This window comes from Algoriphagus pacificus (genome assembly GCF_017254845.1).
GTDB classification, from domain to species: domain Bacteria; phylum Bacteroidota; class Bacteroidia; order Cytophagales; family Cyclobacteriaceae; genus Algoriphagus; species Algoriphagus pacificus.
In genome coordinates, this window is sequence record NZ_JAFKCU010000004.1 from 1 (window position 1) to 57,671 (window position 57,671).

Annotated in this window: 41 protein-coding genes and 1 pseudogene (1 of these 42 running past the window's edge); 21 read left to right on the forward strand and 21 right to left on the reverse strand. The window is 39.9% G+C overall.

Features of this window, described 5'->3' with window-relative positions; genetic code table 11:
* Positions 1-421, reverse strand: a pseudogene (locus J0A69_RS16425) (class II aldolase/adducin family protein); the annotation flags it as partial.
* 490 nt (positions 422-911) lie between these two features.
* On the opposite strand from J0A69_RS16425, the gene J0A69_RS16430 reads away from it, so the two are divergent.
* From J0A69_RS16430 to J0A69_RS16500, 15 genes are all read left to right on the forward strand, one after another.
* Positions 912-4,004: a SusC/RagA family TonB-linked outer membrane protein gene (locus J0A69_RS16430; RefSeq protein ID WP_206587707.1), complete on the forward strand. Its 3,093-nt coding sequence runs from the start codon at positions 912-914 to the stop codon at positions 4,002-4,004.
* A 40-nt stretch (positions 4,005-4,044) separates the two neighbouring features.
* Positions 4,045-5,556, forward strand: a complete 1,512-nt coding sequence (locus tag J0A69_RS16435) for a RagB/SusD family nutrient uptake outer membrane protein (RefSeq protein WP_206587708.1) — start codon at positions 4,045-4,047, stop codon at positions 5,554-5,556.
* Between the two features lie 164 nt (positions 5,557-5,720).
* The gene (locus tag J0A69_RS16440) at positions 5,721-8,396 is read left to right on the forward strand and encodes a c-type cytochrome (protein WP_206587709.1); all 2,676 of its coding nucleotides are present in this window, start codon (positions 5,721-5,723) and stop codon (positions 8,394-8,396) included.
* Between the two features lies 1 nt (position 8,397).
* On the forward strand, positions 8,398-9,180 hold the full coding sequence (locus tag J0A69_RS16445; protein WP_206587710.1) for a 3-keto-disaccharide hydrolase: 783 nt from the start codon (positions 8,398-8,400) through the stop codon (positions 9,178-9,180).
* Positions 9,181-9,386: 206 nt separating this feature from the next.
* Entirely contained in the window at positions 9,387-10,454 is a 1,068-nt protein-coding gene (locus tag J0A69_RS16450; protein ID WP_206587711.1) for an aldose 1-epimerase family protein, read from the forward strand.
* A gap of 63 nt (positions 10,455-10,517) precedes the next feature.
* Complete coding sequence (locus J0A69_RS16455) at positions 10,518-11,729, forward strand: cupin domain-containing protein (protein ID WP_206587712.1); 1,212 nt, start codon at positions 10,518-10,520, stop codon at positions 11,727-11,729.
* A 67-nt stretch (positions 11,730-11,796) separates the two neighbouring features.
* A complete protein-coding gene (locus tag J0A69_RS16460; RefSeq protein WP_206587713.1) occupies positions 11,797-12,819 on the forward strand; it encodes a sugar phosphate isomerase/epimerase family protein in 1,023 nt (340 codons plus the stop codon).
* A 117-nt stretch (positions 12,820-12,936) separates the two neighbouring features.
* On the forward strand, positions 12,937-14,100 hold the full coding sequence (locus J0A69_RS16465) for a Gfo/Idh/MocA family protein (protein WP_206587714.1): 1,164 nt from the start codon (positions 12,937-12,939) through the stop codon (positions 14,098-14,100).
* Between the two features lie 79 nt (positions 14,101-14,179).
* The gene (locus tag J0A69_RS16470; RefSeq protein WP_206587715.1) at positions 14,180-15,685 is read left to right on the forward strand and encodes an arylsulfatase; all 1,506 of its coding nucleotides are present in this window, start codon (positions 14,180-14,182) and stop codon (positions 15,683-15,685) included.
* A 221-nt stretch (positions 15,686-15,906) separates the two neighbouring features.
* Complete coding sequence (locus tag J0A69_RS16475; protein WP_206587716.1) at positions 15,907-16,809, forward strand: EboA domain-containing protein; 903 nt, start codon at positions 15,907-15,909, stop codon at positions 16,807-16,809.
* A gap of 45 nt (positions 16,810-16,854) precedes the next feature.
* Positions 16,855-17,766, forward strand: a complete 912-nt coding sequence (locus J0A69_RS16480; RefSeq protein WP_206587717.1) for a TatD family hydrolase — start codon at positions 16,855-16,857, stop codon at positions 17,764-17,766.
* A gap of 3 nt (positions 17,767-17,769) precedes the next feature.
* Entirely contained in the window at positions 17,770-18,678 is a 909-nt protein-coding gene (eboC, locus tag J0A69_RS16485; protein WP_206587719.1) for a UbiA-like protein EboC, read from the forward strand.
* A gap of 74 nt (positions 18,679-18,752) precedes the next feature.
* The gene (locus tag J0A69_RS16490) at positions 18,753-19,904 is read left to right on the forward strand and encodes a 3-dehydroquinate synthase (protein ID WP_206587720.1); all 1,152 of its coding nucleotides are present in this window, start codon (positions 18,753-18,755) and stop codon (positions 19,902-19,904) included.
* Between the two features lie 35 nt (positions 19,905-19,939).
* Positions 19,940-21,154: a metabolite traffic protein EboE gene (gene eboE, locus J0A69_RS16495; RefSeq protein WP_206587721.1), complete on the forward strand. Its 1,215-nt coding sequence runs from the start codon at positions 19,940-19,942 to the stop codon at positions 21,152-21,154.
* A complete protein-coding gene (locus J0A69_RS16500) occupies positions 21,151-22,524 on the forward strand; it encodes an alkaline phosphatase family protein (protein ID WP_206587722.1) in 1,374 nt (457 codons plus the stop codon). The genes eboE and J0A69_RS16500 overlap by 4 nt, the downstream gene beginning before the upstream one ends.
* 104 nt (positions 22,525-22,628) lie before the next feature.
* Here J0A69_RS16500 and J0A69_RS16505 read toward each other — a convergent pair whose 3' ends face one another.
* The 14 genes from J0A69_RS16505 to J0A69_RS16570 form a co-directional block, all read right to left on the reverse strand.
* A complete protein-coding gene (locus J0A69_RS16505; RefSeq protein ID WP_206587723.1) occupies positions 22,629-26,075 on the reverse strand; it encodes a ThuA domain-containing protein in 3,447 nt (1,148 codons plus the stop codon).
* A gap of 141 nt (positions 26,076-26,216) precedes the next feature.
* The gene (gene galK, locus J0A69_RS16510) at positions 26,217-27,365 is read right to left on the reverse strand and encodes a galactokinase (protein ID WP_206587724.1); all 1,149 of its coding nucleotides are present in this window, start codon (positions 27,363-27,365) and stop codon (positions 26,217-26,219) included.
* Positions 27,365-28,390, reverse strand: a complete 1,026-nt coding sequence (locus J0A69_RS16515) for a LacI family DNA-binding transcriptional regulator (RefSeq protein WP_206587725.1) — start codon at positions 28,388-28,390, stop codon at positions 27,365-27,367. The genes galK and J0A69_RS16515 overlap by 1 nt, the downstream gene beginning before the upstream one ends.
* 71 nt (positions 28,391-28,461) lie before the next feature.
* Positions 28,462-29,442 (reverse strand): M28 family peptidase, encoded by a 981-nt coding sequence (locus J0A69_RS16520; RefSeq protein ID WP_206587726.1) that lies wholly within the window; start codon positions 29,440-29,442, stop codon positions 28,462-28,464.
* Entirely contained in the window at positions 29,432-30,922 is a 1,491-nt protein-coding gene (gene cysS / locus J0A69_RS16525) for a cysteine--tRNA ligase (RefSeq protein WP_206587727.1), read from the reverse strand. Before cysS ends, J0A69_RS16520 begins: the two co-directional genes overlap by 11 nt.
* A 214-nt stretch (positions 30,923-31,136) precedes the next feature.
* Positions 31,137-32,663 (reverse strand): bifunctional phosphoribosylaminoimidazolecarboxamide formyltransferase/IMP cyclohydrolase, encoded by a 1,527-nt coding sequence (purH, locus tag J0A69_RS16530; protein ID WP_206587728.1) that lies wholly within the window; start codon positions 32,661-32,663, stop codon positions 31,137-31,139.
* Between the two features lie 154 nt (positions 32,664-32,817).
* Positions 32,818-34,488 carry a tetratricopeptide repeat protein gene (locus J0A69_RS16535; RefSeq protein WP_206587729.1) on the reverse strand — a complete coding sequence of 557 codons (1,671 nt, stop codon included), beginning with the start codon at positions 34,486-34,488 and terminating at the stop codon, positions 32,818-32,820.
* Between the two features lie 289 nt (positions 34,489-34,777).
* Entirely contained in the window at positions 34,778-35,989 is a 1,212-nt protein-coding gene (locus J0A69_RS16540; RefSeq protein WP_236032968.1) for a glycoside hydrolase family 18 protein, read from the reverse strand.
* 198 nt (positions 35,990-36,187) lie between these two features.
* Positions 36,188-36,919: a hypothetical protein gene (locus J0A69_RS16545; RefSeq protein WP_206587730.1), complete on the reverse strand. Its 732-nt coding sequence runs from the start codon at positions 36,917-36,919 to the stop codon at positions 36,188-36,190.
* A 335-nt stretch (positions 36,920-37,254) separates the two neighbouring features.
* A complete protein-coding gene (locus J0A69_RS16550; RefSeq protein ID WP_206587731.1) occupies positions 37,255-38,004 on the reverse strand; it encodes a DUF6090 family protein in 750 nt (249 codons plus the stop codon).
* Between the two features lie 281 nt (positions 38,005-38,285).
* Positions 38,286-38,846, reverse strand: coding sequence for a phosphoribosylglycinamide formyltransferase (gene purN, locus J0A69_RS16555; RefSeq protein WP_206587732.1), 561 nt, complete (start codon positions 38,844-38,846; stop codon positions 38,286-38,288).
* A 116-nt stretch (positions 38,847-38,962) separates the two neighbouring features.
* On the reverse strand, positions 38,963-40,204 hold the full coding sequence (locus J0A69_RS16560; RefSeq protein WP_206587733.1) for a glutamate-5-semialdehyde dehydrogenase: 1,242 nt from the start codon (positions 40,202-40,204) through the stop codon (positions 38,963-38,965).
* Complete coding sequence (gene proB, locus J0A69_RS16565; RefSeq protein WP_206587734.1) at positions 40,197-41,279, reverse strand: glutamate 5-kinase; 1,083 nt, start codon at positions 41,277-41,279, stop codon at positions 40,197-40,199. The genes J0A69_RS16560 and proB overlap by 8 nt, the downstream gene beginning before the upstream one ends.
* A 140-nt stretch (positions 41,280-41,419) precedes the next feature.
* On the reverse strand, positions 41,420-42,292 hold the full coding sequence (locus tag J0A69_RS16570; RefSeq protein WP_206587735.1) for a geranylgeranylglycerol-phosphate geranylgeranyltransferase: 873 nt from the start codon (positions 42,290-42,292) through the stop codon (positions 41,420-41,422).
* Between the two features lie 140 nt (positions 42,293-42,432).
* Here J0A69_RS16570 and J0A69_RS16575 point away from each other — a divergent pair, with 140 nt between their 5' ends.
* Positions 42,433-43,803 carry a Gfo/Idh/MocA family protein gene (locus tag J0A69_RS16575; RefSeq protein ID WP_206587736.1) on the forward strand — a complete coding sequence of 457 codons (1,371 nt, stop codon included), beginning with the start codon at positions 42,433-42,435 and terminating at the stop codon, positions 43,801-43,803.
* 49 nt (positions 43,804-43,852) lie between these two features.
* On the opposite strand, the gene J0A69_RS16580 is transcribed toward J0A69_RS16575, so the two are convergent.
* The 5 genes from J0A69_RS16580 to J0A69_RS16600 all read right to left on the reverse strand — a co-directional run bounded on the left by J0A69_RS16580 (position 43,853) and on the right by J0A69_RS16600 (position 51,024).
* A complete protein-coding gene (locus J0A69_RS16580) occupies positions 43,853-44,926 on the reverse strand; it encodes an alpha/beta hydrolase (protein ID WP_206587737.1) in 1,074 nt (357 codons plus the stop codon).
* 29 nt (positions 44,927-44,955) lie between these two features.
* The gene (locus J0A69_RS16585) at positions 44,956-45,915 is read right to left on the reverse strand and encodes a carbon-nitrogen hydrolase family protein (RefSeq protein WP_206587738.1); all 960 of its coding nucleotides are present in this window, start codon (positions 45,913-45,915) and stop codon (positions 44,956-44,958) included.
* Positions 45,916-46,033: 118 nt separating this feature from the next.
* Positions 46,034-46,894 carry an ROK family protein gene (locus J0A69_RS16590; RefSeq protein WP_206587739.1) on the reverse strand — a complete coding sequence of 287 codons (861 nt, stop codon included), beginning with the start codon at positions 46,892-46,894 and terminating at the stop codon, positions 46,034-46,036.
* A 106-nt stretch (positions 46,895-47,000) separates the two neighbouring features.
* Positions 47,001-49,328, reverse strand: a complete 2,328-nt coding sequence (locus J0A69_RS16595) for a PIG-L family deacetylase (RefSeq protein ID WP_206587740.1) — start codon at positions 49,326-49,328, stop codon at positions 47,001-47,003.
* A 241-nt stretch (positions 49,329-49,569) separates the two neighbouring features.
* Positions 49,570-51,024, reverse strand: a complete 1,455-nt coding sequence (locus J0A69_RS16600) for a DUF294 nucleotidyltransferase-like domain-containing protein (protein ID WP_206587741.1) — start codon at positions 51,022-51,024, stop codon at positions 49,570-49,572.
* Between the two features lie 51 nt (positions 51,025-51,075).
* Between J0A69_RS16600 and J0A69_RS16605 the strand changes: the two genes are divergently transcribed.
* The 5 genes from J0A69_RS16605 to J0A69_RS16625 all read left to right on the forward strand — a co-directional run bounded on the left by J0A69_RS16605 (position 51,076) and on the right by J0A69_RS16625 (position 56,164).
* Positions 51,076-51,555: a gluconokinase gene (locus J0A69_RS16605; protein WP_206587742.1), complete on the forward strand. Its 480-nt coding sequence runs from the start codon at positions 51,076-51,078 to the stop codon at positions 51,553-51,555.
* Between the two features lie 113 nt (positions 51,556-51,668).
* Positions 51,669-53,036 carry an amidohydrolase family protein gene (locus J0A69_RS16610; protein ID WP_206587743.1) on the forward strand — a complete coding sequence of 456 codons (1,368 nt, stop codon included), beginning with the start codon at positions 51,669-51,671 and terminating at the stop codon, positions 53,034-53,036.
* Positions 53,037-53,082: 46 nt separating this feature from the next.
* Positions 53,083-54,234 (forward strand): aldose epimerase family protein, encoded by a 1,152-nt coding sequence (locus tag J0A69_RS16615; RefSeq protein ID WP_206587744.1) that lies wholly within the window; start codon positions 53,083-53,085, stop codon positions 54,232-54,234.
* A gap of 63 nt (positions 54,235-54,297) precedes the next feature.
* Positions 54,298-55,434, forward strand: coding sequence for a hypothetical protein (locus J0A69_RS16620; RefSeq protein WP_206587745.1), 1,137 nt, complete (start codon positions 54,298-54,300; stop codon positions 55,432-55,434).
* A gap of 139 nt (positions 55,435-55,573) precedes the next feature.
* Positions 55,574-56,164, forward strand: a complete 591-nt coding sequence (locus J0A69_RS16625; RefSeq protein WP_206587746.1) for a DUF4142 domain-containing protein — start codon at positions 55,574-55,576, stop codon at positions 56,162-56,164.
* 56 nt (positions 56,165-56,220) lie between these two features.
* Here J0A69_RS16625 and J0A69_RS16630 read toward each other — a convergent pair whose 3' ends face one another.
* Positions 56,221-57,671, reverse strand: partial view of a glycoside hydrolase family 3 protein gene (locus tag J0A69_RS16630; RefSeq protein ID WP_206587747.1) — the 3' portion only. The gene runs 112 nt beyond the window's last position; the window shows 1,451 of its 1,563 coding nt (coding positions 113-1,563); the start codon falls outside the window, past its right edge — the gene reads right to left on this strand; the stop codon is at positions 56,221-56,223.

Here is a 57,671-nt window from a genome sequence, read left to right on the forward strand (position 1 = left end):
GTTTGAAAGGTAAAAAAGCATGCAGCGGTGTGTCGATGGAAGGAGCCTTGGAGTCCAGATCGTAGATGCAGTGGTTGAAAAGTCCGACCATCTCGTCTTCAAACTCGATGCCCCGGTAGATACCCTGCAGGGCTCGGAGCTTATCGACATAGAGTCCGGCCAAACCTGCTTTGGTGAGTGTTCCGATATCGCCTCCGGAGCCTTTGACCCACATGACCTCGACGGATTCTTTGGTGAGCGGATCGGCTTCAAAAGTCTTGCAGCTGGTATTGCCGCCACCGTAGTTGGTGATGCGAAGATCGGCCCCCAGGATATTGGATCTATAAATCAATAAATCAACTTCGTTTCCTTCTAAATCGGCAGCTTTTTTATCATCCCATAAATAGCTGACATGGTTAAATTGTTGTTTTGTTTTTTCCATGTATTTTGGGTTTAATTGTATGGATGCATTTTATCAATTTAGATGTGTATAGTTTGTCTTCTGTCCTGTTCTATACTGTCTTATAAAGATATTAGTGATGGTGTAAAGTAAAAGGTTAATTATATAAAAATAAATCAAGGTTTTGATGTTTTTTAATTTGTTAAATAATTACATTAATATTTAAGAAAAAAGACCTATTTGGGATAAGTGTTTGTAAATAATTGAAAAAAAGGGGGTTATGTATGTGCTTTTTCTTCTTTTTATAATGATTTTAAACTGAATAGATTTTTGTTTTCAAAAAATAAGGTAGATCAAAGTTTCATAATAAAACTATTTTAAATTGTTCTCTATCCTGCAGTGTCCTGTTCTTAAACAAAGTTTTATTTATTATAAAATAATTATAAAGTGCAGGATGCGACAGGATAGATTTGGGTGTTAATAGAAGTTAATTGGATGAAAATACCGCTTATTAACATTAAACCCAATATCTATGAAAAACAATTATTTATTATTTAAGAAGCATTTTTTTCTGCTTCTTTTTATAATTCTAACTACCAATCTTTCGGCCTGGGCACAGGCAACGAATGTGACTGGTACCGTAAAAGATGAGACGGGAGAACCTGTCCCTGGTGCCACGGTCATGATTAAAGGTACTCAAGTGGGTACGGTAACTGACATTGATGGAGCTTTCAATATTCAGGCATCTCCAGGAGCAATTCTGGTGATCAGTTTTATTGGATATACTCCTAGCGAGGTGGCGGTTCAATCAGGAAAAACTTCTTATGATGTCACCATCACTACTTCCATGTCGGATCTTTCCGAAGTGGTTGTTGTCGGTTATGGTAGCCAAATCAAAAAGGAAGTTACTGGAGCAATTCAAACTGTCGGGGGAGATGAATTGACAGATATGCCAGTAACTACTACTGCTCAAAAACTGCAAGGTAAACTTGCAGGTGTACAGATCAATCAAACAACAGGTAAGCCAGGACAAGGGATGAATGTAAGGATCCGTGGCCAATTATCTGTTTCTGGAGGTAGTGATCCTCTTTATGTAGTGGATGGTTTTCCTATCACAGGAGATATCAATACCCTAAACCCAGATGAAATTCAAGAAATTACGATTTTGAAAGATGCTGCTTCCACTTCATTGTATGGATCTAGAGCTGCAAACGGGGTGGTTTTGATTACTACTAAAAGAGGTAAAACGGGTCAGACCAACGTAAACTTCAATGTTTATACTGGTTTCCAGAAAGTGCCTGAAAACGGTAGGTTGGAAATGCTAACGGCGGAGGAATTTGCTCAGTTTAAGAAGGAATATTACACAGACGCAGGTCAGCCTGTACCAGCTATTTTTCAAAACCCTTCAGATTTTAGAGGTAAAAACAACGATTGGTATGATGCAATGTTGGAAACCGCTCCTATTACTAACTATAATTTGACCATTACTTCGAACAAGGAAAAAGTAAATACAGCGATAGTTGCAGGTGTTTTTGATCAAAAAGGTGTAGTAAGGAATACCGATTATGAGAGATATTCCATTCGTATGAATACAGATTATGCCATTTCTGATAAAGTGTCAGTAGGTGTCAATGTAGCGCCGTCTTACATTGTAGATAATACTCCACAAACAGATGGTTCCAGAGGTACAGGTATTTTGTTTAATGCATTACATACTTGGCCAGTTATGGATATTTATGATGAAAACGGTGATTTGACTTTTTTCAATAGATTCCCGGCTGAGACAGGAAATATTTTCGCATATCCGAACTGGTTGAGATCAGCAGATGAAATTACCAATCAGACCAAGAGAGTAAATATTTTGGCCAATACCTATGCAGAATGGAAGCCAATAAAAGGACTTTCATTGAAATCTACTTTTAATACTGAAATAAGAAATTCCAATTATTTCTTCTTCAATCCATCTACTGCGACGAATAGAATCAATGTGGCAATTCCAACGGTTGCAGTTTCAATTAGGGATAATTTCAGAGATTTTTCATGGCTGAACGAAAACATAGCTACCTATACAGGAAATGTAGGCGATCACAATTATGAAATTTTGGCCGGTTTTTCTAACCAGCAATTCAGAAGTGACAGAACAAGAATTCAGGCAGATACATATGCCGATGATAGACTTCCAACTATTCAAGGAGCTATTAATATCAATAGAGGGGGCACCTTCTCAGACGTAGATGAATGGTCTTTAACTTCTATATTCTCTAGATTGACCTATAATTACAAAGGAAAGTATTTGTTCACAGCGTCTGTGAGAGGTGACGGATCTTCAAGATTTGGAGCTGACAACCGTTGGGGTGTTTTTCCTTCCACTTCTGTAGGGTGGGTGCTTTCTGATGAAGGTTTCTTGAATACAAGTTCTTCGATTTCATTCATGAAGCTTAGAGCCAGTTACGGGATAACAGGTAATAACAACATCGGTAATTACACACAGTATGCTTTGGTCAATAATACAATCAATGGTGTTTTTGGAAATACGGTAGTACCTGGTGCAGCGGTAACTTCCCTAAGCAATACAAATCTTGGATGGGAGACCACAGCTCAATTTGACATTGGTTTGGATTTAGGTCTATGGGATGACAGAGTAACGTTTGGTTATGATTTCTATACTAAGAACACAACCAATTTGCTTTATGCAGTTCAGGTGCCTCAGGAATCAGGTTTCACTAATTTCAATGACAACATTGGAGAGATTAAATTCTGGGGACATGAATTCACGATCAACACTGTTAACACTACAGGTGCTTTTAGATGGACAACCAATGCAAACTTATCCATCAACAGAAACGAAGTTCTTGAGCTAGCAGATGGTATCGACCGAGTATATGGATTCGCGCACATTACACAAGTAGGACAGCCTTTTGGTCAGTTTTACGGACTTAATAAACTAGGTAATTATGCTAACGCAGAAGACTTAGCGAATTCTCCTAAAATCCCTGGAAGATCTACCGTTGGTAGTATCAAACTTGAAGATGTAAACGGAGATGGAGTAATCACCTTTGGTGGTGACAATGATGATAGAACAATCATCGGAAACCCATTCCCAGATTTTGTTTATGGCTTCACCAATAATTTCTCTTGGAAAAACTGGGATGCAAGTATCGTAGCTTCTGGTTCTCAGGGAAACCAACTATACATGAGACACTTGTATTCCACTGCTAACTTGGATGGTGTATTCAACATGGTAGCAAAAGTGAAGGATAGATTCAGATCGCCAGAGAATCCAGGAGAGGGAATTTTCGGTACAACAGTAGGGGGTGGTAATGTGACAGGAATCGAGAGAGACTGGCCAAACAGTAATTTCGTTTGGGATGCCTCTTATTTTACCATCAGAAATATTACAGTAGGATATACTTTGAAGAAGTTGCCTAAATCAGTGAAATCAGCGCGTTTATATGCCTCTGGCCAAAACATGTGGGTTTTCACGAAGTATTGGGGAGGGTCTAACCCAGAGGTTAGTATGCAGAATAATGGTCAAGGAGACGGTGGTAACCTAAGTCCAGGTGTTGATTTGGCTGGTTATCCAGTTCCTAGAACAATCACATTTGGTGTTAACCTCAATTTTTGATTGATCTCTTCTCATAAGTAAAAATCAAACTGTAGAAAAAATGAAAAAACATATAATAGCCTTTGTAGTAGCATGTATAGCATTGACTGGCTGCGAGGACTTTCTAACGGTAGTGCCCGAAACCCAATTGAGTTCGGCTACCTTCTTTAAAAATCAAAATGACTTTGAACAAGCAGTTAATGCTGCTTATGTACCGCTTCGAACTATCATTAACGACAGAGCTTGGCTTCTTGGTGAGATGCATTCGGATAATACCTATTATGCAAGAAATGTGTTGTTCGGTGCAACAGATAACCAAGAGGATATTGCGGATTTCTCAATTCCCGAGTCAAATGGAACATCAGCCAATGTGCATGTTTTGAACCAATGGAGACAGGATTATTTGATCATTTCAAGAGCAAATCAAATCTTGGTTTTGATTGATGATGTGGATTTTGATGCTGCTGCCAAAGCCAATATAAAAGGACAGGCATTGTTCCTTAGAGCTTATGCCTATTTTGAATTGGCGAGATATTTTGGAAGTGTTCCATTGCATTTGACTCCTGTGGCAACTAGAGAGGAAGCTGCTTTGGATTTGTCTTCTGAAGCTGAGGTTTATGCTCAGATCGAACAGGATTTAGTGGCTGCTGTGCCATTATTGCCTAAGAAATCTGCTCAACAGCCTGGTAGAGTGACAGAGGGAGCTGCAAGAACCTTATTGGCAAATGTGTATATCAATCAGAAAAAATGGTCAGAAGCACAGCAGATTTTAACTCCTGTTGTGACCAGCGGAGAATACATGTTAATGGCTGATTATGCCATGGCTTTCCCAGGAAATGCTTCCAATAAAAATAATGCTGAGTCCGTATTTGAGGTTCAGTTTTTGGAAGGTGCAGCCGGGTTAAACGGTAACTTTATTTATCAGTTTATGCCTCGTCCAATCAGTGCAGCCGAATTGCAGCCTATCATGGGAACCAGCAATCCTCAAAACATAGATGGTGAAGGAAACAATATTCCGACTCCAGATATCATTGCTGCTTACGAGGATGGGGATTTGAGAGAAGATGCTTCTATCGGATATGTGTTCCTTTCTGGAAGTTTCAGAGATGACAAAACCTATCCATATATCAAGAAGCACGCAAAGCAACATTCTCAGCACAACAATACCGGTACAAACTGGGTGGTTTATCGCTATGCAGAAGTACTGTTGTTTATGGCAGAGATTCTGAATGAGCAAAATAAGCCAGGAGAAGCTGCGGCTTATTTGAATCAAGTAAGAGAAAGAGCTGGATTGGATCCAACAACTGCATCTGGACAGGCTGAAATGCGTGAAGCAATCTTCATGGAAAGAAGAGTCGAACTGGCTTTTGAAAACAAAAGATGGTTTGATATTCAAAGAACAGATAGAATTGAGGAGATAATCCGTCCCTATGGACAGCGAATTATTAACAATCCTCTGGATTATTATTATCCACCGATTGAAGGTGCTGTTCCAAGATCAAACGCATTTACAAACTTGAGTAAGTTTTATGCTTACCCAGCTGCTGAGTCTGATTTGAGTCCTTATTTCTAAAATAATTTATATTCCCCGCTTGCAACAAAAGGAAATGTTGTAAGTGGGGATTTATGCGAAATCAAGCCGTTCTTGTATTTCTTCGTGCAAAATTTCCCAAAATTGTGTTCTTTGAGTCTACTCAAATTATAATCAGCAATTCAATTAAAATTCCCATAATTCCTATGAATCACAAAAATCATTTAGCCAGGTTGATGATACTAAGCCTCTGCATTGTAGGGGTATTTGCCTGTGCAAAAAAAGAAGAAAAGAAACCCTTACACCCTAAGGTTGAGAAATTAAAATTACCTCCTGGCTTTGTTGCAGAGCATATCTATAGCCCTGGAGAAAATGAGCAAGGTTCATGGGTAGCAATGACTTTTGACCCAAAAGGCCGAATGATCACTGCCGATCAGTATGGTTCCTTATACAGGTTGGATATTCCAGCAATAGGATCAGATTCTCTGGCTCCAAAAGTTGAAAAATTGGTTGTAGGTAATCAAACTGATCAGAAATTGGGAATGGGTTATGCCCAAGGTTTGCTTTATGCATTCAACAGTGTCTATGTGATGGTTAATCACAGAGGTAATGATGAATTTGAACGCACCACCGGGATGTATAGAATCCAGGATTTAGATGGTGACGATCAATACGAAACAGTGACCCTAATCAAATTATTGGAAGGTGATCCAGGAGAGCATGGTCCCCACAGTATGATTCTTTCTCCAGATGGTCAGTCCATTTATATTTCAGCTGGTAACCATGTAGATGTGCCTGAAATGGATGCTTACAGATTACCAAGAGTTTGGGATAGAGATAATTTATTCCCAGAAATCAAAGATCCTCGTGGACATGCCAATAACAGAATGGCGCCAGGTGGATGGATTGCCAAGACTGATCCGGAAGGAAAATCCTGGGAATTGATAGCTGCTGGATTTAGAAACGAATTCGACATTGCTTTCAATGAGAATGGAGATCTATTTACCTATGATTCCGATATGGAATGGGATTTTGGGATGCCATGGTATAGACCTACTAGAATCTGTTATGTTCCTAGTGGAGCTGAATTTGGATGGAGAACCGGTAACCAAAAATGGTCTCCAAACTATCCTGATAATTTACCTGCAGCACTTAACATTGGCCAAGGATCACCTACAAATGTGATGTTTGGAACGAACTCAAAGTTTCCAGAGAAATACAAAAAAGCACTTTACACATTTGATTGGAGCTTCGGGATTATTTATGCAACTACGCTGACTCCTGAAGGAGCTGCTTATGCTGCTAGCGCTGAGGAATTTATTTCAGGTTCGCCTCTTCCTTTAACAGATGGAGAATTTGGTCCTGATGGTTCTATGTACTTCTTAACTGGTGGTAGACGATTAGAGTCGGATCTTTATCGCGTTTATTATGATGGAGATGAGGAAGCTGGAACAGAGACAAAGCAGACTTTGACTGAGGAGCATTTGCTTCGCAGAAAAATGGAAGAATTCCATGTGGGTGGTCCAAAGGCAGGTGCTGTTGAAGCAGCTTGGCCAAACTTGGCACATTCCGATCGCTTTGTACAATATGCAGCTAGAATTGCTGTGGAGCATCAGCCAGTATCAGAATGGCAAGCTAAAGTACTTTCTGAATCCGATCCAAACATTGCGATTCAAGGTGCAATTGCTTTAGCAAGACATGGCGATGCAAGTGTAGCTACTCCTTTATTAGACAAATTGACAAGTATCGATTATGATGAATTGTCTGAAACAGGCAAGCAAAATCTATTAAGAGCTATCGAGTTGACACTATTTAGATTCGAGAATTCATCCAAGCCTTCCTATTCAAAAGTCGTTACTTTCTTGGATCCGAAATTCCCTTCTGGAAATAATAATCTGGATAGAGAATTGGCAAAATTACTTGCTCATACAGGAGCTCCTGATGCGGTAAGTAAAATTGTTTCTCAGTTGGAAACTGCCAAAGATGATGAGTCTTATCAAAAGACTTTCACCTCTTCTTCGGATTTGATCATGAGAAATCCACAGTATGGAATGGACATTGCAAACATGTTAGCAAATGTTCCTCCTGCGCAACAGACTTATTACGCGGTAGTTTTGGGTGGAGCTGAAAAAGGCTGGACTCCAGAACTTCACGATCAATATTTCACCTGGATCAGAAATGCATTTAACTACAAAGGCGGAAGAAGCTACGTAGGCTTTATTGACAGAGCCAGAAAGATGGCTTTAACACATGTTTCTAATGCAGAAACTTCCAAATACGATGAAATGTCGGGAGCGGCATTGCTTACCGGAAATGGAAATGACATCATCGAATCAGATGTACAACCAGAAGGTCCTGGTAGAAGATGGACCGTGGAAGAAGCAGCGCCTATGATGGATAATTTAGCAGGAAGAGACTTCGTTAAAGGAAAAGCAATGTTCCAAGCTACACTTTGTCAATCCTGCCATACCATGCAGGGTGAAGGAGGGGTAATTGGTCCTGATTTGACCCAGTTGGGTACGAGATTCTCTGCAAAAGATATTTTGGAAGCGACTATTGATCCAAGTGCAGTTATCTCCGATCAGTATGCAGCTACAGCTTTGGTGCTGAAAGACGGAAACTCTGTAGTGGGTAGAATCACCAATGAGGATAATGCAAACTATTATGTTTCCCAGAATCCTTTTGCTCCACAGACTATCCGTACGGTTCCGAAATCTGATGTGGTGGAAACAAAATTATCGGAAGTTTCTATCATGCTTCCAGGTATGATCAACAGACTAAATGAAGAAGAGCTGAAAGATTTGATGGCTTATTTGATTTCTGGAGGCAATCCAGATCATGAAGTTTTCAAAGGAGCTCCTGCAAAGTCGAACCCAGAATAATATGAAAAAGATAAATTATTTGTTGATAGGAATTTTACCAGCAATTGCCTTCGGGCTTTTGCTGAGTATGATTTCTGTGGACAAAAGAGAAGTTATACACAGTGATCTTCAAGATGGCTTTAAATCCATTTTTGATGGAAAAACCCTGAATGGCTGGAAAGGTGATCCGACTTATTGGAGTGTTCAGGACGGAGCCATAACTGGCTTGATTACCCCTGAGACTTTACTCAAAGCCAACACATTTTTGATTTGGCAAGATGGTCAGCCGGGAGATTTTGAATTGAAAGCGAAATTCAAGATTTCTGAGTCAGGTAATTCGGGGATCAATTATAGAAGTGATATGGTACCTGATGTTCCTTTTGCTTTGAAAGGGTACCAAGCTGATATCGATGGTAAGATCAACTATACCGGTCAGAATTACGAAGAGAGAAAGCGTACAACACTGGCGTATCGTGGTCAGAAAACCAAAATTACACCACAGGAAAACCCTACAGGAAACCTTAGGGATTATGTGGAAAGAAATGCCTGGAAAGGTTTGAATGTAATCGAGGAACTTGGAGATCGCGATGAGCTAAAAACCAAAATCAAGTCAGAGGATTGGAATGATATTCACATTGTTGCCAAAGGAAATGTGATGAAGCATTATGTGAATGGTGTATTGATGAGCGAGGTGCATGATGAAGATCCTGCCAACTTCTCTCCAAAGGGTTACCTGGGCGTTCAAGTCCATGTTGGTCCTCCAATGAAAGTCCAATACAAAGACCTGATGATCAAAATGAATTAATAAGGTTGGGAATAGATTAATTGTAAGTGTTAAAAGCACCGATGAGACCTACAGCACCTCGTCGGTGCCTTTTTTTTAACTAAAAAATTGACCATTGATCACCAGTCACTTGGTATACTTCCAAGTTAGGATTACCTTTTAAAACCTGACACTACAGGATGGAATAAAGCCACCTGAATGGGAAATTATGACATCAAAAAACAAGAATGAATCCACCCAAAATAGCTCAGACTGATACCTGGAAACATAAAATATCCAATGCACAGCAACTCGGAGGGATTGAAACTTCCGTTTTGGACAATGGTGCGGGAAGAGGGGTAAGGATCGCGTGGATTAACACTGGAACAGGACTTCGATACAAAGTTGTCTTCGACAGAGGGCTGGATATTCTGGATTGTTTTTATAATGAAAGTAGCCTATCATGGATCAGCCATGCTGGCCTTGTAGCTCCACAGCCTTTTTCCAATCAAGGCATTGATTGGCTTCGGACTTTTGGTGGAGGATTGTTGACAACCTGTGGTTTATCGAATGCGGGTCCACCTAATTCTGACGAAAATGGCTCGCGAGGGCTTCATGGGAATTATAGCAACCTTTCCTGTGAATTGCTTTCCATTAAAAATCCGGATGTTTTTACCGGAGATCTAAGTTTTGAGATCATTGGGAAGGTCCGTGAGACAAGCACTTTTGGACCCAGCCTGGAACTGACAAGGAAGATTTCAGGTACTCTGGGGTCTGCAAGCATAAAGATCTCAGATACTGTGGTAAACAGAGGGAATTCCGATGCGCCACATATGTTGCTTTACCATATTAATTGTGGTTGGCCTTTGATAGACGATGGAACCAGAATCGTCTGGAAAGGAAGCAGGATTCCAAGGGAAAGTGACTCTAATTTGACAGAATTCAATAAAAAACATGACTTCAAACTATGCGCTCCTCCTTTGAAAGAGCATGCTGGATTTGGAGAGGATGTAGCCTTTATTGATCCTGCTACCGATGCTTCTGATTTAGTGACTTGTGGCTTTGCAAATGATCAGATACAACTGGCTTTGAAAATAAGCTTTTCTAAAAAACAAATGCCTTGGTTGATTCATTGGCAGCATTGGGGTGAAAATGAATATGTGACAGCCTTGGAGCCGGCGACAAATCCACCGATTGGTCAGACAAATGCAAGGAAAGATGGAACGCTGATTCTTCTCAAGCCAGGAGAAAGTAGGAGTTACGATTTAGAGCTGGAAGTGATCACAGGTGAAAGAGTGAATGAATTTAAAATGTAAAACTGAAAATGAAGAATTGGGAACAATTCTGATTAATAATCTCAAAATCAAATCAATAAACCCATGAGTTTAGCAAAAAAAGCACTTGAGCAAGGAGAAGGGATTTTAAGATTGACACCTACATGGGTGCCAAGATCCTTCTGTGTTCCAGGTAGAAGAATAAAATTACACCCAGACGATTATTATTGCCTTGGCGGTGCAAGAGGTGGAATTGATGAACGTTGGTTTTCATCCACAACTCCGGCAGAAAATGGACCATTGACCAGTGAAAATGAAGGCTTGAGCCATATCGCTTATGAAGATGGAGGCAAAACGGAATTGTTCTTATTGAAGGATGCAATTGACGAACTAGGCGGTCAAATTATTGGAAGCAGACTTTGGGAAAAGTACAAATCCTGGCCTATGTACTCCAAGTTTTTTGATAACATGGGGCCATTGCCACATCATATTCACCCAAGCGATGAATTTGGGAAACTCACTGGTCAAAACGGAAAGCCGGAAGCGTATTATTTTCCTCCTCAAGTCAATAATCACGGTGGGGATTTTCCATATACTTTTTTTGGAATCGCTCCAGGCACCTCGAAAGAAACAATTCTGGAATGTCTGAAGAACTTCAATAAAGGAGATAATAAGATCACCAATTATTCGCAGGCATTCAGATTGCAGCCGGGTACTGGTTGGAATGTACCTCCTGGAATGCTTCATGCTCCGGGAAGTTTGTGTACCTATGAGCCACAAAAAGCTTCTGACATTTTTGCGATGTACCAGTCATTGGTCAACGAAGCCATTATTCCAGATGAATTACTTTGGAATGCAACCCCAAAAGACCGTTGGGGAGATTATGAATTGCTGGTAGAAATGATCGATTGGGATTTGAACGTGAATCCAAATTTGATGGATAGCCATTACATGGAACCAATTCCTGTGGAGGATCGAGCAGCAATGAATGCCAAAGGCTATGATGATAAATGGATCTGCTACAGATCTCATGATTACAGTGCCAAAGAGCTGACGGTATTCCCTGGTCAAACTGTTACCATCAAAGATTCAGCAGCCTACGGTATGATCATGATGCAGGGATACGGAAAAATGAATAATTGGGATATTGAAACTCCAGCGCTGATCCGTTTTGGTCAATTGACTCATGATGAATATTTTGTAAGTGAGGAAGCGGCAATGGCTGGTGTAACAATCACCAACCATTCTAAAACTGACCCAATTGTCATGTTGAAGCATTTTGGTCCTGATAACCCAGATTTGAAGGTAGTTGAATAAAGCTTTCAGGAGAGATCTTGAAATCCTATTGAAATTGATTGAATTAACTTAAAACCCATTTTTAACGATGAATAATTATCCGAAATTACATAATGCAACTTGGCCGGGAATAGTAGGGAAAGGACCTGATTCCGAGCCAGTAATTCCTTTTGATACAATGCTTGCTATGACAGCAGCAGCTGAAGTTGATGGAGTAAAATTTGACGGAGTGGATTTAGGTTTACTAGAACCACATTTTACCCTCAATGATCCTGATGAAGCGAAAGTCTTAGCGGAAAAGCTTAAAAAACATAATCTTGTAGCAGGTTCATTAGTTGCACCTATTTGGGCTGGATCCGCAATGGGAACAGCTGATCAGCGTAAAACTTTTGTCGAAATGGTTCGCAAGGCATGCGAATTTGGAAAGCAACTAAAAGAGCTTGGAGTAAGACCTTATGGTGTAGTCAGGATAGACTCAGCTGCGGGAGTGGATGCTTGGGCAAAAGATCCGGCTGGAAATACTAAAATTATTGCAGATACATTTAGAGAAGCATGTGATGTAGCTGCGGGGTATGGAGAAAAACTTGCCGCGGAAGGTGAGATTTGCTGGGGAGCAATGCACAGCTGGAAGTATATGGTAGAGTTGATGGAAATGGTCGATCGACCAAACATCGGTCTTCAGGCAGATATGTCCCATACTTTCCTTTATACCTTGGGTTACAATGCTCCGGAACATAGGATTATTCCAAAAGATGCTGATCTACATGATAGAGAAGTGATTAAAGCAGGTTTGAAAACCGTAACTGATGCGTTGAGACCTTGGACGATTGATTTCCATGTGGCTCAAAATGATGGTTCCGTATTTGGCTCTGGTTCTCATGACAAAACAGGTCGTCACTGTCAGGCAACAGATCCAAATGGACTTTTGGATATCGCCCATGATGCTGGATATTGGCTGAGAGATGAAAATGGTCAGTTGACTAAAGCTTTCAAGCACATTTGCTGGGATGGCTGCATGTTCCCTAATGCTGTCATGGAAAATCAACAAACCTGGAATGATATCCTAGCTGCCATGATTAAAGTGCGTGAAGCTCACGGATGGAAAGCCTAACCTTCATCATTTTACATTCAACATTCATCATTCGAAATTGAATCGGTTTTTTAATGATGAATAACGAGTGTCGAATAATGAATTTCGAAGTGAATAAGAACAATAAATAACCAGAATATGAAAGAAAAGAAATATATCAGAATAGGACTTATCGGAACAGGCCTGATGGGAAGAATTCATACCAACGGGTATAAGAGATTGGCTGACTTTTTTCCTGAATACGAATACAATCCAGTATTGCAGGCTTGCTGCTCTAGAAGAAAGGAAAAAGCCCAGGCTTTTGCTGATCAATGGGGTTACAAATCTGTAGAAACCGATTGGAGAGAACTTTTAAAGCGGGATGATATCGATGCGGTCGATATTTGTACACCAAATGATATGCATGCTGAAATCGCTATTGCTGCTGCAGAGGCGGGTAAAATGATTTTATGTGAGAAGCCTTTGGCAAGAACTGTAGCTGAGGCGAAAGGCATGCTGGATGCAGTAGAAAAAGCCGGAGTGAAAAATACAGTTTGGTATAATTACCGCCGGGTTCCAGCAGTTACTTTGGCCAAGCAAATTGTTGCTTCCGGTAAACTCGGAAAGATTTTTCATTACAGAGCTAATTTCTTGCAGGATTGGACTATCAATCCGGATCTTCCTCAAGGAGGAGACGCATTATGGAGACTGGATGTAGATGCTGCTGGTTCCGGTGTAACGGGCGATTTATTGGCACACTGTATTGATACTGCCATGTGGATCAATGGTGGAATTAAGGATGTGTCTGCTATGACTGAGACATTTATCAAAGAACGAGTGCATCAAGGAACCGGAGAAAAGAAAAAAGTGGGAATTGATGATGCCTGCGTTTTCCATTGCCATTTTGACAACGGTTCTTTGGGATTGTTTGAAGCGACACGTTATGCCAGAGGACATAAGGCGCTATATACTTTTGAAATCAATGGAGAGCATGCTTCTATCCGTTGGGATCTACACGATTTGACTCGTCTGGAGTATTTTGATCATGATGATGAAGGAAAAGTAAGAGGTTGGAGATCTATTCACGTGACAGACGGAGATCATCCTTACATGGAAAGATGGTGGATTCCAGGTACTTCCATTGGGTATGAGCACTCATTTATCCATCAAGTTGCGGATTTCTTTAAGAGCCTTGAAACTGGCGAATCATGCCACCCAACATTCAAAGACGCATTTGAAACACAAAAAGTGTGTGAAGCAGTAATTGATTCAGCAAATGCCAGAGCTTGGAAGGATACCGGAGTGGAATGGACTGAGAAATAAAAATTCTTAAATTGGAAATACATTTAAAAGCTCAATCAAGATTTACATTGATTGAGCTTTTTTGATTAACCCAATAACTATGGAAAAGAAAAAAAGCACAGCGAACAAGGGACAATTGAAAGTCCTTTTTTTTGGCTTTATCTCACTTTTGGCATTTGGTTGCGACCAAAAACCAATTGAGGAAACTGCAGAAAGTACTCAAAAAACAAACATTATTTTCATCCTAGCAGATGATTTGGGATATGGGGATCTAGGCTTTTTAGGTCAGCAGTATATAGAAACTCCCAATATTGATAAACTGGCAAAGCAAGGAATGTTCTTTTCCAATTTTTACTCGGGTTCCACCGTATGTGCACCATCACGCTCATCTTTTTTGACGGGGCTGCACACGGGCCATACGCCAATTAGAGGAAATTCAGAGGTGCAGCCGGAAGGGCAACTGCCTATGCCTGATTCAGTGATGACAGTGGGCAAAGCTTTGCAGCAAGCAGGTTATGTGACAGGAGCATTTGGGAAATGGGGTTTAGGGTTTATTGGAACTTCAGGTGAGCCTGTTAATCAGGGGTTTAATGAGTTTTTTGGATACAATTGCCAACGCTATGCCCATCGTTATTACCCGGATTATTTATGGCACAATGATCAAAAAGTTGATTTGCCAGGAAATGATTGGACTAAGACTGAAGACTATGCCCCAGATTTGATACAGGAAAAGACACTGGCTTTTATTGATGACAATAAAGACAAGCCATTTTTCTTATTCATGCCGATCGTGACTCCTCATGCTGAATTGGCAGCTCCGGACGATGAGATTATGGCAAAGTACAAAGCCAAGTTTCCGGATGAAAAACCTTTTATAGGTGGAAAAGGAGCCGATTATGGACCAGATATGAGAATTCCGGGTTACCAATCCCAACCGTACCCGCATGCTACTTTTGCCGCGATGGTAGAGAGAATCGATAGATATGTTGGTGAAGTCTTGGATAAACTGGAAGAAAATGGACTTGCTGAGAATACATTGATCATATTTTCCTCAGACAATGGAGCACACCGGGAAGGAGGGGCAGATCCTGAGTTTTTTGATAGCAATGGACCTTTTAGAGGTTTTAAAAGAGACTTGTATGAAGGTGGTGTGAGAGCACCGATGATCGCTTGGTGGCCAGGTAAAATCAAAGCTGGAACTACCTCCGATCATGTGGCAGCATTTTGGGATTTGTTACCGACTTTCTCTGAAGTTGCCGGAAATAAGATTTCAGAATCTATTGATGGGATTTCTTTTGTGCCGGCTATGTTGGGTCATGATGATCAGCAAGCAAAGCATGAATATTTGTATTGGGAATTTCATGAGCAGGGCGGAAAGCAAGCAATTCGTCAAGGGAATTGGAAAGCGGTTAAGTTGGATGTTTTCAATAGTGAGACACCAACACTTGAATTATATGACCTGAGCCAAGATCCTGGAGAAACCACTAACCTTGCTGCTTCCAATCCAGAGAAGATGGCTGAAATGGAAAAATTGATGGAAACATCGCATCTCGAAAACCCTATTTTCAAATTTTACAGAAGCGAAAAGGAAGCCGCTGAAAAGTGAGGAATTATTCTTGGCTCCATCCAGTTGTAAAAATGTGTTAGGAAGCCAAATTTGGTAAGAAAGAAGTGGCTGATTTTCAGGAAATGGAAAACATGATTTTTCTCATTTTAGCCTGAAAAAGCCCCTTTTTTTGACCAATGGTGTTATTCTAAAATCAAAAAATTAGAATATTGCCTTACCTTTATTGCCCCTGTTTAATCCATCGAAATAGATTCTTTGATATGTCAAGTACAAATCAGATAAACCCAATTTCAGCATTCATCCTTTCAGTTTTAAGCGAAAAATCGGAAGAGAAATCCACAGTCTGGTTGGCTCAGAAACGGGAAAAGATTCTCATTTCAGGCAAGGAAATGGATTTCTTTATGGCATTTAGCCAAGCTTCCAGGTATTTCAAAAAGAATCCTTTGAACCTCACCGAGGATCAGATAAACGAGATCCAGTCATTATCCCCTGGATTGAGAATAGATTTATGGGATCAACTGCAGTTGGCAAGAGTTTATTTGCTGCTTCAGTATCCTGCCGCAGATGCTGCCTCCTGGAAAAACACCCTTCAGAAACTGTTTGAAACAGGGGACATGTATGAAATTGAAGCTTTGTATGCTGCCTTACCGATCATGCCATATGCTGAGGAGATGGTAGCAAGAGCCAGAGAAGGATTGAGAACAAATATCACTTCGGTTTTTGATGCAGTGGCATTGAACAATCCTTATCCTGCTACCTATTTTGATGAGAGTGCCTGGAATCAGATGGTCGTGAAAGCTATTTTTATGCAAAGACCACTTTTCAAAATCCAGAACGCAGAGCAGAGAGCAAATCAGGAATTGGCAGATATTATCATTGATTTTGCACATGAACGATGGTCTGCAGGAAGGGATGTCATCCCGGAATTGTGGAGGTTTGTCGGCCCTTTTATTTCTGAAAAAAACCTGAAGGATATCAAAAAGGTTGTTTCCTCAGAAAACAAATTGGAAAGGAAAGCTGCTTTGCTTGCTTGTAGCATGAGCGATTTTTCTGAGGCAAAAGACTTGATAAACGAATACCCAGAAATTAAAAAAGATATAGATTCAGGTCATTTAACCTGGGAGTTGATCGGACAAGAAACCCTCGAAAAAGCTCTCAGCTAAAATTTACAGAATCGAAAATAATTAGAATCCCCAAATTCACCTCTTATGGAAATGTATATAGATCCACATATTCACGTTACTTCTAGAACCACAGATGATTACGAAGCGATGCGAAAAGCGGGTATCGTTGCGATTATTGAGCCTGCATTTTGGCTTGGCCAACCCCGAACAGAAGCTGCAAGTTTCAAGGATTATTTCAGCAGCTTGGTAGGTTGGGAGCGATTCAGAGCAAAGCAATTCGGGATTGTACATTATTGCACTATTGGATTGAATTCTAAAGAGGCAAATAATGAACCTTTGGCAGAGCAAGTGATGGAATTACTTCCACTCTATGCAGGAAAGCAGGGAGTTGTGGCGATCGGTGAGATTGGTTATGATGATCAGACAGCTGCTGAGGATAAGTTTTACAGATTGCAATTGGAATTGGCAAAAGACATGGATCTGCCAGTGATGATTCATACGCCACATAGAGATAAGAAAAAAGGCACCACTAAAAGTATGGATGTGAGTGAAGAACACGGGCTTGCTCCAAATATGGTGATTGTCGACCATAACAATGAAGAGACTGTCAAAGAAGTCTTGGATAGAGGTTATTGGGCAGCATTTACGATCTATCCGCATACCAAAATGGGTAGCGAGCGAATGGTAGAAATCGTCAAGCAATATGGTCCAGAGAGAATCATTGTGGATTCAGCCGCTGACTGGGGGATTTCTGATCCTTTAGCTGTACCAAAGACTGCTGCTTTGATGAGAAAAATGGGCATTCCTGAAGAGCATATCAGAATGACTTGTTATCAAAATGCTTTGGCTGCTTATGCACAAAGTGGCCAAATGGATGAAATGGATTGGTTGAAAGCAGAGCCTATCGATCAGACCAAGAAAATGTCAGGAAATTCAGTGTTGAGAGGAGGGCAAGTTCCGCGTGTGGAAGGTCCAAGTGATCGAGTGGAGAATTAATAGATGCGTCAATCCAAGATATTTGCCCATTTGCAGCTGACCAGACCGGCAAATGTAGTCACTGCAATTGCTGATATTTTAGCCGGTTTTGCGATTGCTGGAATAGGGATTTATTTGACCTCCTTTTCCAATCAGGATGCATATTTAATTGATCTTGCCTGGCTGGTTTTGGCCACAATTGGATTGTATGCTGGAGGAGTCGCATTCAACGATGTTTTTGATGCAGATCTGGATTCTGTGGAGAGGCCAGAAAGACCGATTCCCAGTGGAAGAGCTACAGTAAAAAGTGCGGCAATCATGGCTTTTTTACTGCTTTTGATGGGAGTCATTGCTGCTTATCAGGTTTCCATGACTTCAGCTTTAATTGCTTTTGCAGTAGCTCTATGTGCTGTAATTTATGATTACTGGGGAAAACATCAGAATTTTTTAGGTCCCATCAATATGGGCTTGTGCCGAGCCGGCAATTTATTGCTTGGAGTAAGTGTTGTTCCCGATCTAGTTGAAAAATTTGCTTTTATGGGCTTGATCCCATTGGTTTTTGTGGCAGCAATCACCATGATCAGTAGTGGAGAAGTACATGGAAAAAATAAAAAGGCCCTTTACGGTGGTTTGGGAATGTATCTCATCATCATTGCCGCTATTGTCATTTTAGCCTTTACAATAGGAGGAAAACCTCTGGAAGTAATTCCATTTGTAGCTTTATTCGCCTACATGATATTCCCTCCATTGGTCAAAGCCATTCAAAAGCAAGAACCCAAATTGATAGGAAAAGCCGTAAAAGCAGCTGTTATTTCCCTGATTATATTAAATGCCTCACTGTCTGCTGCCTTTGCAGGATGGCTGTATGGCGTCCTTGTGTTAATCTTGTTGCCAATTTCTCTTTGGCTTGCCAGAAAATTTGCTGTTACCTGAAATTTTCCAATTAGGAAAACTATAAATTGCACGCTGAAAAGAACCTTTTGCCCCTGTTTTAGATTGAGTAATTGATGAAAAGAGTTATCGAACAATCATTTTCTGTACCCTATACCTATCCGGTAATATTCTCTGAAAATATATTTGACGCGGCAGAAGAAAGCTTGGCCAAGTTGCTGGATAATGGCAAAGGAGGTAAAGCATATTTTGTTGTAGACAGTGGCGTGGCTGATACTCATCCCGAGCTGATCGATCAGATAAAAACTTATGCAGCTGCACATGCTTCCAAGTTCAAGCTTTGTGCAGAACCATTGATTGTGCCAGGCGGAGAAGCTTCCAAAAATGATCCTCAATTCTATGAGAAAGTTGTAGAAGCGACCCATTTATATGGGATCGATAGACACTCTTACATCGTAGCAATCGGTGGAGGAGCTGTATTGGATATGGTTGGCTTTGCAGCAGCTGTTTCCCATAGAGGAATCAGACTAGTGAGAATTCCTACCACGGTTCTTTCTCAAAATGACTCTGCTGTAGGTGTGAAAAATGGAATTAATTCTTTTGGTAAGAAAAATTACCTAGGCACGTTTGCTCCACCCTATGCAGTATTGAATGATTTTAATTTTCTTCTGACTTTGGATGATCGCGATTGGAGATCCGGAATTTCAGAAGCTATAAAAGTTGCCTTGATTAAAGATCTGGATTTCTTCGAATGGATCGAAGCAAATGCCAGTGCTTTGGCAGCAAGGGAAATGGCGCCCATGCAAGAGTTGATTGTCAGATGTGCACAGATGCATTTGGACCATATTGCAGGAAGAGATCCTTTTGAGATGGGTTCTTCTCGACCACTGGATTTTGGTCATTGGGCAGCACATAAAATGGAACATCTTAGCAAGTATCAAATCCGACATGGCGAGGCTGTTGCGATGGGGATTGCGCTGGATTCCACTTACTCATTCCTAAAAGGCATGATTACAGAATCGGAACTAGATCGCATTATTTCTGTCATAGCGTCTTTAGGATTCCAATTATACCATGAAGTATTGTCTGGAGAAATGCTCTTTAAGGGATTAGAAGAGTTTCGCGAGCATTTGGGCGGACAATTGACTATTATGCTTTTGACTAAATTGGGAGTAGGCCAGGAAGTTCATGAGATGGATCAAACGCTAATCCTTGCGGCGGTGGAAAAATTAAAAGCTTTCCAAGCAGATCGGTTGATTGCCAATTGATTTAGCCCTTTATTCCTAAAAATTTATTCTTGATTATGTTAATAGAAGGAAAACACCTGTCTTATTGTACCAATATTCACCCGGGAGAAAGCTGGAAGGAAACCTTCGAAAACCTCAAAAAATACATTCCCCAAATCAAATCCGACTTAGCTCCAGATCAGGCTTTCGGAATTGGATTAAGACTTTCTAATGAAGCTAGCCTTGTTCTAGCTCAGCCAGAAGAGCTTACGGCTTTTAAAAGCTGGTTGAAAGAGCAAAATGCCTATGTTTTTACCATGAATGGTTTCCCTTACGGGGGCTTTCATGGGCAGGTAGTCAAAGATGATGTTCATACACCCGACTGGACAACCAAAGAAAGAAGAGATTACACCATTAGACTTTTTGAAATACTTGCGGAATTGCTTCCTGATCAAATAGAAGGAGGGATTTCTACCTCTCCTTTGTCTTATAGATTTTGGTTTTCTGCCCAGAATGAATTGGATCGAGCGATTACCAAATCCACTACTCACCTTGTTCAGGTAGTGGCTAAATTGATTGAGATCAAGCAAAAAACCGGTAAAACCCTGCATTTGGACATTGAACCGGAACCAGATGGGATTCTAGAAAATACAGCAGAAATGTTGGCTTTTTTCAAAGACTGGTTGCTTCCGATGGGAACCAGAGATTTGATGGATACGCTTCAAATGAGCAAGGAGGATGCAGAAAAGGCAATCAAAGAACATATCAGGCTTTGTTATGATGTTTGCCATTTTGCCTTGGTTTATGAGAAACCTAAAGATGTTTTTCAAGCTATGGATGCGGCAGGTATTAAAATCGGAAAGATCCAGATTTCGGCAGCATTGAAATTGAAATTACCCAAGGGTTTGGAAGAACGGAATGCAATCAAAGATACGCTACTTCCTTTTGCGGAGTCTACATACCTTCATCAGGTAATCGGAAGAAATTCCGAAGGTCAACTCGAATCATTCCGAGATTTGGATCAGGCTTTGAAACAATTGGAAAGCACAGAACTGGAAGAATGGAGAATCCATTTCCACGTTCCGGTATTCTTGTCTGATTATGGGAAAGTTGCTTCGACTCAGTCTGATATTTTGGAGGTACTAACCTATCTCAAAACCAATCAGGTTACCGATCACTTGGAAGTAGAAACATATACTTGGGATGTCCTTCCAGAAGGGATGACTATGGATATTCAAAGTTCCATTATTCGTGAGCTTTCTTGGGTTACTGAAAACATGAAGCAATCATGAAAAAAACCGTTGTCATTGATGTGGTGGCATTGTCTCAGCGATTGATCGGTGAGCATACACCCTTTTTGAAAAAATGGACTTCAAAAACCCATCAGGCTACAATCAATCCTGTTTTACCTGCTGTTACTACATCGGCTCAAACGACATATTTGACTGGGAAGTGGCCAACTGATCATGGAATCGTAGGAAATGGTTGGTACTTCGAGGATGAGTGTGAAATCAAATTCTGGAGACAATCCAATAAGCTGGTTCAGGCTAAAAACATCTGGGATCTTGCCAAAGAGAGAAATCCAGATTTCACCGTATCCAATATGTTTTGGTGGTACAACATGTATTCCACTGCAGATTTTCAGGTTACTCCTAGGCCACTTTATCCATCTGATGGAAGGAAGTTGCCGGACTGTCATACGCATCCTATGGAAATGCGTGACAGACTTCAGCAGGAGCTTGGTCAGTTTCCATTGTTTTCTTTTTGGGGACCAAATACAAGTATAAAATCCACTCAATGGATCGCTGATGCTTCAAAGAAAGTCGATGAATGGAAGAATCCGACTTTGACTTTTATCTATCTTCCTCACCTTGATTATGGACTTCAAAAATATGGGATTGATTTTTCTAAAATCTCTAAAGATTTGAATGAAATCGATGCGGTTTGTGAGGATCTGATTACCTATTATGAAAAGAAAGGAGCAGAAGTGATTTTGCTTTCTGAATATGGAATTACATCGGTGAATAATCCGGTGCATTTGAACCGTATTTTTAGAAATGCGGGTCTGATTCAAGTGAAGAATGAATTGGGGCTTGAAACATTGGACGCAGGCACTAGCCGAGCTTTTGCAGTAGTTGATCATCAATTGGCTCACATACATGTAAAGGATAAAAGTGATCTGCCATTGGTAAGGAAATTACTGGAAGAGACGCCCGGAGTTGAGCTAATTCTAGACGAGGAAGGAAAAAAGCAATATCATTTAGATCATGATCGCTCCGGGGATTTGGTCGTTGTGGCAGACAAAGATTCTTGGTTTACCTATTATTTCTGGTTGGATGATGCAAAAGCGCCAGATTATGCAAGATGTGTTGCGATCCACCAAAAGCCAGGATATGACCCTGTAGAGTTGTTTCTAAATCCTTCGATAAAACTACCATTGGTTAAAGTTGGTCTAAAGGTTCTTAAAAAGAAATTGGGCTTCCGTTACTTGATGGATGTTATTCCACTGGATGCTAACTTGGTAAAAGGAGCGCATGGAAGAATCCCAGAAGACCGCCTAGATCATCCAGTTTTCTATTCAGGGGATAAAAGTTTGACTTCAGAAAGTCAAATAGATCCAACAGCAATTCAAAGCCTGATTCTTAAAAAAGTATTTGGTTAATCATCTTCCGATTCAATCTAGCAATTTCCGAAAATCAATTTTTGCCCAAGAAAAAAGCCATCCCCTAACAGAGGATGGCTTTTTTATGGTTATAAGGTTGGTTATTATTTTGAATTGAAAGTAATACCAGAGATAATAAAGGTTCCGGCACCACCGTCATTTTTAGGCTTTGTAATCACAAACAACTTATGGAGTTTACCATCCGCGTTTCCAGTAACTGGAATCGTAAAAGGTCCAAAATTTGGAGCTCCTTCTGGTCCGCTTGATGGTTTCTGAGCAAATGTTGTGGATCCAACCAATTCACCTGTTGGTGAATCTAGTCTAAGTTCGAAGTCATATTCGTCTCCTAAGCTTCCCATCGTTACCGCAATAGCTGTCACAGAACCAATACCTGTCAGATCAACATTATCAATTGAGAAAGAAGCTTCATTTTTAGGGACCATCACAAGGTTGTTTCCATCATAGCTCATGCTGCTATATCCACCAGCATAATCACCGGTATTAGCCATGTCAATGGTATTGCTTCTCAGCAATAGGGTTGTAGAACCAGTCAATGGTTTTACATTTTCTCCCCCCTGATCGGTGTAAGAAGCATTTAGCATCAAAACACCTGAAGAAGTCGGCGTTTTACCTGCAGTTGCATCCACTGTACCAGATGCAGGTAGAGATGGAGTAGTTACTTGATCCAAAGAAAGGATGTAAGCAACCAAAGCATTCAGTTCAGAATCTTTCAATTCAGGATTAGCAGGCATAGCGACTTCACCCCAAACTCCTCCGCCACCATTTTTGATTTTGTTTTTCAGGTAATCAATATCTCTTTGATTGTATTTCTTCGCTACGTCCACGTATGCAGGACCAACTGATGCTTCCTCCTCTTTGTGACAAGTTTTACAAGTCAAGGTCGTGAATAAGGATTTACCCATCATGGCTTCGGTCATTACTTTGTGACCCATGTTAGATTCGGCCTGATCCAAACCTTCGATATAGTCTGCAGAAACGTACAAAGTACTCATGTCAGTAGCTGCTTCAGGATTGTCTGCATCTTCTACAGAAACATTGTAGGCTACTTTTTTACCAGGGAAATAGAAGGACTGATTTCCATCAATTGAAATGCTAACGGTTGGAGCAATATTTCCAGAGTAAACACTTTCAATTCCACTGGTTCCAGTTAATCCATCAGGATCTTTAGCAGTTACTTTAACCTCATATTCTCCAATTGTATTGAAGGTATGGGTCAAAGAAGGAACATCCGTGGTTTTAGTCTCACCGTTTCCTAGATCCCATGAATAAGTCAAAGCATCGTTTTCAGGGTCAGAAGAACTTGCAGTAAATGTCACCGTCAATGGATTCGAGCCAGAGGTTTTATCTGCTGAAATATCAGTAACTACAGGAGCTCTATTTCCACCATTGAAATCAATTCTGAATAAACCAGAATCAGGATTCTTGGAAAACCAGCCATTTCCATACTCCAAAATGTAAATTCTGCCATCAGGACCCATTTCCATGTCTATCATGGCATTGAATTTTGTGCTTGGCATAAACGGCTCCATCTTATCGAAATCACCGTTTTCTTTCATTGTTACCACTTTGATCCAGCCTCTGATCCAATCATAGATAAAGATTTTTCCATCGAAATAATCAGGGAATTTGGTGTCTGCAGTATACATGTCAGAATAATACACAGGACCTGCCATGGCATTTCTACCACCTGATCCTACTTGTGGGAATTCCTTGGACTCGCCATAAGGATACCAGATAAATGCTGGAGCAAGTTCAGGAAGCTGGGTAATACCGGTGTTGTTTACAGAGGTGTTTTTCGGTCCTTTCGGATCAAATGCATCTCCAACCTCACCAGTCTCATAATTATATTCACGGTATGGATAGTTATTTCCTACAGCAAATGGCCATCCGAAGTTTCCAGCTTTTCTAGCTTGGTTTAATTCATCATATCCACGAGGTCCTCTTGTCTCCATGCTATCAGCTCTGGCATCAGGACCAACTTCACCCCAATACAAGAAACCATTTTTCTGATCAATGGATATTCTGTATGGGTTTCTATTTCCTTGTACATAAATTTCAGGTCTGGTTCCCTCAGTTCCAACAGGATATAAGTTGCCTTCCGGAATGTCATAAGAACCGTCTTCATTTACTTTGATTCTAAGGATTTTACCTCTTAGGTCATTTGCATTACCTGAAGATCTTCTTGCATCGTATTGCTCGTAGCCTGATCTCTGATCCAATGGAGCATAACCATTGTTTTTGTATGGGGAATCAAACTGGTTGAAAGGAGTAGAGTTGTCACCTAATGAAAGGTACAAGTTTCCATCTTTGTCAAAAGCAATGGAACCTCCAGTATGGCAGCAAATGTCTCTATCGGAATGAACGTCCAAAATGACTACTTCAGAACCCATGTCCCAAGTATCATTCTTAAAAGTAAATCTTGAAAGTCTGTTGATTTCCTCATCACCTGCAGGCGCGTAGTAAACAAACACGTATCCATTTTCTGCATAATTCGGATCTTTTTGGATACCCATCAAACCCTCTTCTGCATTTACGCCTTTTACTTCAGTTTTCCAGTAAACATCCAATTTAGCAACCTCTTTCAACTCCTCAGTTTCGTTGTCAAAGAATAGGATTTCACCTCTTCTTTGTGCCACAAGGATATCCAGATTTGGAAGAATTGTCATTTCTGTAGGCTCGGTGAAAGCAGCATATGCCAAAGGAGTTTTGGTAAATCTGTTTTCTTCCGGTACGCGCTTGCTTTTTGCTTTTGAATAATCCAGTTCTAGATTATCACCAATTGCATATTTAATACCTTCTAAAAGGTGTTTTAAGTAAAGCTCTTCAGTATAAGATTCATTGGTATGTCCTCCACCTGTATAAAAGGCTCTTCCTCCATCATAGTCATGATACCAAGCGATTGGATGCTCACCCATGTCAAAACCACCCTTGTAGGAGTTTTCATCAAGTTCTAAAAGCACATTTACATCAGGGTTCATGTTTTTGTAGCTGTACCATTCATCTGTTCTAGCCCATGGACTTGGTAAAAATGAAGTAGCTGGATTGTTCTTATCCACTACAGTGATTTCTCCTGGCTGAACATTTGGGTTAGGATCATTTATGCCTGGGTGATCGGTGAAATAACCACCAACAAGGCGGCCATACCAGCCCCAATCATATTCTGTATCTGCAGCTGCATGGACTCCGACAAAGCCACCGCCAGATTGAATGTATCTTTCAAAATCAGCCTCTTGGTAATTGTCAAGGACATCGCCAGTGGTGCTCAAGAAAATTACAGCTGAATACTGAGCCAAATTCTCTTCGTTGATTTTGTCAGATTGTGTTGTTGTGTCAACTAGGAATCCGTTTTCGGATCCTAATTTTTGAATAGCTGCTATGCCATTCGGAATGGATTCATGGTGAAAACCTGCTGTTTTACTGAAGATAAGTACTTTTGGTTCTCCAGAGCGTTTGTTCTTACAGCTCCAGGTGCCTAAACTTACCAACACAGCTAATACTAGCAGGGTACGTAGGTTTTTCGGGAAATTCATATTATCAAATTTTCGGAAATTAGGGAATTATCGATAAAATCGACATCAAATAACCAAAATTCAACTGACAATACAGGAAGAAAGTTTAATTATTTCTTTTTGAAACAATAGATTTCTGATACTTCCCTAAAAAAACTTTGATCAATCCAATAAATGAGCACCTGCAGAGGGACTTACGGCTATGAATTCAGGTTCAATTTGAAAAGTATCCTGGTAGCTTTTGGATATAGTTTTTTTGAAATCATCCACAGAATCGGTTTTCAAAAGATTGATCGTACAGCCTCCAAATCCGCCTCCCATCATTCTAGATCCGAGTACATAAGGTTTTTTCCAAGCTTCTTCAGCTAAAAAATCCAACTCCTTGCAGCTGACTTCATAATCATCGCTCAAGCTAGTATGAGAAGCATTCATCAATTTTCCAAAACCCTCCAAATCTCCAGTCTTCAGGCAATTTCCGGCTTTGTGAACCCGGCCATCTTCCATAATCACATGTTTTGCTTTAGGAAAAAGTTCTGCCGGTAAAATTGCTTTCACTTGGTCCAATGCAGATTCTGGAATATCTCTTAAAGTTTTGATTCCCGGAAAAGCATCGGATAAGAGGCTAACACTTTCTTCAACAGCAGCTCTTCTTTTATTGTAGGCAGAATCCGCTAATTTATGTTTCACCTTGGTGTTTACTAGTAATAGACTGTATTCTCCAAAGGAAATTGGGATTTCCTGATGACTATTAGTTCGACAATCCAATAATAAGGCATGATTTGCTTTTCCGAAGGCCGAAGCATAAGGATCCATGATGCCACAATTCAAACCTTCAAAAAGCTGTTCTGATTTCTGGGCATAAAGTGCTAGCGATTTCTTTGGGATTTTAAAATCAAAGAGTCCAGAAAGAGCAGTTCCAATTCCTACTGAAAGTGCTGCGGAGGATGAAAGACCGGATCCGACTGGAATATTCCCTCCAAAAGCCATATCAAAACCAGTGACAGGATATCCTGCCTGTTTGAATTGGGATACCATTCCCATGATATAGTTTGCCCAATGCCCTTTCTTTGGAGAAAAGGATTGCAGGTCAAAAACAAAATCTTCCTGAAAATCTACAGAATGGATTCTGGTTGTGTTGGTTCCGTTTTTTTGAACCCCAACCCAAATACCTTGAGCCACTGCAGCTGGGAATACAAATCCCTCTTGGTAATCTGTATGCTCTCCAATTAGATTGATTCTTCCCGGGGCAAATGCTACCAAGGGATCTTGAGAGAAAATCTCAAGAAATGCTTTTGCGATGATTTCACGCATTATTTACTGACTTTTGTTGATTGTCTTGGGATAAGAGTAGTTTCCAAAACAATGGAAATTGGATCATCAGAGGCAATACCATCCAATTGATCAAGCAGGTGGCTAACTGCCAATTTTCCCATTTCATAACCGGGTTGGGAAACCGTCGTCAAAGGTGGTTCTACCACAGCAGCAGTAGGATTATTAGTGAAACCAGCCAAAGCGATGTCTTGTGGGATGCGAATTCCCTTGCTTTTCCAAAGCATTAAAACTTCTACAGCAATAGGATCTATCATACAGAAAACGCCATCTGGTCTGTTATCCATTTCAAGGATTTCCTCTCCAACAGCGATATTTCCTTCGGTAGTCAAGTCAGTAACCTTTACTAGACTTTCACTTTCAGGAATTCCAAATTCTTTTAGGGCTTTTAAATAACCCTCTTTTCGCTTTTTGCTGATATATAAATCTTCTGGGCCAGAAATGTACATAACTCGCTTGCAGCCCATCTCCAAGAGATGTTTAGTGACTTGATAAGCTCCACCAACATCATTAAAAGTAATTTTGGAAACAGGTATGTCCTCTTGCACTCGATCAAAAAGCACAAATGGAATCTCGCGATTGTATAATTCAAAGAGGTGTTCGTAATGATTGGTTTCTCTGCTCAATGAAATCAGTAAGGCATCCACCTGGCTAGCTACCAGAGTTTTGATGTTTGCGATTTCCAGTTCCAAATGCTCATTGGACTGGCATATCATCACATTGTATCCCCTAACATTGGCTTGATCTTGGATTCCTGAGATACAGGAAGCAAAGAAGTGAGAGGTAATTTCAGGCACGATCACCCCCAGCGTTTTGGTACGGCTGATACGAAGACTTTGCGCAAGAAGGTTTGGCTGGTAGTTCATTTCCTTAGCCATTTCCACGATCTTTCGCTTCGTTTCAGGGTGTAACTCTGGTGAGTCTTTTAAGGCCCTGGAAATGGTAGAAACTGATACGCCTAATTTCTTGGCGATTTCTTTCATCGTTACCTGATGCCCTTTTTTCATGGATGAAATTTTGGTTAACTACTATGCATACGATTGCATACTAGATTAAAATGTACTGGAAAGATAAGAGATTACTCTTGGTAAACCGTAAATAAAACAGTTTCTCCCACAGCTTGCAAGGTTCTGCGGTCAATCAATTCCATATTATCACTATGGGTATGGTGATAATGACCAAATCCATAGTCTGGTGAAAAGTCTAGAATATCAATCATAGGAATTCCAGCCTTTGCATTGACAAAAGCGTGATCATCTAGGATTTCTGCAGCATCCCTTATAACGAAAAAGTCACCGTGGCCGATTTTAGCAGCATTTTCCCAGACTTTTCTAAGTATCCCTGCGGCATATTGCTTGCTGTAGCCTTCCCAATAGAAATGGGCTCCTTTGGCTCCTACCATGTCTAGGAGGATTCCGTAGTAAGCGGTATAATTTGTAACATGTTTATTTTCGGACCAATACTGAGAACCCAAACACCACCAGAAATCTTGGGAAGTATTTCGGTTTGTAGTTTGATCCGGTTCTCCATCATCTTCACCATCGAAGAGGATGAAATCAATACCTACATCCGGCTTTAGTTCTTGGGAAGTGATGGTTCTGGCGATTTCCAAAAGAACTCCAACACCGCTGGCCCCATCATTGGCTCCATCGATAGGTTGGTCTAAATCCTGAGAATCTTTATCAGCAATCCTTCTTGTGTCCCAATGCGCAGAAAGCATGATTCTTTTGCTCGCTGATGGATTATAAGAAGCAATGATATTGGTGAGATCCCAAGTCAGATTATCATATGTTTTAGCTTCAAAATCCTGAGTTTGTACGCTCAATCCATAGCTTTCAAACTTGGAAATGATCCATTCCTTTGTCTCCTGATGAGCAGGAGTCATCGGTACTCTTGGGCCAAAATCAACTTGCTTTTGGATGTAAGCATATGCGGAATCAGCTGAAAAGCTAGGGTAGGGCTTTGCAGGAGTTTCAGTTACTGTCTCGGTTTTCTTTTCTGTCGGGCCACAAGCCCAAGCCAGAAATAAAATACCGACTAGCCATATTCTATTCTTCATATGCCCAATCAATTTTATCTTTCATGTCTTTCACTACGAAACCAAGATCTTTTAATCCAGCTCTGATTTCATCCACTTTGTCATAATCTCTTGCCATTTTAGCTTCAGTATAAAGCTTTAATAAGAGATTGATCATTTTGTTTTGGCTGTCTGATTTCTCTTCTACCAGACCAAGTATTTCTTCAACAAAAGTGAGGAAGGTGTTTATCAATTTATGGAAAGTCTCTTCTCCTAAGGCAGCCGATTCCAACTGTCCGGTGTACATGGAATTGATCTTTTTCAACAGGTTGAAAAGGTGACCAATTGCCTGGGCCGTATTAAAATCATCATCCATAGCTCGGTAAGCATTGGTGATGCTAGATTCGATCTGCTCAATCTGTTTTTTATCCACAGCAACATCCGATGCTTGATATTCCAGCATTTTAGCAATTCTCAATCCATTGATCAGCTTTTTATATCCTTTTTGGGCTGCTTTTAATGCATCGTTTGAGAAATCTAAAGTCGAACGATAATGTGCCGTCAGCATAAAGTAGCGGATCGTCATTGGGCTATAGGCCTGCTCCAATAGATCATGATCTCCGTTGAATAATTCTTGCAGGGTAATAAAATTCCCTAAAGATTTACCCATCTTCTGACCATTGATCGTGATCATATTGTTGTGCATCCAATAGTTTACTGGATCTTTATGATTGCATGCGTTTCCTTGTGCTATCTCACATTCATGATGAGGAAACATCAAATCCATTCCACCGCCGTGGATATCGAAGTTATTACCCAAGTATTTTGAGCTCATGGCAGTACACTCGAGGTGCCAACCCGGAAATCCTACACCCCAAGGAGAATCCCATTTCATAAGATGCTCAAAAGCGGCATTTTTCCATAAAGCAAAGTCTACTGGATTCCGCTTTTCGGATTGTCCATCCAGATCTCTGCTTCCACTCATTAATTCATCGATAACTCTCCCAGAAAGCCTTCCATAAGGAGTTTTTTCATTGTATTTCAAAGTGTCAAAATACACGGAGCCGTTGACTTCGTAAGCCAATCCTTCTTTCAGAATCGCTTCTACTAATGCAATTTGCTCTGGAATATGTCCGGTTGCACGAGGCTCGATGTTCGGCTTCCAGGTATTTAATAAAGCCATATCCCTGTGGTAGGAATCCGTGTATTGCTGCGCAATTTCCATAGGCTCCAATTGCTCAAGCTTGGCTTTTTTGGCGATTTTATCTTCTCCCTCGTCGGCATCACCTTGCAGGTGACCTACATCAGTGATATTTCTAACATACCTAACACGATATCCCAAATGGGTAAGGTATCTGTTAACTGTGTCAAAAGTTACTGCTGGTCTGGCATGTCCCAAATGTGCGTCTCCGTAAACAGTCGGTCCGCAGACATACAAACCTACGAAAGGAGGGTTAATGGCTTGGAAGTTCTCTTTCTTGCGGGAAAGAGTGTTGTAAAGCTTTAATTGATGCGATTTCATAAGTCTGCAAAAGTACAAATTTGAGTCTGATAATTATTGGGTAACGAGATCCGTGTGGCACGGTTCGGAATCGGGCTGCAAAATATAAGTTTCGATTTTAATAAATAGGGAATTTGAAATTAATGAAATTCAAGGGATACAATATTTTGGCAAAAAAGAACCTCCTGATTGAAGTCAGGAGGTTTCTCTTTTAAAAATTATAGTATTTAAACTATCAATGCTTAAAGTGTCTCACTCCTGTCATCACCATGGACATGCCGTGGTCATTACAATAGTCGATGCTCAATTGATCTTTGATTGATCCTCCAGGTTGTACTACTGCAGTGATTCCAGCTTTGCCAGCTATCTCCACACAATCTGGGAATGGGAAGAAAGCATCAGAAGCCATAACAGCTCCCTTCAAATCAAAACCAAACTCATGTGCTTTTGTAATTGCCTGCTTTAATGCATCTACACGGGAAGTTTGTCCAACTCCAGAAGAGAACATCTGATTGTCATTGCTTAGGATAATGGTGTTGGATTTGGTGTGTTTACAGATTTTCGCTGCAAAAACCATCGCGTCCATTTCCTTGTCAGAAGGAGTTTCTTGAGTTACTACTTTGAAATCTTCTTTAGTTTCAGTTGCCAAATCCCTGTCTTGCTCGATGACGCCATTCAAAAGCGTTTTCATCATTTTTGTACCAGGAAGATCGATTTTCTGACGAAGTAAAATTCTGTTTTTCTTTGAAGTCAACACTTCCAAAGCTTCTTCGGTAAACTCAGGAGCAATCAATACTTCGAAGAATAACGAATGCATTTCTTCCGCTGCTTCTTTATCAACTGTTTGATTTGTTACCAAAACACCTCCAAAAGCTGAAATTGTATCCGCTTCGAAAGCTTTTAGATAAGCTTCTTTTACAGTTGGTGCCAAAGCAACTCCACAAGCATTTGTATGCTTTAGGATAGCGAAAGCTGTTTCTCCTTTGAATTCAGCGATCAAATTCACCGCTGCGTCTACATCTACTAGATTATTGTAAGAAAGTTCTTTGCCATTCAACTGATCAAACAAAGCATCCATATCTCCATAGAAATGAGCTGCTTGATGTGGGTTTTCTCCGTAACGAAGCGCTTTAGCTTTGTTTTCAGAAACTTTCAACGCAGGAATATTTTCAACTCTGTTGAAGTAATTGAAAATATGAGTATCGTAATTAGATGACACTTGGAAAGCCTGAGCAGCAAAATAACGACGGTCTTCTAAAGTAGTCGCGCCATCTTGCTCAGTTAATCTTTGCTCCAACTCTTTATATTGATCTTTAGAAGCTATGATGGTTACATCCTTAAAGTTTTTGGCAGCAGCACGTATCAAGGAGATGCCACCGATGTCAATTTTTTCGATAATATCTGCTTCAGAAGCTCCTGAAGCTACTGTCTCTTCGAAAGGATACAAATCCACAATTACCAAATCAATAGCTGGGATTTCATATTCAGCTGCCTGAGAAAGGTCTCCTTCGTTTTCTCTTCTGTAAAGAATACCACCAAAGATTTTTGGGTGAAGGGTCTTTACTCTTCCGCCGAAAATAGATGGGTAGCTAGTCAATTCTTCAACCGGAACAACTGCTGCACCCTGCTCTTCAATAAACTTTTGAGTGCCACCAGTAGAATAGATGGTTACTCCGTGTTTTTTTAATAGGGCAATGATAGGTTCGAGATTGTCTTTATAGAAGACAGAGATTAAGGCAGATTGAATTTTCTTTGTTGCCATTTGGGAATGGATTTGTTTGATTTCTAAAGGATAACCTTGCCCGCCAAAGCGGAATGCAAAGGTAGGAAAAAAGACCTAAAGGATGGGTGATTAAAATATAATTTGGGGCAAACTTCAAAAATGAAAAAGGATAAGGGCTTTTTATTGAAATGAATTAATTCTTAGCGAGAAACTCTTTTGCCTCAACTATTTCCTTCCTTTCAATCTCATTGAGATTGGTTAAATCAATCATTTGCTTAAAATATGAGATAGAAAGGCTATGGTTTCCTGAAAGTTCAGCAGCTTTTGCAGCCCCGTAAAGCCCATTGAATCGTTTCGGGTGTTGAGTTAGATCATATTCATAGGCTATCAATGCCTCAGCTGGTAATTTTGATTCCATTAGGAGGTCTCCAAGTAATTCTCCGGCTGGCAAAACTTCTCCTGGAGTTACTGGATGTTTATTGGTATGATATTCCATTTCCGCAGCGGCTCTCATCATTGCCACAGCTTCTGTCTGATTGCCTTGGAACATGGAAATCCAGGCTTCTACAGTTTTGATTTGAATTTGAACTTGATTGGATTCATAAATTTGTTTCATCCGAACCAATTGTTCGTGGTTGGCTTTTAATAGTTCTAATTCTTCTTTTGCTTGGTTGACATCTCCATTTCTGATTGAGCCCATTGCCCTTGCGAAATATAAGATTGACTCTTGCCAAGGGAATTTTTCCCAGTTTAATTCAATTGATGGCATTTCTAGATTGGAAGCTAAAATCCAATCTTTAGTTTCCAGTGCAATTCGAGACGGGATTGCTGCTACAGTGTAAGCAACTTTAAAATTTTCAGGAAAGACTTTTTTAAAAGTTTTTAGATATTCCAATTGCTCTAAGGCCTTTTTGGTTTCTCCTTTTTGCAAATAAGCATAAACCAAATAATCCATTCCATGCAACTCTTCATCCCAATGACCATCCGGATCAATACTTTCAGCATAGCATATTGCGGAAGAGGTGGAATTTAGATTGGAATTTATCGACTCTTCCCAAAGTCCAAGTCTTGTAAAAATATGTGAGGGCATATGTTGCGCATGTGCCGAAGATGGAGCGATTTGGGCGTATTTCCTGGCAGTGGCAAGAGCTAAGTTCGCCAACTCCGGATAGTCATAATTATGAATGATGTAATGCGCGATGCCAGGGTGATCGGGTTGGTTGGGATATATGGATTCCAATATGGCTCCAGATTTTCTTTGAGCTTTGTAAGTTTTATCATTGGGGTCAGCTGTTGCCCTTAAAGCCAAAGCATAAAAAATTGCTGCTTCTTTATCATCGGGGAATTCACGATAAACTTTTTCCATGGCTAGTTCAAATCTATGAGCCCGTTCCTGGTGACTTTGAGTTTCCCAGTCTTCATAGAACTTAGATAAAGCAAGTATGTATGCTTTCTCTCTTTCATCTCTTACAAGCGATCTGGCCAGTTCTAAAGCCAAAGCACCCTTTTCCAGATAAGCTGTTCCTGACTGTAGCCAAAGTGAATGAAAATTGCTCATAGCTACACCCCAATAAGCCATGGCACAATCTGGATCATCTGCAATTATCTGAGCGAAGGCTTTTTCTGCTTCTGAATATTCAAAAGAATGTAATAAGGAAATGGCCAGATCAAACTTTTTGCGAACATCTTCTTCGCAAGAAATAGAAAAGCTTACTTCCCCAAAATCCCCATTTCCACATAAGGTAATGTCTCCTTGGAGTAGATTTAAGTCACTTAAATCCTCGCTCTTTATTTTTTTGAAATTGCAGCTAAACCCTAGGAATAGAAGGATGCAGACTGGAAAAATTAGATTCAAGGTTTTCATTTTCTGATTTTTTAGTTTCAATCAGGCAGGTGAAAATTTTTGCCATGAAAAATTGATCATCAGTACCTAAAAACCTTCTACTGGGACATTCCCAATTGAGGATTAATATAAGCTACGACTTTATAAGTCTATCTGCAAATAGTTGATTTTGAGTTGTATAGTTATAAAAATAGTTTACGATCTGTTCTACATTGAAAAAAACAATTATGATTTAAATAATAGATCCAGCAAAAAAAAAGTGCAGTCCCAAAAGCGTTAGGAACTGCACATTTATATAGCTTATTTAATTTTATTCATTAGCCGCTTTATAAATAGCATCAAGCAAACTTCCTTCTTCTTTTGTGTCATTTCCAAGTTCCCAAAACATGATACCACCTAGGCCTTTTTCCATGGTGTATTCTGTTTTTAAAGCAACGGAAACCGTGTCATCATAGGAAACAAACAAGCTATCTTCTGTATTGTACATGTAAGGCGATTTTGCCTTCTCATCCCAATACCGCTTGAATTTTCCATCGGCTTCATACTTTTCCCGGATTTGATGATATGCCATCCAGCCGATTTGTAAGCCTCCGCTCAACTGGTACAATCCATTGTTTACTGGTGGAACCCCTTTCCAAACTCTCCCATAAAAAGCACTTCCTATTACGATTTGCTTAGGATCTACTCCCTCTTGAATCAGAAAATCAACGATTTTCTCTGCAGACCTAGGATCTGGATCTAGGTTGTCACCATTCGAATACAAACTGTCTAAATGAGCTTGAAAAGGAGTTCCTGCAATATCTCCACTTTTTACGTCGCCAAGCGGTGTATGATGTCCCGTATAAATTGAAACTCCAGAGACTTGGTCATAGGTCATGACATTGGTGTAGTTCGCATACTTCATGACTTCATTCAGCTCGATGAAATCGTAATAGCGTTTCCAACCAGCAGATGCAAAAGTCAAGATTTTTGGAGTCTCAAATTGATCTAGCATTTCCCGTAATCCTTTCATTAGGGCGGTGAAGTTTTTGGTATCTTCTGGTCGAGCCATGGTGCCAGCTCCGGATATCCCAGGGTATTCCCAGTCCATATCCATTCCGTCCAACTGATATTTTGCGATGAATTCAGATGCACTTTTGATGAATTTGGCTCGACTTTCTTCAGTCAAAGCCATATCCGAAAATCCATCAGCTCCCCACCCTCCGCAGGCTATCATCACCTTTAGATCTGGATTACGTTCTTTTTGTTTGACCAAAGCCTCCAATTTTGCACCTGCAACTTCTTCATTTCTGAATTTCATTTCTCCATCAATCACGTTTGTGAAGGAGTAAATAATGTGAGTCAATTTCTCTACAGGAATTTCTTCAGGCTTATAGTTTCTTTCCGCCACATAGTAAGCCATAATCACCGGGTCAGGTGTCAGGTAAGTAGCTTGTGGTTCATCCTTTTGATCAGTTGCAGGAGAGGAACAGCTCCATACACTAAGCAGAAGCAAAAGGGTAAAAAGATAGGTGGTTTTCAAAGTGGAAGTCTTTTTTACTTTTTAAATAATTTCGAAGAAGTTGAAATTACTTAATTTAAAATATTTTAACATGACCTTTGATAAAAATTAAATCTCGGTAGAGGAATTAGGATTTAATTTTGCGAAAAATTTAAATTCGAGCTTTTTTATTTTAACTAACATATGAGTATCATTTGAAAAACACCCTCTTTCTGCGAATTACCCTTTTATGAAAGTAATTAAGAGATTTTGAACTGTTTCCGATTTTCCCAAGGGTTCCAAAAAGCAAACAAATACGTTGATTGCAACCGCAAAATAAGTGGCTGGATGCTTTGGCTTATTATATTTTATTGCGGCTAGAATTATCAAACCAATGATAATTGCTTGAGACACATATAGCGATGGCATAATTGGTATGTTTGGCCAGTCTTCTATCATAATACCAATGTGTAAATTCTGGATTCCTCTTCCCAAAGCGGGCATCATGATCAGGAAAACAGTGGTGATCAACCACCAGGCATGATCTTCTAGCGATTTTCGGGTCAGGATACTTTTAATTACTGCAAAGCCAAAAGCTATAATTATGACGATTTCTACAGAAGCTACTCCATAAAAAAACCAAGGTTCAAATGGTCCAAATCTATCTGGATTATCCATTGATAATTGTGCTGTATTCAAATCCCGAAACATCATGCTGAAGGCAGTTATTCCCACACCCCCGGCTAAGAACATACCGATAATGCCATTCGTACGGTGTTTTTCCAGCATGCCATGGGTAGCATAATAGGGCTGGATTATAAGATAGATGTACCAAATAGTTCCGGTCCAATAGTGGATATGAACTGACCAGGCATTCTCAGTAAAATCTCCCCAATAATCCCTAAAAATACCTAACTGCATTAAAACCATAGGAAGGATCATCCACTTATACAAGCTCTTGTACTTTTCCATTTTTTTATTGTTCTGTTTAAAAATAACCTATTAAAGCAATTCCGATTTAATCAGTTGGTTTAGCGCTTGGTGGTGAAAGAAAAAAATATGTAAGTATCAGTTAATTAGTTTATTAAAAACTAGGTTTTCCTGAATAAAATAAAACATAGCAAAAATCTATTCCTCCATACACAAAAATGCATGGGTTTTAAATTATTAAAAATATTGTAATATTCAAATACAGGCTTTAACTATTTTGTTGTTAGTTATTCTGCTTGAGTCAGGATGAATTTTTTCTAAAAATTATGCTTTTTGGACTCCTTTGAGATTTTAAAAATAGTAACCAATCAAAGCCTTTAGCTTTTAAGCTCCTTATTCATTAACGCCAATAACTCATTGATGGAGTCTTGGATTTGAACCAGATAATTTCTGCCAGTAGTCAATACTCCATACATATCCTTGCATTCAGAAGTGAGCTCAGCATAATGTTCAATGAATAAAGCAGGGTCTACTTCCTTTACAATGACAATGTCAGGATTGTATTCAATGATAAAATCAATTTTTTTTCGCATGAGGGACCCTAATTGAAACTGATATCTTTGGTCGATAATAGCATCTAGGTTTTCATATTTTTTGTATTGGAAATCATACAGGTTTATAAGGAGCGCTTTTATTTCTGGAGAAGAAATCAATTCCAGACCATTGCTGGAAACCAATAAATTATAAATACCTGTTTTTGGGAAAAAGCTCATTCCGCTTAGGCAGATGTCAGCAGAAACACCATTAAAATCAAATCCTTCCAATTCATAAAGTGGTTGGCTAGGAGGTGCCAAGACTATTTTTCTGATTGTTTCGATACTTCTATTTTGCAGTTCGATGATATCCCGAACTTCAATAGAATCCTGTTTTAAGGAGGTGAGTAGGTTTTGATATACCTCTCGTGCAGTTTGATTTGATTTTCTGTTCTCGTTCCAGTTATTGATTGATAGCGCAATCAAAATCCCGATCACAACCAATACTATTTCTCCAACAGCGTATTTGAGATATCTGCTGGTTTGTCCACTTGCCAATAAGTTTTGTCGAATTTTATTAAAAAGTTTAATCATTGATTATAGGTTTCGAATGTGAATGGACAACAAGTTTATATGCTCAAAAAATGCTTTATAGTCACTTTTTTTAAGTAACTAAATAAAATCTAAGTCAATTTTAAGAAGGAAGACCTTTGTAATTTTCCTATAAAATCACTTTTGTAATTAACCAGATTTCAATCTTTTCTAGTTTTCTTTTTTTCAAAAGTTGGTCTTTCTGATGATCACCTCAAAAGCAATTCTGAAAAGTAGATCAAAACTTAAGGTAAGGATTTCTCTCTAAAAAAATATAGGGTAGTTTAACCCAATAATCCTTCTATCACTTTCGGGAAATATTTATGCTCCAGTTCATGAACTTTGGCAGCAATGCTGTCAGGAGTATCCAGTTCGTTTAGAGCGGTATGAGCTTGAAAAATGATTTTCCCTTCGTCGTAATTTTCATTGACTAAGTGAATGGTAATACCTGTTTCCTTTTCCCCGGCAGCTTTTACAGCTTCGTGCACAAAATGGCCATACATGCCTTTTCCGCCATATTTTGGCAGCAAGGCTGGATGAATATTAACCATTCTATCTGGGAAAGCTCGGGTGAGTTCGACAGGAATCTTCAAAAGAAAACCAGCCAGAATCACGAAATCGATGTTTTCATCCTGAAGTTTTTCAAGTAAGATTCCGGCATCCATTTCCTTACGGGTAAAAGTAAAAGTTGGAACCTCAAACTTTTTCGCACGCTCCAAAACATATGCATCCGCTTTGTTGCTTGCTACAAGCGCCACCTCAGCTTTGGCTGAAGTTTGGAAATGTTCCATGATCTTTTCGGCATTACTTCCGCTTCCGGAAGCTAAAATAGCAAGGCGTTTCAAGGGCTTTTGGTTTTTTGGAATACTGCGAAATTAAAAGAAATCTCCCGCAATGGAGTGATGAGGCAATGTGTTTTTTAAATCAAAGTTTAAAGCTACCAATCCCAATCCTAAACTCCCTAACCTCTAATCTGCCCATTCCCTCTCACGATCCATTTGTAGCTACACAGTTCTTTCAAAGCCATCGGGCCTCGGGCATGAAGTTTTTGGGTACTGATTCCTATCTCTGCACCAAATCCGAATTGAGCTCCATCAGTAAATGCGGTGGATGCATTTTCATATACTGCAGCGGCATCTACTTCCAATAAAAAACGATCGATATGTTCCTGATTTTCTGAAACAATACATTCGGAATGTTTAGATGAATACTGGTCAATATGGTCTAGTGCTTCATCTAAGTTAGCAACTGTTTTAATCGCCATTTTCAGACTTAGAAATTCCGTTCCAAAATGTGATGGTTCTGCTTTCGAAATGGAAGTGCTAGACTTCAAAGAGGCTAATGCTTTTTCGTCTGCAAAAATTTCTACCTCTTTTTCAAGCAATGGTGTAATGAGTTCCTGAAGTTTTGGCAACCAAGACTCATGGATAATCAAGCAGTCCAAGGAATTGCAAACACTTGGTCTTCTTGTTTTAGCATTCAGAATGATCGCTTTTGCAATTTCAAAATCCGCAGATTCATCCACATAGGTATGAACTATTCCCGCTCCAGTTTCGATTACGGGAACTTTGGAATGCTCTCTTACAAAATTGATCAGACCCTGAGAACCACGTGGGATGATAACATCAACCAAACCAACAGCCTCAAGCAAAGCTTTGGTAGCTGCTCTGTCAGCAGGCAAAAGTTGAAAAGCTGAGGTTGGAATATTGTGGTTTTCCAAAACCTGATGGATCAAGGCCATGATGGCGCGATTTGAATGATTGGCATCCGAACCACCTTTTAATACCAAACCATTTCCGGATTTCAAGGCTAATGAAAATACATCAAATGTGACATTCGGTCTCGCCTCGTAGATGATTCCAATAACACCCAAAGGCACTGTCTTTTTCTCAATTAGAAGACCATTTTCCAAGTTTTTACTTTCCAAAATATGGTGCAAGGGACTTGGTAAAGAACTTACCTGAATGATTTCTCCCGCGATTGAATGTATACGTTCCTCCGTTAAAAGCAGCCGATCGTACATTGGATTTTCTTGATCCATTTTGTTCAGATCTTTTTGATTTTCTGCCAGTAAAAATGCAGAGTTCTCAACCGCAACAGTAGCCAGATTATGCAAGATAAAATTGACTTGCTCATTGCTAAGTGAATGCAGCTTTTTGGCTCCTTTTTTTACTCCTTCAAAAATATCTTGGTACTCAGTCATGGTCGAAAATATAGAGGTAATCGTAATGAATTAATGCTTTTTGGTTTTTTTGACCAATTTTTTCCAGTGCGACTTTACTGGAATATTCGGCTCTCCCCAAGCCTATTTTGTGGCCCTTTTCATCTTTGATCAATAAGATGTCACCTTTCACAAATTCTCCGGTAAGCTGGGTAATTCCGATCGGAAGAAGGCTTCGTATCACTTCTGAATTCAAGGATGCTTTCGCTCCTTCATTAACTGTGATTTCACCTTTGTAGTATTCGCTTCCGTGGGCTAACCATTTTTTTACTCCTTGTTTTGCTTTTTTAGGTTCAAACCAGGTGCAACGAAGCGTTTTAGCAGCGAATTGTTGTAAAACATCGTCTGATTTCCCGTTGGCGATAATTACCTGAATGCCTAAATCGGCCGATTTTTTAGCCATGGCGTATTTGGTGAGCATTCCGCCTCTCCCGAAGGAGGATTTGGAAGCAGAAATGTAATTGCTGACTTCAGGCATACTGGAAGCCACTTTTTCAATGAGTTTGGATTCGGGATCGGAAGGGTTTCCGGTGAAAATCCCATCCACATTGGTCAATAAAAGCAAGCTGTCAGCATTGATCATGGCAGCTGTCAGGCTCGCCAATTCATCATTATCGGTAAACATCAATTCTGTGATCGTAACAGTATCATTTTCATTGATGATCGGAAGAATTCCTTGCGATAAAAGCGCCTGAATACAATTCTTCATGTTCAGGAAATGCTTTCTGTCCCGAAAGTCTTCTTTGGTTACAAGTATTTGAGCTACAGCTTGCCCGTTTTGCTCAAAGAAACTTTGGTATTGGTTGATCAAACGGATTTGACCTGTGGAGGCCCAGATTTGTTTTTTGATTACCGGATTGAGCTTATCAGGAAGGGGAATTGATTTTCTGCCAAATGCCACTGCACCAGAACTCACCAAGACCACTTTTTTTCCAGCAGACAGCAGTTTTTGAATTTGGGACACCAGTTTTTCCATCCGCCCAAGATCAGGAAGCCCATTTTCTTGGGTCAAAACATTCGAACCGATTTTAATGACAAGTAATTTGCTGTCCAGCATAGTTGGAAAATTTGGCTGAAATTAGGAAAGATTTGGGAATCGGGGACTTTGAATGCGGAATTAGGAGGCTTTTTCTTTGCTGGATTGCAAAATATTTCGAAAGTTGAACTATTTACTTTTAATTGTGAATGGAGTGTTTTCTATAAAAAGCCCATGCTAATGGTACCCACCAACATCAGTAATTTTGCCAAGCTACTCAGTTTTGTAAAATGATCTTTCCTGTCCGCCTGATAGATCAAATACATGAAATAGGTGAAAAACACTCCCAATCCTCCGAAGTAATAGAAAATTACAGGTCGGTTAAGTTTGAATGTGACAATAAAAATGGCGCAGACAAAAATCCCCGCAATGATAAAAATAACTGCTTTGGTTTTTCTGAAACCAATCACAATCGGAAGTGTCCTACAACCGTGTTTCCTATCTCCAGGCCTATCCTCGATGTCTTTGATGATTTCCCGAATCAAGTTGAGAAAGAAAGCGAAAATGGCATAGGTCAAAATCAGTAATTCCGATTTTTGATATAAAATAGCCACCATATAAATGGTCAGTGATGTAAGAAAGGCTACCGTCAAATTTCCAATAAAAGGTTCTCTTTTTAGCTGATTGCTATAAAACCATAGGAGAAATGCGGCAATGAAATTTACAAGTGCAATTTTTGGTGAAACCAAGATTCCTAAACCTATTCCTGTGAAGTTCAGAATTGTATGTAGGAAAATGACCACTCTTCTTTTGATTCCCTTTCCCACTACCACTTCATGGGGACGGTTTACATAATCGATTTTGACATCGTAATAATCATTGATCATATAACCGGAAGCGGCAATGATGATGGTTGAAAGCACCATCAGATAGAGCCTGTAATCTGACAGAACAGGAAGCCCGCTATTGGATTCCCCTACCAGAAAATAAGCTGTCATGAGTTGAGCAAAGGCAACCATCAGCAGATTGATAGGTCTGCTGATCCTGAAAAGTCCGCTAAAGGAAATGGTTCGATCCACGCTCATGGTATTCATAACTCAAAAATAGTGTAAATCAATTCATTACTGACGGTATCTTTTAGGATAAAAGAGAAAAATCGATTCCGTAAGTTTTGCTGCCTCCAATTCGGGTTTTAGTTATATTTTCAATTTGAAATCAATAAACCCTACATACCATGAACTCAGAGTCTTCTAATTCACGAAGAGATTTTCTTGCAAAAACAGGAAGTTTAATAGCTGGCAGCATCTTTATCCATCCAGTCAGCGAAGCCCTCAATCTTTGGAACAAACCCGGTGAAAAAATGAAACTAGCGCTCGTGGGTACTGGAATCCGAGGTACAACCATGTTTGGGCGAGATGTGATGCGGGTTTACAAGGACCAAGTGGAATTTGTCGGTCTTTGTGATATCAATGAAGGAAGGGTAAAATATGCCAAAACCTTTATTGGGGTCGATTGCCCGACTTATACTGATTGTGATCAGATGCTGAAGGAAGTCAGGCCAGATGTATTGATTGTAACCACCATGGATAGCACACATAATCAATTTATCATAAAAGGATTGGAAGCCGGAATCAATGTGATTACCGAAAAACCCATGACTACTGACGAAGTAAAGTGTCAGAATATATTGGATGCAGAGCGCAAATCAGGAAAGAAAGTCATCGTAACCTTCAACTACAGGTATTCTCCACACAGACAGAAAATCTATGAGATTCTAAGAGCTGGAGAAATCGGAACCATCACTTCTGTTGATTTTCATTGGTATCTCAATACTTCTCACGGAGCTGATTATTTCAGAAGATGGCATGGATACAGAGACAAAAGCGGAACCTTATTGGTCCACAAATCCACCCATCATTTTGATTTACTCAATTGGTGGCTAGATTCAGACCCTGTAGAGGTTTTTGCTTTCGGGGAACTGGAGTTTTATGGTAAAAACGGTCCGTATAGAGGTGAAACCTGTAGAAGCTGTACCCATAAAAATGAATGTGATTTCTACTGGGATGTCACAAAAAATGAGCATCTCAAGAATCTATATGTAGAAAATGAGCAGTACGATGGTTACCATCGAGATGGCTGTGTATTCCGTGAGGATATCAATATTTATGATAAAATGGCTGTCCAGATCAAGTACAAAAACAAAGTTCAGGTGAGTTATTCCTTGACTACCTATTCTCCATATGAGGGCTATAGAATTGCATTTAATGGTACCAAAGGTAGGGTAGAAGCTTGGGTAAAAGAAAGCCAACCTTGGAAGGTAGAGCCACAGGATGAAATTAGATTGACTAAGAATTTTGGCGAATCAGAAATTATCGTGGTTCCTCATGGAGGTGGAGGTCACGGTGGGGGAGATACCCGCTTGAAGGATAAGATTTTCAAAGATCCTTCCATGGCAGATCCTTGGAGGCAAGCTGCTGGCACAAGAGATGGAGCCATGTCTTGTTTGATTGGAATTGCAGCTCGGAACAGCATAGAAACCGGAAAACCAATTAAAATCAAAGACTTAACTGATATTCCATTAGCTGAAAGTGGAAGAGGTATCTAAATAAAAATGTCGGGACGGAAATCCCGACATTTTTTTGACTTATACTTTTTTATTGACCTTCATATCCTTCCTCAAACTCAAGGTAGAAATCGAAAAATGGAAGCATTTGATTAGGGATTCTACCATCTTTCGTATAAATGTTATTGGTATGTGTTCCAATGTATTCCTCAGCAAAATGCTTGACTCCTACATTTTCCAGTCGCTGACTGAACATCTCGCATTGGATCGTAAATCGGTCTCCCGCATTTCTTCCCCAATCAAACTTGATCGCTTTTAATTTCTGGAGATTTTCAAGGTTTTCATCAATCATATGCAAGGGCATATTGGCATACCATTTTTCCAAAACCTCTTGATTGACATGGAGTTTGTCACCTTCATATTCAAAAGGAAGGTCACAATAAAAAGGAGCTTTGTCAGGGTTTGGTGACCAAGAACGCCCAAAAGCTACCATTACTTTCCCAAAATAAGTTTTCCCTAAATCCTCCATATTGTCAATGGTGGAAATCTCTTTGAAAGTGTCACTATTCGGGCCGTATTCTCTGACGATGGTCAATGCTCCAGGACTCAAAGCATAGACTGAACTGAAAATATCCGGGTAATGCATGGCGATTTTGAGTGCGCCATAGCCACCCATGCTATGTCCAGTGATTCCTCTGCTTTCCTTTTTGGCAATGGTCCGATAATTTTTGTCTATATATTCTACCAAGTCAAAAGCCGTAAAATCCTCCCAATTCCCGAAGTAACCAGAGTTACTGTAGAAGCTGCCATCATAAGTTGTTTTTTCATCTGGAATGACCAGAATAAAAGGCCTGATTTTATTAGTGGCAATAGAAAAATCTAAAATTTCTGTCATGAAAGAAAGCATCTTATTGTCTCCCATAAAACCATGGAGGAAGTAGATGACGGGATACCTTTGGGTAGACGATTCATAACCGGGAGGGAGGTAGACAGAAATTGCTCTATTCGGGTTTTCTCCTGCTTTGTTTTCAAGGTTTTTGGAATAGATCGTTTCAGTCACGACTTTCCCCTGCAATGTTTGGCTGGATAGTTCTAGAGAAACAGCAAAACAAAAGATGAGCAGAAAGAAACTAAAAGCAATCTTGTTCAGATTGAAGTGTTTCATAGTATTTTGGGTATAGGTTATAAATTTGATTAAGGTTTGTTTTCAAAGTAGGAGACACTCGATTGTCTTTCGCGGTTAACTCTCAACTGTAAGACATCGGGTCTGGAATAATGTCCAACTGGATCGAAGTTTTGGCGCTCTTCCAGCACTCGATTGAAATCCAGAGTTTCAGTCAATATTCCTTCAAAATTGGCTGCTGGTTCTAAGAGCCATTTTCCATCTGGACCAGCTATACAAGAACCTCCATCGGCTAATACATCTGGAGCGTTTTCGAGGATCATTTCTAAATGAGGAGTATTTGCCGGAAAGTCGGATTTACGCATCAAGCTCGAAACCGAAATGACAAAAGATCTACTTTCCTGAGCAATCATTCTGGTAATGTTTTCGGTGTTTCTAACTGATCCTGGCCATACTGCGACATGAAGATTTTCGCCCAATCCATACAAAGCTGTTCTTGCCAAAGGCATCCAGTTTTCCCAGCAATTCAAACCTCCGACAGTAAATTCTTTCAAGGGATGAACCTGTAGTCCATTTCCATCTCCAGGTGACCAAGTGAGTCTTTCTTCGTAAGTGGGCTGCAGTTTTCTGTGAATGGATTTGATTTCGCCAAAGGGATTAATAAATACCAAGGTGCAATAAATACTATGGCCTCCTCTGTCAATCGGTCGCTCGATGATTCCAAGGTAAATCGCAATCTGATGGGTTTTGGCAAGCGCCTGGATTTCTTTTAAATCCCCTTTTTCGATCTGAACCGAATTTTTCACATAGTGAGCATGAATTTCTTTTTGGATCTTATCATCCCATGCTGATCCATTTGTGATCGCAAGCCAAAAAGGATAGCCGGGCACAAGTCCTTCTCCGAAAACTATTAATTCACATCCCTGAGAAGCTGCTTCAAGAATTGAATTCTTTACCTTTTCAAGCGTTTCATACTTGTTCAGCCAGACAGGGGCGATTTGTGCCAATGCAACTTTCAGAAGGTTTTCCATTCCAGTTTCGTTTCCCTGAAATTAACAGAATTGTGTTTTAATTAGCGTAGAAAGCTTGAAACAAAAAAAGCGACCCAATTTTGGATCGCATTTTTCACTATCTAAACCAACTTATTAACTAACTGTTTACCACTTCTGGCTCAACTTCCACCAGCGCTACTGCGCCATGGATGGCTGTTTCATCCAGTTCTGACAGAAGGATCTGGAGATTTTCCAAAACTGTCGGATATAGGAAAGTGGATAATGTTTTATATAAAGAATCCTTAAATAAAGGATACGATTTTCTGATAGAACCTCCGAGTACAATGGCCTCAGGAGCTAGGGCATAAAGGATATGTTTGATCAGTTCACCAAGGTGATGGCCATATTCGTCGAAAGCTTTTATAGCCACAGGATCTCCGGCTAAAGCAGATTTAGCCATGGTTTTTGGGCGCTGATGATAGAAGTTATGGAAGAACTTACCACTGCAATAGAATTCGTAATTTTTGTCAAGGTATGGAGCGCTGCACCATTCGCCTGCTGCGGAAGTTACTCCACTGTATAAATGCCCGTTGATAACAATGCCACCTCCGACGCCTGTGCCCAAGGTTATTCCTACCAGGTTTTTAAAGCCTTTTCCTACTCCGAATTTATGTACGCCAAGCGCAAAGCAATTTGCGTCGTTGTTAATGAAAATTGGTTTTGCGAATCTTTCCGTTAAAAATTTACGAAGCTCCACATGCTGAAAAGCTGGGATGTTCGCCAATCCCAATACAATTCCCTCATTTACATCAACCAAACCTGGGATCCCTATTCCGATTCCAGCAAAGTCATATTGCATGTAGGATTCGATGAACAGGGCAATAGTTTCTAAAATATGCTCTTTATCCTGATCAGCTGGGGTAGGAATTGACCGGATATCTTCAAGATGTCCTTTGATCAAAATTCCTCCTTTGATGCCAGTGCCTCCGATGTCCAATCCCAAAATGGCTTTTTCCATTCGATTAGGTTTACTTTTAGGTTTTAGGTTGATTATTAAATGGAGAAAGTTGTCGATACTTCGACAACCTTTTCCCATAGTTAAGATTTAGTTTTTTATTCTGGGATCAAAGCATTCCTTCAATCGATTTTTCCAATTCTCTTGCCGTAGCCAAGAATTCTTCCACATTCATGTCCCGGAAAAAAATCAAACCATGGCTTGATCTTACTTTTGCCCGATCATGTTGGTAGAAGTAATTTTTCCCTAACAACAACTGAATGTCGTTGAGTTGGTTTACCCAAATTCTCTTAGCAACAGTACTGAACTTACCATTGTGAGAATAACTAGGGAATGAAGCGTTGACTTGGCTCAAGTAGCAATTTGCAAATGAATCCTCCATCACAGACATGTCACCCAGCGAAACTGGAACAATGACATTCGCCTCGTGAGGTTCAAACTTAAACCAAACGTTTCTATATCCAATGATTCTAAGTTCACTGATGTCCTTTTCTTCACCCCACTGACGAACTGCCTCAGCGGTTGCCTGCAGTACTTTGTAGTGGGTGTCAGGACCAGAACCTTCCGGATCAAGCGTCAAGCTAATCTTTGTTGGGTTCACTTTTCTAAACATTTCCACAATCGGTTCAACATCCCTCTTTTTGTCAGGTTGCTCTGTGAAAATATCACCTGTATAGAATCCAAGTCTTAAATGGTGTACATTTTTAACCTGAACTCCAAAGTGCGCCCAAACCAATTCTTCCTCAAACTCACGGATCATTCCTTTCAGCTTTTGGATCTTGGATGGGTTTTTCTCCCCATCGTAGCTGTTTCTCAAGATGCTGATTACCTCATTGATGGTTTCTCTAAGTTGAGTTTTATTTTTCACACCATAGACAATCACCAAAGCTCTAACCACTCGATGGCATAGGCCTCTCTGACGCTCTTCAGCTCTTTCAGAAGCTACATTCGTCAAGAAATGGTACACGTCTTTGTCTGTCTTTAGACTATAACCAACCTCGAAGAAGTCCTCGAAATTCACCATTTGAATCTTACCTTCATCCAAAAGTTTTTTGGTGTGCTGAAGCGTATCGATCACAAATGTGTTGGTCACAGCGGTAAAGCCTGAAGTCAAAACCGAGAAATGGGCTTCGTTACTTGGCTCATGCAACTGGTTAGTGATGTGAGGCAAAATCCCCAAAGAAATATCATCATGGTGAGGACCGGTGTGTAATAAAACCTGATCCGTCTCTTGTTCTAAGCCTTTGGCAAGCTTGGCTTCCATGCTTTTCATGACCTGATTCACAGTGTCTTCTGAAAGGTTTGGAATCAGTGAAGTGTATTTATCTGCTTTCAAATCAGCCAACTTGATGCGATGTCCGTATTTGCCGATTTTCTTACAAAGGTCAATGACCGCTCTTTCGGTTTTTTCCCAAGTCCATTCTCCTTTTTGATAGTAGGCATCTACAGAATCAGTCAGCTTTACAGCCGCTCCTTTAGTCAGATAGAATCTACCGTTTTTGAGTTTCTGTAGAACTGTTCCTGGGAATACGTTGTCAAGTGGAGTTTCAAGCGAATCTTTTACGATGCCAGCTTTTGCTTCTCCAGCTGCAATGATGATCGCAACTGCTTCAGGATTATACACGATTGTGTCCAAACCAATGGTGATTACCAATCGATTGGCAGAGACTTCAATTCCGCCCAAATCACCAGCTGCTACAGCTTGAGTTTCAAAGTTGGTTTCAGTCAGCCTGGTTACAGAGAAAATATGTGAACCTCTGGTGTTGAAAGCAATGTGACCGTCAGGACCGATACCTCCAAGGAAGAATCCGATTCCACCTTTGTCGCGGATGCGTTGCTCGTAATCTCCACACCATTTGTCTATTAAATAGATTGACTCCTGCTGAAGTTTTTCGAGGTCAGTTTGTGGATCTCTGAATCTTAAGGTTAGGTCTACTTTCAAATCCGGGAATACCTGGCTGAAATGCATCCCTTTTGCCAATGGAATTTCATCGGAATTGATCAGAATGGCATTCTCTTTCGATAAGCCGAAGCCCTCGATATAAAATTTATTGACGTAATCGTAAAATGAATTGTGCTGCTTAGAGGAAATAGGATAGAATTCGTCAATCTGTACAAAAGTCAGGTCTTTCAAAACCGGTTTCTTGCAATTGCCCAAACCGTACTTTTCTCTGACTTCTTTTCCTTTTTTATTGTCCCAATTTTCCAAAAGAAACTGGGTCCATTTGATGAAAAACTCAGGAGATTTTCCAGTTGGTAAACTGATAACTCCATTAGGATTTTCAGATACCCATTCCAAAAAGCGGCAGGCAGTAAGCAAACCTAGTTTTGGGAAATTGTCAACTGTAAGGTAAGGAATGAGGGTAGTGATTTTTTCTACTCCGGATTCCTTAAGAAAACTCTTTTCTACTTCTGAAAGTGGATACTTACTTAACATACTGTTGGAACAGATTAGGTTTTATTGGGAACAATAATTTCGAAATTCTCTATTTCCAAAGGATATTCATCAATTAAATCAAAACATACTGATAAAATTTTAATGTATGATTTAATTCAAAGAATATAATTTGGTGAAGAAAGAATTTGCCATAGCTTTCTTCGACTAGACAAATCTAAAAAAAAGTTTTCGATTAAAATACACTTTTATAAAAATTTTATAAAAGTATCTTTTGATTAACTCATAATGTTCGAGTAAATGCAATTTTGATTCGAGCCTGAAACTCTTCAATCACCTTAAAAATTTCTAAAAGAGTGACGGTTTGGACTTTCGTGATTTGATTGATGATCAAAAAATTCTTTGGCTTTTTCCGTTCTTCCAGCATTTGTTTTGACTGGTTTTCCAATCGCAAAGTCATCAGATAGTCAAAAGCATGAATTAACTCTTGAGCCTCTTTGGGAGAAAAGACTCCTTTCTCTCGTAACTGCTCCAAACGAGTTATAGTATTCGTTTCAAAAACTCGGTACTTTAGGGCATAGACTCTAGCCAAATCCACAATTGGCCGCATTGTCTGTTTTAGATTGATTTGCTTTTCACCATCGATTTTCTCGGTTTTGATCTGCCTAAAAAATGTAATGGGAGGTTCATATTGCAAGGCATTATGACCCAGATTGATGAAAAATCTTTCAGGAGCTTTTTGCAGCAAGAGATCCATGTGCTCCTTCAACTCTTCTAATAGTGTGGATTCTCCAAAAATCGCCCTGCAGTCAAAGAAAGTTGCATAATTCATAGCTGTTTCCTGAGAGGCATCTTGAATCCAGCTTTCGTAGTTTCTCTTCCAATGGGACAGGGAGTGGGTCCATTTAGGATTCATTGCCATTAGCTCTCCTTCACAGAAATCTATACCAATCTCATCAAGCGCCTGAGAAACCCGGGTCGCAAAATCTAAAAAATAGGCTCGAACTTCCTCTCGATGTTCATTGGCTTTGTCCTCATATATAATGGCATTATCCTGATCGGTTTTAAGGCTGAGTTCACCTCTTCCTTCACTTCCCATTACAAAAAAGACAAACTTAGCAGGAGCCGGACCGATTTCTTTCATGACTCGTTCGATCACTCGTTGGGCAATGGTATCAGCAACGGTTGTTATGATCTGATTCACGATTGCTGCTTTCATGCCTCGGGAAAGAAGGAGGTAGATGATTTCTGGCATTCGCAGCCATTTATCCCGAAGCTCAGGGATTTGCCTAGCTTCTTTTACCGATTGGATGAAAAGGAAAGGTCCTTGTGATTGTTCTGTCAGGATCTTGGTTCTGCTGATCCAGCCAACAAAATTCCCTTTTTCTTCTACCAAAAGATACCGGGATTTAGTCCTGAACATCAGCATAAGTGCTTCTACCAGAAATGCGTCTGGGTGGATTGTGACCATGTCATGCTCCATGATTTCAGCTACAGGAGTGGTCAGTGGAAGCTGATTAGCAACTAGCCTGTCCCGAAGAGTTATGTCCGTGATATATCCTATTAATTCACCCTGTGAATTTGCTATAAATAAGCAACTGACTTTTTCTCTGGCCATTTGCGCCGCACAAGTATGTGCCGGAGTTTCTGGAGCAGCCAATCTTAAATGTCTAAAGTGTAAATCCCTGACTCTTTTAGAATAAAAATGATCGGTTATTGCCGGAGTTGAAAAGTCCATTTTGGTAAATTTGAATACTTTAAAACTAGTAAATAGTCCTTAATTTGCGCTATGCTTATAATTGTCACCGGAGTATCAGGAACAGGCAAAACCACCATCGGATCGGGGCTTGCCAACCATTTCAATTTACCATTTTTTGATGCAGATCACTTCCATCCGGAAGAGAATATTGCAAAAATGAGTCAGGGAATCCCATTGAATGATCAGGATAGATTGCCATGGCTGGAGGCTTTGGCAAAGCAATTAAGAGAATCTGAAAAAACGGGAGGCGCAGTTTTGGCTTGTTCTGCCTTGAAAGAGTCCTATAGACAAATTCTAAAAGTAAATCCATCGGTTCAGTGGATCCATCTCGAGGGCAATCGGGATTTGATATGGGAGCGAATGCTTGCCCGTAAAAACCATTACATGAAAGCCGGAATGTTGGACTCTCAAATTGCAACTTGGGAAGAACCGGACTATGGTTTGAAACTTTCGATTTCAGATTCGCCAGAGGAGATGATTGAAACAGCATTGGAATATTTAAAGCAATAACCCAAGAAGTCTTTTAAGCAGAGTTTTATTTTCTGCCTTTCCTATTACACCTTAAAGAGTTGCTTTCGATTTCTGAATACCTGAACTTAAAGCAGAATCCAATCCCATTCACGATGAATAAATCTTTATTATTAATTATAGGAATCAGTTTTTTGACTGTTTTCCAATCCTTTTCCCACGTACAGCTTTTTAGCAATGTTCATATAATCAGCATGGAAAATGATGCTGTGTTGGAAAATCATGCGATTCTGGTTGAAAATGGAAAAATTGTAAAGATCCTTCCAATGTCAGAGGCTTCAAGCATTAAAGGAAGTGAAATGATTGATGGAAAAGGGGCTTACGTTTTTCCAGGTTTGGCTGAGTTTCATTCTCACATCCCAGTTGCCCAGAATGGAAATACCGAGTTTCAGGAAGAGTCCATGTGGTTGTATTTAGCCAATGGAGTTTTAAGAGTGAGAGGCATGATAGGTCATGCGTCTCATTTGCCTCTAAAAGCTCGAGTGGACGCGGGAGAAATTCCAGGACCAAGACTTTTTCTTTCAGGTCCATCCTTTAGCGGAACATCAGTGTCTTCGGCAGAGCAAGCTGCGCAAATGGTGCGAGATGAAAAAGCCGCTGGTTATGATCATTTAAAACTTCATCCTGGATTGGAAATGGATGAGTTTTTGGCTATTTCAAAAACAGCCCAAGAATTGGATATTCCTTTTGGAGGTCATGTTTCACTTAATGTGGGCTTGGTTCCGAGCATCAAAGGAGGTTATAAATCCATTGAGCATATGGATGGCTATGTGGAAGCCTTGATTCCTGATTATTCAAAAGTTTTGGATCCTGAGCAAGCCGGCCCTTTCAGCATGCTGTTGGTTAAGGAAGTTGATTGGAGCAGGTTGCCTGAATTAATTGAGCTCAGTCTGGAGCATAAAGTATGGATTGCGCCGACATTGACACTTTTTGATCGGTACTTTGGATTCAAACCAGCTGAAGAATACAGAAATATTCCAGAGATGAAATATGTGTCTGAGACTTTGGTGCAGAATTGGATAAACGCGAAAACACCTTATGAAACTAGAGGCGTTCTGACCAAAGCCAATGTCCAGCCTTATCTTGATTTTAGAAATAAGCTATTTATGACATTGCACGAAGCGGGAGTTCCTGTTTTGATGACATCAGATTCTCCTCAGGTTTTTAACGTTCCTGGATTTTCCATTCATCATGAAATCGAGTTGATGTCAAAAGCAGGGATGTCAAATTTTGAAATCCTAAAATCCGGCTCTGTCAATCCTGCGAGATATTTTGATCAGGAGGGAGAATGGGGAGTAATCAAGGCTGGTGCATCTGCAGATTTTGTAATGGTAGAAAAGAATCCATTAAAAGATTTGAATACTCTCAAAGAACCGGTGATGGTAGTGATGAAAGGGGAAGTATATGATAGACAAGAGCTTCAAAAGCAACTTGAAAAAATCGAAATGAATCATAAGCGTTGAGATTTTTAATTTTTAAAAATTCATTCACCCAACCAAAAAACAACCTATGAAAGTATTCTTTAAATCCTGCAGTACAATTTTGGTTTTAACCCTAATTTTGGCCTGCCAAAACAAAACCGAAGAGATCAAAGAATCTGTGGAATCAAAAGAAATCAATCTGGAAATGAAGGCTGAGAAAGTCGGCGAATGGGAGGGAAAAGATGTGTTCAAGTATTCCCTTGACAATGGATTCATGCAAGTGGAAATGACGAATTTTGGTGGCATTATTTCGAGAATCATCGTTCCTGACAAAAATGGAAACGCTGAAAATGTAGTGCTAGCCTTAGACAGCATACCTCAATATTTCACAGGAAATGGGCCTTATCTAGGAGCGGCAGTTGGAAGGTATGCAAATCGGATTTCCAATGCATCTTTTGAACTGGATGGGGTTAAATACGAAGTCACCAAGAATATTGGAGAAAACCATTTGCATGGTGGGAAGAAATGTTTTGGAGTGAAAGTCTGGGATCAGGCAGAGACATATGATGCAGATGGAGCAATTGGCGTGAAAATGCATTACTTGAGTGTGGATGGAGAGGAGGGCTATCCAGGAAATCTCGATACTTGGTTGTATATGGAGCTTACTCCAGAGAACGAAATCAAGATCAGATTCGAATCAACTACCGATAAAAAGACCATTGTCAATCTGACCAACCATAGCTACTTCAATCTGGGAGGTATGGATCGGGATGTAAAGGATCATTTGGTACAGATTAATGCGGATGCTTACACAGCGATGAATGAGCAGCTGATTACCACGGGAGAGGTTGTGCCTGTAGATGGAACTCCTTTTGATTTTCGTACACCAAAAGTACTTGGTGAACAAATGGAGGCAATAGGGGGTGGTTTTGATCATAATTTTACCACTAAAAAAGAAAACTCCTCAGAGCTGCAAGAGATTGCAATGGTGAAACATCCCGAAAGTGGAAGGTTTTTGCAAGTATACAGTACCGCTCCGGGGGTGCAGTTTTATAATGCCAATGGAATGCGGAATTTCAAAGGTGCAGAAGGAATAGTGTATCAGCCGTTCTGGGCTTTTTGCTTAGAGCCTCAAGCTTGGCCAGATAGTCCAAATAAACCAAATTTTCCAACTGCAGCTTTGGCACCTGGAGAAAAATATGTTCATGAAATCGTTTTTAAGTTTGGAGTGGAGGAATAAACGAAAGATTGAGTTTTAATTTTAGAAGATTTTAGTTAGTTTGTTTTCAAATAACAATAACCCATGAAAAACAAACTTACTTTTTTAGCACTTGGTATAAGTGCTATTTTTTTATCCTTTTCAGGATTTGCCCAAAACTATCAGGTAAAAAAAGTCGCTGACTTGAACATAAAGAGTCTGGAGAAAGTTGGTATTCGGGACTATGATCCCGTAAAGGATGTTTATTTAGGCTTTATCGAAAAGGGAGGAGGTGAGATTGCTTTGGCGATTTTTGACGCTGAAGGGAAAATTGTCACAAGCAAAGTCAGAACAGGTGATGGCCCAGACCATTATACTACCTCAGCATTGACAATGGGATTTGCAGCAGATGGCAATATTTGGGTTCAGACTTCATTGCAACTTCTGAAATATGACCGGGAATTTAATCTGATCAAAAGGATTCGATTTGAACCAAAATTTACAACACATTTATATTCAGGTCCCAGAGAAAAGTTTATTCCTCTTTCCAAAGGAGATGAGATTTCATTTTTGACCAGTGTTTCCAACATTTCTGGGATGGCATTGGGACTTGAAATTCCATCAAAAGTGAATTTGATAGAATATTATGACCCTTCATTGAAATCAGTCCAATCTATTGCTCCCCTATCAGAAAGAGGAGTCTTTGAGGGGTATGGTGATGAAGAATCACCAGTAACAATTAATTCCATTTATGAATTAAAGCCTGATGAAAATCTCTTATATCTGACTACGACGATTGATAATGAGATCACAGTTTATAATCCAATTAACTGGTTTGTAGTCAAAAGAATCAAAGTGAACCATGAGGAGTTTCAGCCCTTGGATGATATACCACTAAGAGAGTCAAATTTTAAGACTTCTGATAGGATGATGTTATATGCGATGAACCGGAAGTTGCTAAAGTTTGACAACGATTTACTTGGGTTGACTTATGTGAGGGGTGAATCTGAAGCTTCATATGAATTAAGAAAAAATACGAATAAGATCTATCGCATAGGTGATCCGGAAATGCATCGCTTGATCTTATTTAAAGACGGTGTCCAGCTTCCTGGTGAGCATACGATTCCAACTGGGATGATAGAAATGGCTTTGCCTAAAAATAGACTTTTGGTTAAAGTAAAAGAAGGTGATGAAGAGCTGGAATACTATCCTTATGAGATTTGGGAGATTGTTGAGAAATGAAGTAAAAGAGAAATACTTTCAACAGTCTGGTGAATATTTACACAGGGAATTAGTTAGAATAGGTCTTTAAGGCCAATCCAAGGCTTGGGAATGGTGATTGCAAATAGGTGGTTGATTAATTAACCAACTATAATTACTTATGAAAACCAATTTCCAAAAACCAACAAACAACAACTCTTTCGGAAGAAAGCTAAGAACATCAGGTGCAGTTCTTATGGCCGCTTTGACAATCGGAGGTTTAAGCTCCTGCGATAACGAAGACGATGAACCAATTCTGGATACAGTAAGTCAGCAAGACAGAAATTTTGCAATAACTGCTTCCCAACATACCAATGCTCAAATCAAATTTGGTGAACTGGCGATGACTAATGGAGAAGATGATTCAGTGATGGATTATGCTCAGTTGATCGTTAATGCCAACATGGAAAGCAGATCGGAATTTGAGGCAATTGCAGATGGAAAAGATGTAGAAGTTTCAGAGGAGATTTCTGCTGAAATGCAGGCAAAATATGATGAATTGGCAGCACTTCAAGGTGAAGAGTTTGACAAAGAGTTTATCAATTTTCAGATTGATTTGTTGAATGATTCCATGTCAATGTTTGAGAATCAGATTGATAATGGAACAAACTTTACCATCAATGGCTATGCAGAAAAATCTTTGGGAATTGTAAAAGACCACAAGGCAGAAGCGCTTTTGGTTAAAGCAGAATTGGGTATTGAAGGACTTTAATAATGAGTTAATCCCAGTACTAGAAATAGCCCAGGCAAAAAGTCTGGGCTATTTTTTTAGGATAATTTTACGCTTAGTCTGCCGATCGCTTTGGATTCTCCCATCAGGTGTTTGATTGCCACCCGCTGCGTTGCATCAAAGGATTGATAGGCTACGACAATTGATCTAAAGGCTTTTAAATCTCCCAGATGTCTTAAGCTTAAAGGATTTCCAAAAAGATAAAGGATGCAAGGTTTACTTTTAGCGAGTTGAATTATTTCCTCAATCACTTCATTCGACAGTCCAAATTGATTGATTGGCTTGGCAGAAGGAACGAAAAGTGAAATAAGCATCAGTTCCGCTTTTTTATCAGAAATCTCCAATAGGTTTCGGCCAAAAGCTTCGTGGAGGAGCTTGCTAAAAGTAGTCTCATTGGAATCAGGAAATGAGCGGTGCCCTAAATTTCCGGATTCTCCTAAGTCCCGAATTTGAATAGAATTGATTTCCCCTTGAAGCTGACAAATAAATTCCTTGGAGAGTTTTTCCAATAATTTATCATGGTTTTCCCAGTCAAATGAAGGGATATCAATGTGTTTCTTTTCAACTCCCAGTTTTTTCTTGAGCGTTTGGATCTTCTGATAAGCTACCTCTATTTCATCTTCAGTCGCTTCCTTTACTATAGTTTCAATCCCTTCTTTGACATGATCAGAAAAGCAGAGAATATCATTGCCGGCATGAAAAGCTTCCCATTCCAATTGTCCAGGGATTGGAAATTGATTCGAAACGGCCTTCATATTCAAAGCATCTGAAATCACCAAACCTTCAAAACCCATTTCTTTTTTCAAAAGATCAGTGATGATTTCCCTACTGATACTTGCTGCGATTTCTTTGCCTCCACTTAGAGCTGGTACTGCCAAATGCCCAACCATGATCATTTCCACTCCATGATCAATTCCGTATTGAAAAGGAGATAATTCCTCTGCTTCTAACTGTGCCTTTGTTTTATGAACTACAGGTAAACCAAGATGAGAGTCCGTCTGGGTATCACCATGCCCGGGAAAATGTTTCAGACAGGCTCCAATTCCTGCTTTTTTCATTCCCTTATATGCTGCCAAAGCAAGCCTTGCTACAATGGGAGTTTCTGATCCAAATGAACGATAACCGATCACTGGATTCAATGGATTGGTATTTACATCAGCGCATGGAGCCAAGTTTAGATGGATGCCACAGGCTTTCATATCCAATCCCATTTTGAATCCCACTTCTTCCACTTGTTTTTCAGCTTCTAAACTGATTCCACCCAAGGAAATGGCAAAAGGATAAGCAGGAGTCTCTTCGATTCTCATTGCCAAGCCAAATTCTCCATCTATTGAAATCAATAAGGGGTTAGCTGCTGCTTGCTGGTAGCGATTGATCAATGTGATCAGTTTTTCCAGAGTATCTTCAACATTCAGGACTTCCTGTCTTTTTTCAAAATTTGCAGCAGCAGAGATTCTACTGTGAAAAAATGTCAGTCCACCGATGTTTT

Coding starts and splice junctions, on each gene's coding strand:
- J0A69_RS16430 (WP_206587707.1), top strand. CDS start 912: ATGAAAAACAATTATTTATTATTTAAGAAGCATTTTTTTCTGCTTCTT.
- J0A69_RS16435 (WP_206587708.1), top strand. CDS start 4,045: ATGAAAAAACATATAATAGCCTTTGTAGTAGCATGTATAGCATTGACT.
- J0A69_RS16440 (WP_206587709.1), top strand. CDS start 5,721: ATGAATCACAAAAATCATTTAGCCAGGTTGATGATACTAAGCCTCTGC.
- J0A69_RS16445 (WP_206587710.1), top strand. CDS start 8,398: ATGAAAAAGATAAATTATTTGTTGATAGGAATTTTACCAGCAATTGCC.
- J0A69_RS16450 (WP_206587711.1), top strand. CDS start 9,387: ATGAATCCACCCAAAATAGCTCAGACTGATACCTGGAAACATAAAATA.
- J0A69_RS16455 (WP_206587712.1), top strand. CDS start 10,518: ATGAGTTTAGCAAAAAAAGCACTTGAGCAAGGAGAAGGGATTTTAAGA.
- J0A69_RS16460 (WP_206587713.1), top strand. CDS start 11,797: ATGAATAATTATCCGAAATTACATAATGCAACTTGGCCGGGAATAGTA.
- J0A69_RS16465 (WP_206587714.1), top strand. CDS start 12,937: ATGAAAGAAAAGAAATATATCAGAATAGGACTTATCGGAACAGGCCTG.
- J0A69_RS16470 (WP_206587715.1), top strand. CDS start 14,180: ATGGAAAAGAAAAAAAGCACAGCGAACAAGGGACAATTGAAAGTCCTT.
- J0A69_RS16475 (WP_206587716.1), top strand. CDS start 15,907: ATGTCAAGTACAAATCAGATAAACCCAATTTCAGCATTCATCCTTTCA.
- J0A69_RS16480 (WP_206587717.1), top strand. CDS start 16,855: ATGGAAATGTATATAGATCCACATATTCACGTTACTTCTAGAACCACA.
- eboC (WP_206587719.1), top strand. CDS start 17,770: ATGCGTCAATCCAAGATATTTGCCCATTTGCAGCTGACCAGACCGGCA.
- J0A69_RS16490 (WP_206587720.1), top strand. CDS start 18,753: ATGAAAAGAGTTATCGAACAATCATTTTCTGTACCCTATACCTATCCG.
- eboE (WP_206587721.1), top strand. CDS start 19,940: ATGTTAATAGAAGGAAAACACCTGTCTTATTGTACCAATATTCACCCG.
- J0A69_RS16500 (WP_206587722.1), top strand. CDS start 21,151: ATGAAAAAAACCGTTGTCATTGATGTGGTGGCATTGTCTCAGCGATTG.
- J0A69_RS16505 (WP_206587723.1), bottom strand. CDS start 26,075: ATGAATTTCCCGAAAAACCTACGTACCCTGCTAGTATTAGCTGTGTTG.
- galK (WP_206587724.1), bottom strand. CDS start 27,365: ATGCGTGAAATCATCGCAAAAGCATTTCTTGAGATTTTCTCTCAAGAT.
- J0A69_RS16515 (WP_206587725.1), bottom strand. CDS start 28,390: ATGAAAAAAGGGCATCAGGTAACGATGAAAGAAATCGCCAAGAAATTA.
- J0A69_RS16520 (WP_206587726.1), bottom strand. CDS start 29,442: ATGAAGAATAGAATATGGCTAGTCGGTATTTTATTTCTGGCTTGGGCT.
- cysS (WP_206587727.1), bottom strand. CDS start 30,922: ATGAAATCGCATCAATTAAAGCTTTACAACACTCTTTCCCGCAAGAAA.
- purH (WP_206587728.1), bottom strand. CDS start 32,663: ATGGCAACAAAGAAAATTCAATCTGCCTTAATCTCTGTCTTCTATAAA.
- J0A69_RS16535 (WP_206587729.1), bottom strand. CDS start 34,488: ATGAAAACCTTGAATCTAATTTTTCCAGTCTGCATCCTTCTATTCCTA.
- J0A69_RS16545 (WP_206587730.1), bottom strand. CDS start 36,919: ATGGAAAAGTACAAGAGCTTGTATAAGTGGATGATCCTTCCTATGGTT.
- J0A69_RS16550 (WP_206587731.1), bottom strand. CDS start 38,004: ATGATTAAACTTTTTAATAAAATTCGACAAAACTTATTGGCAAGTGGA.
- J0A69_RS16560 (WP_206587733.1), bottom strand. CDS start 40,204: ATGACTGAGTACCAAGATATTTTTGAAGGAGTAAAAAAAGGAGCCAAA.
- proB (WP_206587734.1), bottom strand. CDS start 41,279: ATGCTGGACAGCAAATTACTTGTCATTAAAATCGGTTCGAATGTTTTG.
- J0A69_RS16570 (WP_206587735.1), bottom strand. CDS start 42,292: ATGAATACCATGAGCGTGGATCGAACCATTTCCTTTAGCGGACTTTTC.
- J0A69_RS16575 (WP_206587736.1), top strand. CDS start 42,433: ATGAACTCAGAGTCTTCTAATTCACGAAGAGATTTTCTTGCAAAAACA.
- J0A69_RS16580 (WP_206587737.1), bottom strand. CDS start 44,926: ATGAAACACTTCAATCTGAACAAGATTGCTTTTAGTTTCTTTCTGCTC.
- J0A69_RS16585 (WP_206587738.1), bottom strand. CDS start 45,915: ATGGAAAACCTTCTGAAAGTTGCATTGGCACAAATCGCCCCTGTCTGG.
- J0A69_RS16590 (WP_206587739.1), bottom strand. CDS start 46,894: ATGGAAAAAGCCATTTTGGGATTGGACATCGGAGGCACTGGCATCAAA.
- J0A69_RS16595 (WP_206587740.1), bottom strand. CDS start 49,328: ATGTTAAGTAAGTATCCACTTTCAGAAGTAGAAAAGAGTTTTCTTAAG.
- J0A69_RS16600 (WP_206587741.1), bottom strand. CDS start 51,024: ATGGACTTTTCAACTCCGGCAATAACCGATCATTTTTATTCTAAAAGA.
- J0A69_RS16605 (WP_206587742.1), top strand. CDS start 51,076: ATGCTTATAATTGTCACCGGAGTATCAGGAACAGGCAAAACCACCATC.
- J0A69_RS16610 (WP_206587743.1), top strand. CDS start 51,669: ATGAATAAATCTTTATTATTAATTATAGGAATCAGTTTTTTGACTGTT.
- J0A69_RS16615 (WP_206587744.1), top strand. CDS start 53,083: ATGAAAGTATTCTTTAAATCCTGCAGTACAATTTTGGTTTTAACCCTA.
- J0A69_RS16620 (WP_206587745.1), top strand. CDS start 54,298: ATGAAAAACAAACTTACTTTTTTAGCACTTGGTATAAGTGCTATTTTT.
- J0A69_RS16625 (WP_206587746.1), top strand. CDS start 55,574: ATGAAAACCAATTTCCAAAAACCAACAAACAACAACTCTTTCGGAAGA.